Consider the following 46,747-nt stretch of genomic DNA (forward strand, 5'->3'; position numbering starts at 1 on the left):
ACCAACCGAGAGGCGTGGTACACCATCAAGCAGACCGGCTCCGCCGACGAGCCGCCGACTCGGTTCTTCAAGTGTACGGAGTGCGGGCACCGGTGGCGAGGGTACAACTAAACACCCACCTTTTTATTCGGGGGTCCTCGGCGGCTTCGCCGCCTCGAACCCCCGACAAAAGCCTGGTGGGAAAACCTCCCGCGAGGCTCGCGGCTGCGAGCCCCGCGGTACAATACAGACAGCCAACCGCCTCCGCGCCGCTTCCACTCCGCCCCGGCTGTCACTTCTTCGATAACAACTACGCCGCACCGCTCGCCACCGTACATTATTACTCGCGGCCACCGAACGCGACGCTGTGTCCCTCCACTCAGCCCTCCCTGACCGCTTCCGCCCGTGGTATCTCCTCGACGTCGCGGCGTTCCTGTTGGGCGCTGTCGGATCGATCCAGCGCTCGGTATCGGGGTTCGGCGACCTCCCGTCGCTGACCCCAGTTGCCTCCGTGGGGGCCGTCGTCTCCGGACTGTTCGCGGTCGTCGTGCTCCGGTTCACCGTCGGCAACCTCTGGGCCTACGCGGTCGAGTACGCCAACGCGGGCGGGCAGTGGTCCGATCTTCCGTTCTTGGCCCCGATCGGCGGCGGCCTCGCGGGCGTCGCCGTCACCTACGCGGTGACGACCAGCCTCGGCGCGGCCGCGTGGGCCGGCTTCTGGACGTTCGCGGTCGTCGCGGGCGTCGTCGCGGTCGCCGTCTCCTTCGCGGCGGGCTACGAGGAGTCCACTTCCTGAAGGTACGGCGCGAGGAAGTCGGAAACGGTCCCGGCGACCTTCGATTCTTGGCCGACGAAGAAGTGGTCCGCGGGGAACTCGACGACCGCGAAGCCGCGCTCGCGGGCGGCGTCGACCACCGGTCCGACGTGGGCGACGTCGTCGCGGGTCCCGTAGACGACTTGAACCGGGAGGTCGGAACTGAGCGCTTCGAGGTCGGCGACGACGTCGACGCCGCCGATTCCCTCCTCGTCGGGCGCGTCGGGATCCGACCGCTCGGAGCCGAGGCGTGCGGGCGGGGCGAGCGCGGAGACGGCGTCGACGTCCGCGCCGGCGGCCGCCGCCGAGAGGGCGAGCGCGCCGCCGAAGCTGAAGCCGAAGAGCGCGACGCGGTCGTACCGTTTCCGGGCCCACGCGACGGCGTTGCCGACGTCGGTCCGCTCGCCGCGCCCCCCGTCCCACGGGCCGTAATCGAATCTGAGACAGTCGATTCCGCGGTCGCACAGCGCGTCGCTCACCGCGCGGAGTCGCTGATCGCGGCGAGTGCCGCCGTGCTGGGGGTGCGGCGGGCAGGCGACGACGCACGCGGTCGCGTCCCGTCCCGTCGCTTCGTCGAGCGTGCCGCGGGCGTCGCGGCCGCCGGGGAGGAAGCTCGGATCGCTCATTCGGACACCGGCGGTTCGGCACGTGAGGTTTTAACTCCGCCGTGCCCAAGGTTGGACGTATGGGAATCCTCTCACGCGCGTCCTACGTCGTCCGCTCGAAGCTGAACGCCCTCCTCAACCGCGCCGAGGACCCGACGGAGACGCTCGATTACTCCTACGAGCAGATGCGTGACGAACTGCAGGACGTAAAGCAGGGCATCGCGGATCTGACGACCCAGAAGAAGCGCCTCGAAATCCAGAAGCGACGCCTCGAAGAGAACGTCGAGAAGCACAACGAGCAGGCCAGAGAGGCCGTCCGACAGGACCGCGACGATCTCGCCCGGCAGGCCCTCGAGAAGAAGCAGGCGAAGATGAACCAGATCGAGGAACTGGAGGGACAGATCGCCGACCTCCAGTCGACGCAGGACGACCTCGTCGAGAAGAAGAACGAACTCCAGAACCGCATCGAGGAGTTCCGCACGAAGAAGGAGACGATGAAGGCGCGCTACGAGGCCGCGGAGGCGTCCTCGCGCGTCTCGGAGGCGATGACCGGCGTCGGCGACGAGATGTCCGACGTCTCGCGGGCGATCGAGCGCGCCGAGGAGCGCACCGACGAGATGGAGGCGCGCTCTGAGGCGATGGACGAACTCGTCGACACCGGCGCGTTCGACGACGCGATGTCCGACAAGGACAGCATCGACCGCGAACTCGAGAGCGGTCGGTCGAGCGCCGAGGTCGACTCCGAACTGGAGACGCTGAAAGCCGAGATGGGAGACGGCGTCGCCGCGGAGAGCGAAGAGGAGGACGCGGCGACGGCGGAGGACGCGGCCGCCGAGACCGACGCCACGGCCGAGGTCGACGTCGACGACGCCGAGGTCGAAGCCGAGTTGGAGGAACTGAAAGACGACGAGAACTGAGACGGAGTCTCGTACGTCCCCATCGGTGTCTCGCCGGTCGCCCGGCGGGAGTCTATCGACGGGGACGAGACGCACAGAGCCGACGCCGCCGGAGTGGTCGAACACGGGATCACGGATCTCAGATGGACGAGACGCGACCGAAAGACTCGGACGAACCCGACGACAGAATGCGACGCCGCGGCGAGGAGAGCCGCGTGAAGCTCTGGCTCCTGCTCGAATCGAACCGGTGGGTCGTCGCCGGACTGGTCGTCGTGGTGTTCTTCCTCGGAACCGTCGCCGTCGCGACCGTTATCCCGAACCGGGTGCTCGTCACCGTCGACGATCCCGTCGAAACGCTCTTTCAGGCGCTCGTGACGTCGACGATCACGGCCGTCACCCTCGTCGTCTCGATCAACTCGCTCGTCCTCTCGCAGGAACTCGGCGCGCTGGGCGACCAGCGCGAACGGATGGAGGGCGCGATGTCGTTCCGCCGCGACGTCGAGTCGGAACTCGGGATCGACGTCGCCCCCGCGACGCCGTCAGCGTTTCTCCGCGAGCTAGTGGCTTGCATCGAAGAGCGGGCGGCGGACCTGTCCGCGACCGTCGAGTCGGCGAGCGGCGACGGCGCGCTAGGGGCGGACCTGACGGAGCGGCTCTCCGAGTACGCCGACGGCCTGCGCAACCACGCGTCGTCGGTCGAGTCTGAACTCGAAGGTCGACAGTTCGGGACGTTCGACGTGCTCTCGGCGGCGTTGAACTTCAACTACTCCTGGAAGATCCACGAGGCGCGGCAGTTGCGGGCGGACGTCGACGCCGACGCTGCGGCCGGTGAGAGCGACGAGGGTGGTGAGAGCCGCGGGACCGACGATAGCGACGGGACAGGTGGACACGGCTCGTCCGTGACGGACGCGCTCGACGCCCTCGTTTCGGCGTTGACGCTGTTCGGACCAACGCGAGAGCACATCAAGACGCTGTACTTCCAGTGGGAACTGGTGAACCTCTCGCGGGCGATGCTGTACAGCGCCGTCCCGACGCTCGTGATCGCGATCAACGTCCTCCTGTTTCACGGCGTGTTGCAGGCGGTGTCGGGGTCGACGCTCGGCATCGCCCACTACGTGTGGATCGTCGCGGCCGCGACCGCTCTCACGCTCGCGCCCTTTGCGATCCTCCTCTCGTTCGTCCTCCGGATCGGCACGGTCGCCAAGCGGACGCTCTCGATCGGGCCGTTTATTTTGCGGACGACGGACGAGGACGGCGACTGACCCGCTCCAGACGACTACGGAAACACCCCGGAGGCCGACTGACAGTCCGCGACCGGATTCGCCATCGAGCCGACAGTATCAGTAGCCGTCGGCCACGAGAGGGAGGTATGATGGAGACGATCGAGGCCGTCCGCGCGGCGCTCGGGACGGACCGCCGCGCCGCGTTCGACCGGCGCGTCGAACGAGCGGCAGATTCGCTCCGCGCCGCGATCCGCGCCGGCGAGTTCGACGCCTCGGCGTTCGCGATCGGGCTCGAACTCGAGGGCTACGTCGTCGACGGCGAGGGGCGGCTCGCTGCCGCGCCGGAACGGCTCTTCGAGACCGATGGCTGTAGCCGCGAACTCGGCGTGCACAACGCGGAGTTACACACCGACCCCGACGTCGTCTCCGATTCCGGACTCCGACGCCAGGCGGCCGAACTGCGCTCGACGCATCAGTCCGTCCAGCGGGTCCTCCGGGAATCAGATCGCCGATTCGTCCTCGATGCGATGTGGACCGTGCCGCCGGAAACCGGGACCAGAGCGCACCTCGGGCGCGGGCGAGACGTCGACGGCGTCTTCCTCGCCGACGAGATGCGGCCGGTCCCCCGCTACGTCGCCTTGGATCAGGTGATCCGCGAGGCGAACGACGGCCGGATCGACCTCGGCCTGCCGGGCCTCGAATCGGCGGAGTCGATGCTCGTCGAGTCGCTCGCGACGTCGATGCAGCCGCACCTACAGGTCCCCGACCCGGCCGACGTCCCGCGGTACCTGAACGTCGCCACGCGGACGATGGGGCCGATCCTCTCGCTGTCGGCGAACTCGCCGTTCCTCCCGGCAGATCTGTACGACGAAGCCCTCGCCGACGGAGGCGACGACTTCGAGACCCTCCTCGCGGAGACGCCGCAGGAGCTTCGGATCCCGGTCTTCGAGCGCGCCGTCGACGAGGGATCGAACAAGTGTCGCGTCCCGCGGGACGTCGAGACCATCGACGAGTTGATCCGCCGGATCGAGGCGGACCCGACGCTCGTCGCGCCGCCCGAACTCGACGACGAGACAGACAGCGAGAGCCGAGCGGGCGACGACGACAGCGAGGGTTACGCGGCGTTCGCCGCGAAGCGCGGCACGTACTGGCGCTGGGTCAGGCCCGTGTTCGGCGGCGAGATCCCGCGCGGCGACGACGGGGCCCCGCTCGCCGACGGCACGGCGCAGTCGGTCCGGATCGAGTACCGGCCGCTCCCGACGCAGCCGACGATCCGGGACACGATCGGGATGCAGGCGCTCGTCGCGGGCGTCCTGCGCGGCGTCGACGCGACCGATCACCCGCTGGCGACGCTCCCGTGGGACGACGCGAAGGCGTCGTTCTACGCGGCGGTCGACGACGGCCCCGACGCCGACCTCCGGTGGGTGACCCGGGACGGCGAGCGGACGACGGCGACGAGCCGGATCCACGACGAACTGTTCGCGCTGGCGCGCCGCGGCCTCGACGAACTCGGGGTCGGCGACGAGACGATCGAGTGGGCGCTGGGGCCGATCGAGGCGCGCCGGGAGGCGACCCACGCCGCGCCGAGCGCGTGGAAGCGCGCCCGGGTCCGCGAGGCCGTCGCCGACGGCGCGTCGCCCCCCGACGCGATCGCCGAGATGCAGCGGGAGTACGTCGACCGAGCCGCCGAGGGGACGCCGTTCGCCCGGTGGTAACCGGGGTCCGGTTCGCGTACCGCGGCTCTCTCACGACTCGACGACGTCGTCGAGGCGGTCGAGGTAGTCCTCGCGCGGGAGCTGATACGCCGCGCGGTAGTCGACGTCGCCGTCGGCGAAGCGCCGGGCGAGGTCGTCTGCGCCTTCGACGGCGGCGTCGCGGCTCTCGTACTCCTCGACGACGGCTTCGACGTCCGGTTCGAGCGTGAGCACGACGTGCCAGGTGTCGGTCGGAATCTGTGACGCGCCGGGCCGCCGCGCCCGCGAGCGGTTCGAGACGAGGATCGTCGGGATGCACTCGGCGGGCAGGTCGTTGCCCTCGTTGAACACGTCGGGGCGGAACACGAGGATCCGACGGCCGTGCGGCTCGTCGTTCCAGAGCGACCATCCGGCGGGCGGGTCGCTGTCGGTCATCGTCGGGTCGAGCGCCTCCCGGCGGGTTCGCTCTCTCCTCCCGGTCGACGTCGCGGACTCCTGTCCATACTCCGGTGTCGGACGCCCAGTCACAAATACGGTCGCGTTGTTCGGTGCCGCACCGAGGGCGACCACCGCGCGCGGTACGGCGGGAACCGCAGGAAGCCTTATGTGTGTCCATCACTCACACACGTTCAGTCTCGGTCGATCGGATCGAGCGACCGCCCGCACACGTATCGCCAGTCGAACCCGACGTTCTGTCGCCCTGTCGCCGCCAAGTCGCCGTCGCCCCCGCGAAGTTCCGTTGCGCGTGTGTTAATTGGTATGTGTAGACATACCAATCTACCGCGGGTGGGAGAGACGCCCACCGCGGTTCCGCGCCGAGACGCGGTGACCGCATCGCTCCCCGAGACGGACAAACAATGAACGGTGACAGAGAAACCCTCGAAACCCTGAGTCGAGCGTACAAGGACTCCGTGCCCGAAGACCTCCGGGAGGCCAAGCGCTTCAGCTGGTACCTCGACGCGGTGTACGACGACCCGCGGATCGCCCGCAACGCCCACCAGCGCGTGGCCGACATGTTCGACCACTACGGCACCGCCTACGACGAACAGGCGGGCGTCGTCGAGTACCGGATGGCCTCGGAGGACCCGCTGCACGACGGCGAGAACACCTTCTATGGACGAGAGGTCCACGAGTCGATCCACGAGTTCGTGAACAAGGTGAAATCGGGTGCCCGCGGGCTCGGCCCGCAGAAACGCATCAAACTGCTTCTCGGACCGGTCGGCTCCGGGAAGTCGCACTTCGACTGGATGGTCAGACGCTACTTCGAGGACTACACCGCGACCGACGCGGGCCGGATGTACACCTTCCGGTGGACGAACCTCTGCGACGTCGTCCGCGATCAGGACCCCGAGGACGACGTCGTCACCTCGCCGATGAACCAGGACCCGCTCGTCCTCTTGCCGCAGCCCCAGCGCGACGAGGTGATCGAGCGGCTGAACGAACGGCTGGACGCGCCCTACACCATCCGGAACGACCAGACGCTCGATCCCGCCTCGGAGTTCTACCTCGACGCGCTGTTGGCGCAGTACGACGACGACCTGCAGGCGGTCCTCGAAAACCACGTCGAGATCGTCCGCCTCGTCGCCTCGGAGAACAAGCGCCAGTGCGTCGAGACGTTCGAGCCGAAGGACAAGAAGAACCAAGACGAGACCGAGTTGACCGGCGACGTCAACTACTCGAAGCTCGCGGTCTACGGCGAGTCGGACCCGCGCGCGTTCGACTACTCCGGCGCGTTCTGCAACGCGAACCGCGGGCTCTTCTCCGGCGAGGAGCTCCTGAAGCTCCAGCGGGAGTTCCTCTACGACTTCCTGCACGCCTCCCAAGAGCAGACGATCAAGCCGAAGAACAACCCCAGAATCGACATCGACCAGGTGATCGTCGGCCGGACGAACATGCCCGAATATAGGGAGAAGAAGGGCGACGAGAAGATGGAGGCGTTCAACGACCGGACGAAGCGGATCGACTTCCCGTACGTCTTAGAGTACGACGAGGAGGCGGAGATCTACCGGAAGATGCTTCGGAACGCCGACGTTCCGGACATGCACATCGAGCCGCACACCCTGGAGATGGCCGGGCTCTTCGGCGTCCTCACGCGGATCACCGAGCCCGACGAGTCGGTCTCGCTGGTCCAGAAGGCGAAGGCCTACAACGGCGAGATCGACGACGGCGACGACGTCGACGTCCGAAAGCTCCGCGAGAACGGCGAGGCGGCCGCGGACATCGGCGAGGGGATGGACGGCGTCTCTGCCAGATTCATCGGCGACGAGATCGCCGAGGCGATTATGGACTCGACGCACCACGGGCGGTCGTACCTCTCGCCGCTGTCGGTGTTCTCGCACTTCGAGGCCAACCTCGAGAACCACGGGTCGATTCCCGAGGACAACCTCGACCGCTACCACCGCTACCTCGAGTTGGTCCGCGAGGAGTACAAGAACCGAGCCATCGAGGACGTCCGCCACGCGCTCGCCTACGACGTCGACGAGATCCGCCGGCAGGGCGAGAAGTACATGGACCACGTGATGGCGTACATCGACGACGCCACCGTCGAGGACGAACTCACCGGGCGCGAGCAGGACCCCGACGAGACGTTCCTCCGCTCGGTCGAGGAGAAACTGGAGATCCCCGAGGACCGCAAGGACGACTTCCGCCAGGAGGTCTCCAATTGGGTCTCCCGCCGCGCCCGCGACGGCACCTCCTTCGACCCGCAGGACAACGACCGCCTCCGCCGCGCCCTAGAGCGGAAGCTCTGGGAGGACAAGAAGCACAACATCAACTTCTCGGCGCTGGTGAGCGCGAACGAGCTCGACGACGACGAGCGCAGCGCCTGGATCGACGCCCTGATCGAGCAGGGCTACTCCCAGTCGGCGCTCGCGAGGTGCTCGAATTCGCGGGCGCGGAGGTCGCAAAGAGCGAACTCGAGGAGTGAGTATGACCGCAGCACACACGCCCGAGAACGGCGGCCCGGCGCGGGACTACGTCGACGTCGCCGACGAGCACCTCCGCGGCACCTACGAGGAGCCGATGAGCCTCCGCGAGTACGTCGACGCCGCCTTCGAGCGGCCGTCGATCGCCGCCCACGCCGCGAAGTACCTCCTCGACGCCATCGAGTCGATGGGGACGCGGACGGTGCTCGAGGAGGGCGAGACCCGCGAGCGGTACCGCTTCTTCGACGACCCGGCGAACGACGGCGAGCACGCGGTGCTCGGCAACACGGACGTGCTGAACAGCTTCGTCGACGACCTCCGGACGATCGCGACCGAGCGCGGCAAGTCAGAGAAGATCGTCTGGTTCAACGGCCCCACGGCGACCGGCAAGTCGGAACTGAAGCGCTGTCTCGTCAACGGGCTGCGCGCGTACTCGAAGACCGACGCGGGCCGTCGCTACACCGTCGAGTGGAACGTCGCCGCCGGGAGCGACACCCGTGGGCTCTCCTACGGCGGCGAGACGACCGGCACCGAGCGGGAAGACGACTGGTACGAGAGCCCGGTGCAGGCGCACCCGCTGTCGGTCTTCCCTCGCGACGTGCGCGAGGAACTGCTGACGGCGTTGAACGACGCCGCCGACGGGCACGTCCCGGTCGCCGTCGATCAGGCGCTCGATCCCTTCTCGCGGGAGGCGTACGACCTGCTCGAAGAGCGGTACCGGCGGAACGGCACCCAGGAGTTGTTCTCGGCGGTGACGGACCCCGCGCACCTGCGCGTGAAGAACTACGTCGTCGACGTCGGCAGCGGCATCGGCATCCTCCACTCCGAGGACGACGGGACGCCCAAAGAGCGGCTCGTCGGGTCGTGGATGCCCGGGATGCTCCGCGAACTCGACTCCCGCGGCCGGAAGAACCCGCAGGCGTTCAGCTACGACGGCGTGCTCTCGCAGGGCAACGGCCTGCTGACGATCGTCGAGGACGCCTCCCAGCACGCCGACCTGCTCCAGAAGCTCCTGAACGTCCCCGACGAGGGACGCGTGAAGCTCGACAAGGGAATCGGAATGGACGTCGACTCGCAACTGCTCATCATCTCGAACCCCGATCTGGACGCCGAACTCGACAAGTACGCCGACCGAAACGACCACGACCCGCTGAAGGCGCTCAAGCGCCGCCTCGACAAGCACGAGTTCCGCTACCTCACGACCGTCGCGCTCGAAGCCGAGCTGATCCGGCGGGAACTCACCGACGAGACGTCCGTCTGGGACGTCGAGGACGAGAGCGAGCTTCGCGAGCGGGTCCGCGCCCCGCTCGCCGTCGACGTCCGCAGCGGCCCCGGCGAGATCCAGCGGCGGGAGCTCGCGCCGCACGCGGTCGCGGCCGCGGCGATGTACAGCGTCCTGACCCGTCTGGACGGCGAAGACGTCCCCTCGGGGTACGACCTGCTCGACAAGGCGAAGCTGTTCGACGTGGGCTACCTCGAGGAGGAGGGCGACCGGACGGGGATCGACGAGTTCGCCTTCGAGCGGGAGAACGAGGGGTCCCACGGGATCCCGGTGACGTTCACCCGCGACGTCGTCGCGGAGCTGCTGCAGGGGACGACCGATCGGTGGCATCCGGAGCTCGCGGTCGAGCGGGTCGTCCTCCCCGACGACGTCCTCGACGCGATGATCGAGGGGTTGCACGACGCGCCCGTCTTCTCCCGGGCGGAACGCGCCGAGTACGAGGGGCGGGCGTCGATGGCGCGGGAGTACGTCCGCGAGCGCCAGGAGTCGGACGTGCTCGCGGCGCTGCTGGCGGACCACTCCGTCGAGCGCGAGACGGTCGCCGAGTACGTCGAACACGTCTACGCGTGGGACGGCGACGAGCAGGTCGAGACCGAGCGCGGTCCCGTCGACCCCGACCCCCTCCGGATGAAGCTCTTCGAGATCGAGTCGCTCGGCCGGTTCGACGAGGACGACTACCTCGGGACCGCGCCGACAGAGAACGTGAAGCAGTTCCGCCGCGAGAAGATCATCGCCGCGCTGAACCGCTACGCGTGGCAGAACCGCGACGAGGGCTTCGCCGTCGACGACGTCGACCTCTCTGAGATCCCGATCATCCAGTCGGTGCTGGACGCCCACGGCTGGGACGACGTCCGCCGCCGCTACGAGGACTTCGACCCGGCGCAGTGGACCGACCCGCCGGCGAACACCGAGACGGCCCGGCTGAAGGCGAAGACGATCGACGGACTCGTCGACAGCGGGTACACGGAGGCGTCCGCAGAGTTGACGAGCCGCGCCGTGATGCGGGAGGTGCGCGAGCGATGGGACTGAGAGAGGACCTCGAACGGTTCCGCGAAGTCGGCGAGGAGCGCCGCGAGGACCTCCAGTCGTTCATCCGCTACGGCGACCTCAGCGGCTCGGAGTCCGAGCGGATCAAGATCCCGATCAAGGTCGTCGACCTCCCGGAGTTCCAGTACGACAGGCTCGACCGCGGCGGCGTCGGGCAGGGACAGGGCGGCACCCCGGACGTCGGCCAACCCGTCGGCCAGCCACAGCCGCAGGCCGGCGACGGCGACGACGACGGCGAGGAGGGCGAGCCCGGAGAGGAGGGCGGCGAACACGAGTACTACGAGATGGACCCCGAGGAGTTCGCCGAGGAACTCGACGAGGAGCTCGGCTTGGACCTCGAACCGAAGGGCAAGAAGGTGATCGAGGAGGTCGAGGGCGACTTCACCGACGTCACCCGCACCGGCCCGAACAGCACCCTCGACTTCGAGCGGCTGTTCAAACAGGGGCTCAAGCGGAAGCTCGCGACCGACTTCGACGAGTCGTTCGTCCGCGAGGCGATGAAAGTCGCCGGCGAGACGCCCCGGTCGGTCTACCGGTGGTGTCGCGAGGAGCACATCCTCGTCTCGCTGGCGTGGATCGAGGCCGAGTGGGACGAGATCCCCGACGACGAGCGGGGGAAGTGGGCCTCGTTCGCGGAGATGGCCGACGCGGTCGAGCGGACGACGACCGTCCAGCGCATCCGCCGCGACGGCCTGCGCGAGGTGCCGTTCCGCCGCGACGACGAGCGGTACCGCCACCCCGAGATCGAGGAGAAGAAGGAGAAGAACGTCGTCGTCGTCAACATCCGCGACGTCTCGGGATCGATGCGGGAGACCAAGCGCGAACTCGTCGAGCGGACGTTCACCCCGCTGGACTGGTACTTGCAGGGCAAGTACGACAACGCCGAGTTCGTCTACATCGCCCACGACGCCGACGCCTGGGAGGTCGAGCGCGAGGAGTTCTTCGGCATCCGCTCGGGCGGCGGGACGCGGATCTCCAGCGCCTACGAACTCGCCGGCGAGATCCTCGAGGAGCAGTACCCCTTCGCGGAGTGGAACCGCTACGTGTTCGCCGCGGGCGACTCCGAGAACTCCTCGAACGACACGACCGAGCGGGTGATCCCGCTGATGCGAGAGATCCCCGCGAACCGTCACGCCTACGTGGAGACCCAGCCCGGCGGAACCGCGATCAACGCGACGCACGCCGACGAGGTCGCAGACGCCTTCGCCGACGACGGCGACGTCGTCGTCGCGACCGTCAAGTCCCGCGAGGACGTCACGGAGGCGATCTACGAGATACTCCAGCCCGCCACCGCGAAGCCGCGGGCGACCGCGAACCCGGCAACGGAGTGATACGAGATGGCAACTACCCCACGACGATTCAGGGACGTCGCGCGCGCGGCCGCCGACCGGCTCGACGAGCCGGTTCGAGAGGCCAGAGCGCTCGCGAGGAAACTCGGGCTCGACCCCTACCCCGTGAACTACTGGATCGTCGACCACGACGAGATGAACCAGCTCATCGCCTACGGCGGCTTCCAGCGCCGTTACCCGCACTGGCGGTGGGGGATGACCTACGACCGCCAGCGCAAGCAGGACCAGTTCGGGATGGGCAAGGCCTTCGAGATCGTCAACAACGACGACCCGAGCCACGCGTTCTTACAGGAGTCGAACTCGCTGGCCGACCAGAAGGCCGTCATCACGCACGTCGAGGCCCACGCGGACTTCTTCCGCAACAACGAGTGGTTCGGGCGCTTCAGCGGCGACGGCGACCTCGACGCGGCGGCGATGCTCGAACGCCACGCCGAGACGATCCAGCGCTACGTCGACGACCCGGAGATCGACCGCGAGGACGTCGAGCGGTTCGTCGACGCCGTGACCTGCCTCGAGGACACGATCGATCAGCACCGACCGCTGGCGGTCGACCGCGACGGCGAACGGACGCGGCCCGAGGACCTCCGCGGGCGGCTCGACGAGTTGAACCTCTCGGAGTCGGTCCGCGAGGCCGTCTTCGACGACGAGTGGCTCGACGACCTCGCGGACGCCGAGGCCGCCGCCGCGGCGCTGGATCGTCCCCGCGCGGACGTGCTGGGATTCCTCCGGGAGCACGGGACCGTCTACGACGAGGACTCCGGGGAGGCAGTCGAGATGGAACCGTGGCAGAAGGACGTCCTCGACGTCCTCCGCCGGGAGGCGTACTACTTCGCCCCGCAGAAGATGACGAAGGTGATGAACGAGGGGTGGGCCGCCTACTGGGAGTCGCTGATGATGGGCGAGGAGCGCTTCGCGGGGACCGACGAGTTCCTCACCTACGCCGACCACCAGTCGCGGGTGTTAGGCTCGCCGGGACTCAACCCCTACAAGCTCGGCAAGGAGCTCTGGGAGTACGTCGAGAACACCGCCAACCGCCGAGAGGTCGCCGAGAGACTCCTCCGCGTCGAGGGGATCACGTGGCGGAACTTCCACGACGCCGTCGACTTCCGGGCGGTCCAAGCGCTACTCGAACCCGCCGATCCGATCGCTGGCCTCAACCGCGAGACGATCGACGCGCTGGCTGCGCTCCCCGAGGACGACCCGCGGGTCGACTGGGAGGCGCTGGACCGCGCGCTCTCCGACCCCGACGCCGTCGACGTCGACCGCTACCCGTGGAAGGTGCTCACCTACGAGGGCCTCGCCGAGCGGCACTTCTCGCTGATAAAGCCGCAGAACCGCGGCTTCCTCGGGCGGATCAGACGCGACGAACTCGAGGAGCTCTCGCGTTACATCTTCGACGACGCGACGTACGCGACCGTCGAGGAGGCGATCGCCGACGTCGACCCGACCGCCGGCTGGGAGCGGATGCGGGCGATCCGCGAGAGCCACAACGACGTGACGTTCATCGACGCGTTCCTCTCGGCGGAGTTCGTCGAGGCGAACGACTACTTCACCTACGAGTACACCCGGTCGACGGGTGATTTCCGCGTCGCGTCGACCGATCCGGCGGACGTGAAGAAGAAGCTCCTCCTGCAGTTCACGAACTTCGGCAAGCCGACGGTCGCCGTCTTCGACGACAACTTCGAGAACCGCGGCGAACTACTCCTCGGACACCGCTACAACGGCATTATGCTCGACGTCGAGCAGGCCCGGGACGTCCTCGAACGCGTCCACGAACTCTGGGGCCGGCCCGTGAACCTGATGACGATCCGGAAGGAGTACGACGACCACGACGTCGAGGTCGCCAGGCGTCGCAACCGCGAGCCCGAACCGACGGAGGTCGGCGTTCGGATCCGCTACGACGGGGAGGCCTTCGAGACGTTCGAACTCGACGAGGACCTGCGGGCGCGGATCGAGGCCGACGACGTCGACTACGACACGAAGCCCGACGAGTGGCTGTCGTAGTCGAGTCGGGCGGTCTGTGAGCGCAGTCTGTCGGCTACGGGCGCGAGCCGCCGGTCACCGGCGGGAACATCGCGAGCTCGTCGCCGTCTTCGAGCGCCGCGTCGAGCGAGGCGGGCGAGCCGTTCTGCATCAGATTCACGTCGTCGGCGAGCGCGTCGCCGTCCAGTACCCGCTCGCCGAGCCCGTCGCACTCCGCGAGGAGCGCGTCCAGCGCGTCCTCGACGGTGCCGTCGCCGTCGACGGAGACGGTGTGTTCTCGTCCGCCTGCGACCTCTGCGAGATCGGCGAAAAGCCGCCACGTGACCGTGTCCATACCACCCCTCACCGCCCGGTGGAGTTGAGCGTTACGCCGTCCGGTCGTCGGGCGCGGGGGGCTCCGATCCGGCGGTCGATCTCGGGTCCCCGTCGGTCGCGGTCTGTCCGGCGGTCGCGAGCCCCGTGATCTCCCGGAGGCGCTCGGGCCGAGCGACCACGTAGAGCGCGTCCCCGGGGGCCAGTTCCCGGCTCCGCGGCGGGATCGCCTCGATGCCCCCGCCGGCCTCGTGAACGGCGACGACCGTCGCGTCGACGGAGCCGAGCGTCGCTCCGTCGAGGTCGCTCCCGGCCTCGACGGTCACGACGTCCATCGTCTCGTCGGCCGCGCGCAGCAGCGCGGTGAACTCCCGCTCCGCCCCGGGATCGGCTGGCAGCGTCAGGAGCCGGTAGGAGGCGTCGGGGTCGAGCACGGCGGCGTCGGCCTCGTCGAGGATCACGGTGGCGACGTCGTCGGTCGCCGCGCGGAGTTCGCCGCTGGCGACGCGGGTCGCCGTCTCGGTACCGTCGGCCTCGGTCCTCCGTCGCCACAGTTGGACCGCGTCGCCCGCCGACGCGCCCGCACCGGGGTCGGCGTGGACCGCGACGGCGGCGAATCCGGGGGCGAGGGTCGTTCCGAGTCCCGCGGCGCGGCGTCCGAGTCCGAGCCGCTTCACGGTGCCGTCGTCGTCGAGTTCTAGGTCGACGTAGCCGACGCCGTAGTCCTCTTTGATCCGCGCGACGACGCGGTCTCTGAGGTCGTCGCCGCGGAGGTTCCGCGGTACGAGCAGCGTCTTGCCAGCGAGGTCGGCCTTCGTCGCATCCGGGACCGGCTCGTAGCCCTCGATGTCGTCGACGTCTTCGGCCTCCGCGGGCAGTTCGACGGGTCGAACGCGACCGACGTTGCTGACCAGCCGACTGACCTCGGTGTCGAGTTCGCGCGCGCCGACGATGGCGAAGACGCTCGTCGTGACGCGGTCGCCGACGGCGCGGCCGGCGGGGGAGACGACGATCGCCGCGACGAGCGTCGCCGCGTTGATCAGGACGGTCATCGGGTCGAAGATCGTCCCCGCGTCCGATCCGACCGCCTGCTGGAACAGCCCGACGGAGTTGAGATACAGCGCGACGCCCGACGCGCCGACGAGCGTCGCGAGCCACGCGGGGATCTCCTCGCGGGTGTACCACCGGTAGACGATCGCCGCGACGGCCGCGAGTATCGCCGCCGTCGCCGCGAGGCCGACGACCTGCGTCACCGCGCCGAGGACCGTCGGGTCGTCGGTGAGTCCGGAGCCGACCTGAAGCGGCGACGGCGCGCCGGCGGCGATCCCAGCGGCGCTCACGCGATCACCTCCCCGAACGCGTCGAGGTCGGCTTTGCCGCCCACGACGAGGAGGTCGTCGCCGGCTTCCACAGCCTGCGTCCCGCGCGGGACGATCGACCAGGATCCGTCGCTCCGGACCGCGAGGACGACCACGCCGTGTTCGTCGCGAACGGCGACGTCGCCGAGCGTCTGGCCCGCCAGTTCACTCCCGGAGCCGACGGCGAACCGACGGAACCGCTTGCCGGTCCGACGGAGCAGCCCCACGAGTTCGAACTCGCGTCGCTCCCGCGGGATTCGACGATCAGCCGGACGTCCTCGGCGGCGACGAGGGCCTGTGCGGACTGCCGTGACGCCGCGAGCGTCGCCCGGGCGCGGCCGCCGACCGCCCGCTGGACCGTCGCCTCCGACCCAGCAACCTCCGGGTCGGTCTCCTCGCCGCCGTCTGCGGCGGGCTCGGGTCCACCGTCGTCGCCGGTTTCGCGTGTCTGCTCCCCGGACTCCCCCTCGGCCTCGACGACCCCGAGCAGGCGCGCATCGAATCGCTCGCCGTCCGCGAAGGCGGTCACCTCGTCTCCGCGCGCCGCGCCGGTCGGCACCAAGGCGTCGACGGAGACCGCCCGTTCGCCGGGGCGGAGATGCTTCGAGAGGCCGCTGGTCGGCGGGGCCGCGGTGACCGTCGCGCGCCCCCGTTCGTCGAGCGTGGCCGACACTTCGAGGAGGTCGTACTCCGTCCTGAGGGCGGTCTCGACGCGCGACTCCAGTTCCACGAGCGGGAGGTCCGCGGGGAAGGTCCACGTCTCCTCGCGAATCGACTCCCGCAGCGCCGCCGGCAGCGGCGGGTAGCCCTCGACGTCGCCGACGTCGCCGACGACGGTGATCTCGACCTGTCCGCGCCCCCCGACCAGTTCGACCACGTCCGCCGAGAGCGTCCGCTTCGTGAGGTCGCGCAGGCTGAGCCGCTTCGGCAGTGCCGCACCCATCTTGTCGCCCTGCCCGTGGGCGTACAGCGTCCCCATCAACACGACGAGCAGCGCGATGGTGAGCCGAAGCTGATTCGTAGATCCAGTGAGCGAAGGGTCAGCGAGCGCGAGCAGGCCGCCGTTGAGCCCGGCGATGGTGACGCCGAGCGCGACGACGCCCAGCCCGGGGATCGTGACGCCGGTGAAGTACTTGAATCCGAAGCCGAGCAGCCACGCGATGAGCGCCGGGACGAGCCCGGTCAGCACGCCGAGATAGAGGCCGTAGAGGATTTCGACGGGGAGCGATGCCATCGACGGCTATGCTCGCGCGGAGGGTAAACACCTGTCGCTGTGATGCCTCCCGCTCGCGACACGTGGCCGGTGGCGGTCCGATCGGGGGACCGTACTCGGATGGACCCTACCCGTCGGCCTGCAGCTCCGCGAACAGCCGCCGCACCCTGTCTTCGATCTCGTCGCGGATCCGCGCCACGTCCTCGGCCGACCGCCCGTCGGGGTCGGGCAGGTCCCAGTCGCGGTTCTCTCCGCCCCAGCCGGCGGGACAGACGTCCTCGGCGGAACAGCCCATCGTGATCACGTAGTCGCTGTCGCGGATCTCATCGAACGTCACCTCCCGCGGCGTTCGGTCGGCGACGTCGATCCCGGCGTCGGCCATCGTCTCGACGACCTCCGCGTGGACGGCGGCGGCCGGGCGCGTCCCGCCGGTGACGATGTCGATCCGATCCTCCAGCCCGCGCGCCGCGCGTTCGCGCCGGGCGAAGGCGTACGCCATCTGTGAGCGGCCGGCGTTCTGAACGCAGACGAAGGCGATGCGGACGGGTGCGAAGTCGGTGGGTGCTGTCATTGTGATCGGGATTCAATCGGTGTAGGCGACGGTCGCGACGTCGTCGGCGTCGGCGAAGAGGCGGTCCTTCGTGGCGAGGGCGACCCGAACGAGCGCGAGCATCACCGGCACCTCGATGAGTGGGCCGACGACGGTCGCGAGCGCGACGTTGCTCCCGATGCCGAAGACGGCGACGGCGACGGCGATCGCGAGCTCGAAGTTGTTCGACGAGGCGGTGAACGCGAGGCTGATGCTCTCGGTGTAGTCGAACCCCAACAGCGCGCTCACGCCGTAGGCGAGGCCCCACAGCGCCGTGAAGAAGACGAAGAGCGGCACGGCGATGAGCAGGATCTGCTCGGGGTTCGAGACGATGTAATCGCCCTTCAGCGCGAACATCACGACGACCGTGAAGAGCAGACCGAGCAGGCCGAACGGGCTGATCCGCGGGACGATCCGTCGATAGTACGTGTCGCGGCCGACGGTCCCGAACGCGACCTTCTGCGTGAGATAGCCCAAGAGAAGCGGGAGGCCGAGGAAGACGCCGACCATCTGCGCGATGAGGCTCATCGAGACGTCCACGGCGGTCCCTCGGAGGACGGTGAGAAAGAGGAAGGCGTACGGGACGAACAGCACGATCTGCAGCAGGCTGTTCACCCCGACGCAGACCGCACACATCTCCTGGTTCCCGCCCGCGAGTTCGTTCCACACGAGGACCATCGCGATGCACGGCGCGATCCCGACGATCACGAGCCCGGTGACGAACTCCGGGTAGCCGCCGAGGAAGAACACCGCGAGACCGTACATCACGAACGGCGCGACGAGCCAGTTGAACGCGAGGGTGATTCCGATCTCCGTGCGGGTGGTGCGGGTGACGCGGGGAATGCGCCCGTAGTCGATCTCGGCCATTATCGGGAAGATCATCACGAACAGTCCGATCGCGATCGGGAGGCTCGTGCCGTGCCACGTGACGGCGTTGAGCGCGTCGGTCACCGACGGGACGAACCGGCCGAGCAGGATCCCGAGGACCATCGCGACGCCGATCCAGAGCGTGAGGTAGCGATCGAGGACGCTCAGTTCGTCGCTCATTCGTCGCCCACCGCCCGATCGGCGGTTTCGAGCAGCGACTCGGCGAGCGGCGTGGCCGCGTAGTAGCGCCAGTTGCCGTCCTTCCGACGAGTGGCGAGGTCGGCCGCGACGAGGTCCGAGAGCGCGTGACTGACCGCGCTCTCGCTGACGTCGACGAAGAGTTCGAGCTCGCAGACGCAGAGCTCCTCCTCGGCGGCGACGAGCGCTCGGGCCAGCCGATACCGCGTCTCGTTACCGAGCGCGGCGAACGCCGGGCGCGCGGGGTCGTCGTCGAAGGCGTCCACCGCGAGATCCTGCAGGTCGTCGATTCGCCTCTCGACGTCGGCGTCACAGCAGTCCGCCAACTGATCGGCCAGGAGCCGCCGAATCCGTTCGGGTGCAGTTGCCATCGAATCTATCTTAGCTAGCGTTCAGATAAACTTAACTGATTGAATCTGGGTGCAGATAGCAACGGCGGATGTGCGGTGACCGTCGGAGGAACTCGTCGAACCGGGCGATCACCACGACGCATCCGCACCGCGGTCGATCACTCGGAATCGAATCGGCGTCGGGCTGCGGTCTCGCGACACATCAGTGAGTCCTGTACGTCCAGTGTTTCCTCGTCCGCGCCTGGAGACCGCTGCACGTAACTGCCGTCGGGTTGCAGCAGCCACGCCCGTCGGTTGTCTCTGAGGTACCGTTCGAGAATCTCGTCGAGTTCGCGCCGGACGTCCTCGTCTTCGATCGGGGTGACGGCTTCCACGCGTCGGTCGAGGTTCCGAGTCATCCAGTCGGCCGATCCGATGAAGTAGTCCGGATCACCGGCGTTCTCGAAGTAGAAGATCCGAGAGTGTTCGAGAAACGGGCCGACGATGCTCCGGACGGTGACGCTGTCGGTGACGCCCGCGACGCCCGGGCGCAGCCGACAGATGTCCCGCACGATGAGGTCGATGTCGACGCCCGCACTCCCCGCGCGGTACAGTTCCGCGACGATCTCGGGGTCTTCGAGCGCGTTCATCTTCGCGACGATCCGGCCTCCGTCACCGTTGCGAGCGTGTTCTGCTTCCCTTCGAATCCTGTCGGCGAGCCCGCCCCTGAGCGTTCCCGGGGCCACCAACAGCTTCCGGTAGTTCTCGTGGAACGAGTGCCCGGTGAAGAAGTTGAACAGCCGCGTGAGGTCGTGGCCGACGTCGGCGTCGTGGGTCATCAAGCCGAGGTCGACGTACCCCTTAGCCGTCTCGGCGTGGTAGTTTCCGGTCCCGATGTGGGAGTACAGTTGGACGCCGTCGGCCTCTCGGCGGACGACGAGGGCGGTCTTACTGTGCGTTTTCAGTCCGATCGTGCCGTAGGCGACGTGGATGCCCTCCTCCTCTAGCCGCTCGACCCAGTGGAGGTTGTTCTCCTCGTCGAACCGCGCCTTCAGTTCGACCATCACGGCTACTTGCTTGCCGTTTCGGGCCGCCTCGATGAGGCTCTCGATCACTTGGGAGTCGCGGGCGGTCCGATAGATCGCGGCCTTGATCGCGAGCACATCGTCGTCGTGGGCCGCCTCGCTGAGGAACGTCTGGACGGTCTTCTCGAAGGAGTGGTACGGATGGTGAACGAGAACGTCGTCCTCGCGAATCACGTCGAAGACGTTCCGATCGGTCTCGGCGTCTCCGACGCCAGCGAACCGCGGGTGAGGCTGTGGCGTCCAGGGGGACAGCGAGTGCTCGGATCGGTCGAGTTCAGTCAACCGAGAGAGGTGCTGGAGATTCAGCGGCGGGTCGCGCTCGAAAACCTCCCGCTCGTCGAGGTCCAGTTGCTCCATCAACAGCGACAGCACCTCGTCGGGCATCTCCCCGGAGACCTCCAACCGAACCACGGTCGCGAACCGACGGTCCCGCAGGACGCCTTCGATCATTTCGATCAGCCCCTCGGCGACCTCCTCGTTCCGGCGGACCTCCGCGTTCCGCGTGACCCGAAACGTCGACCAGTCTAGCACCTCGACGTTCGGGAACAGGAGATCCAAGTTCGCCGCAATGACTTCTTCCAGGAAGATGAACCGATCAGTCGGCTCGGCCTCCGACTCATCGATCGGCTCCGCGCCCTGCTCGCCTGCCCGCTCGGCTTGCGCATCTTCCGCCCGGGAGGCCGATGGCGCGTCCATTCCGACGTCATCGAGGATCTGGTCGATATCGAGGAGTCGGGGTTGATTTTCCGGTATCTTCACGCGGGAGAACTTCGGGTCTTCGCCCCGCTTTCTGGTCCGGACCGCCAGCGAGAGCGACAGATTTGAGATGAACGGAAACGGGTGAGCCGGGTCGAACGTCAGCGGCGTCAGCGTCGGGAGTACCTCAGCTTTGAAATGCTCGCGTAACGCGTCTCGCGCATCCGAACCGAGGTCGTCGTAGGTGAGGACTTCGATGCCGATCTGTGGTAGCGACTCCTCGATCAACACCCGAGAGCACTCGTCCTGCCGCGTCAGCAGAGCTCGAAGCGTTTCGAGCGCGAGCCGCCACTGCTCTCCGGGCGTCCGGCCGTCGGGCGTGAGGTCGGACACCTCACCGGCCATCTGCTGTTTCAGCCCTCCGATCCGCTTCATACAGAACTCGTCGAGGTTTTTCGTGAGGAGCCCCAGAAACCGCGTCCGCTCCAACAACGGGTTTCGGGGATCGATCGCTTCGTGCAGCACCCGCTTCTGGAAGGAGAGTTCAGAGAGCTCCCGGTTGAGATACCACTGCGGATCGGTGAACTCGGGGTCCGTACCCGCGGGCAGCGATATCGACGGCGCGCGGTCGACGCCGTGAATGACTCGGCCGGGGCCGGTGTCCTCGGGGTCACAGACCGTCCCGACGCCGGATCCGACGGCGTTCCGGTCCGCAGACTCCTCGCCAGATTCCCGGTCCGCTTCGACGTCGCTTGAACCGTGTTCGGGTGCGCGCTGATCGCTCATCGCAACTCAGGCGTCCAACTGCTCGGGCTCGAGAACCTTCTCGTCAGGTCGGCGCTCGTAGGTCGCCTGCGCCGGGACGCTGACGAACGAATCGTCGTAGTAGTCGTAGGCCGTCAGTGAGCCGCCGTAGACGCAGCCGGTGTCGAGGCCGGTCGCCCACTCCGTGTGAACGGGCTCGGCGAGCACCGTGTGTCCGAAGAACGTCCGCTGCGGGCCCTGATACCGCTCGAACCAGAACGGTCCGTCGTAGCCGTTCCCCGAGGGGACGGACCGACAGTTCAGCAGCGACTCGACGTCCTGCGCTCCGAGCGGTCGGGTCGGGTGGACGCCGCCGTGGACGACCAGCGCGTCCCCCCACGAGAGCGCGACGGGCATCGAACGGAGATACTGGTGATCAGCCGCATCGAGTCGTTCGAGGGTCTTCCGGTCGTGGATGAGTTTGTCCTCGTTGTTCCCGCGGACCGAACGCATATTCTCGCGCTCGCGGACGAACTCCACGACGGCTTTGCTGTCCGGGCCCTTCCGCACGAGATCGCCGACGAAAACCACGAGATCGTCCGGGCCGGGCGACAGCACGTCGATCAGGTGGCGAAGCTCGTCGATGCACCCGTGGACGTCACCGACTACGTAGATGTCGTCCCACACCGCGACATCGAGCCGCTCGTGCCGCTCGGCGACGGCTGGGTGGAAGTCCGCGTCGGAAACCGCCGCCGTCGACACGTCGGGAAGCGAGACATCCGTTGAATCGCCGCGTGACATCGCGGGTTGCTCCATACGGCTCGACCGGATGGACCGGCGTAAACAGTTGCTATGACCTCTCAATCTCGGCCTAGACGGCTATATTCCGCTACATAGCCCTCGCAACCTGCGGCAGGACGTCCTCGTAGCGGCTGGTGGGGGCGGGCCACTCTCGGGAGGTCTCGACCGGAAGAGGAGAGGGCGCCGCGTTAGTCGCGGGTCGATCCGGGAGAATACGGCTCCGCCAGCGCCCGCGCCCGTTCGAATTCCGCGTACACAGTCCCCCACTCGATCGGTGGTTCAGTGACGTTGAGAGCGCGTTCGAAGGTCGCAATGCGTTCGCGGTGTTCCCCCTGCCACGCGGGATCTCCGGCTTCCTCGAGCATCGACCGCACGGCGTCGGCGCGCGAGTTCAAGTCGTCGAGGCGATCTTCGAGCGCGGCGCACCAGCCGTCGTCGACACCGTCGCGCGCAGCCATCACGCGGAGCTCGTCGAGTTCAGCCCGGAGGTCCGAGACGAGCACCGGCACCAGTTCGACCCGGAGGGAGGCCTCGAGCCACGTTTCCTCGTCGAGGTTCTCTGTCGCCGCTCGTGCCGATTCGAGCGCGTCGGCGACGACGTCGGCGTCCTCCTCGAACGCTCGCCGTCTGCGTTCGTGCGAGTCGAGCCACGCCTCGAAGTCTTCGAGGTCGAACTGCAGTTCGTCGGCAGCCCGTTGGACGTCGTCCGCGCGCGAGGTGATCTGGATGAGGGTGCCGACAGCCTCGTACACCGCGTCGGCGTCGTCCTCGGGGTTCGAGACGCGCTGGAGTTCTGCGCCGAGTTCGGGCACACGCGCCTCGACGTCGTTTAGCGTGCTCTCGTACCGATCGAGCCGGTCGGCGACGACGTCGAGATCGGCGACGGCAGCACCGGCGCTCCGAGCGTCCTCGAAGGCGCTCCGCGCCAGTTCTGCGCGCGTCTCGGCCGTCGCGAGGCGCTTCGAAACGTCCGATACCAGTCCGTCGATTCCCTCGCGGGTCACCCCGTCGTCCGTGGTAACGCGGGCGAGCGCCGAGCGCACTTCGTCGCGTTCACGCCCCGGGTCCGCGGCGAGTATCCGCTCGACCGCCGTCTCGGTCGGGAGCCCGATAACGCCGTTTGCCTCGTCCGTTCGGTCTGGGGCCATTACGTCGGCGCTGGCGCCCGGAGCGTATATTTTCTGCCGTTCGAACATACTGTGTGCTATATACTGCTATTAGCTGACTAATTCCACTCCGTTCGGTATAGTCCTTCCAGAACCGTACGTACCGAACCGGAGCACCGTAGACCCCTATTATAAACCGCTTTTGTACACAACGCGGATCGTTCAGTTGATGTCGGGAGACTCAGAGCGTTTCGGTGACCACGTATCACGTCGGGAATTCCTCGTTGCGAGCGGGGCCGTCGGTGCCGCTGGCCTCGCCGGCTGCTCCTCGCAGTCGGAGTCGAACACGGAGGGCGCTGGCGACAGCGGCGGAGATTCGTCGGGCGGCTCCCAGCAGTCCGACTTTGAGTCCGGCTCCTCGGGTAACAGCGGCGGCTCGTCACTGCTCAACGCGGAGGGTTCCTCGACGGTCTACCCGATCTCCAACAAGGGCAGTTCCTACTGGAACTCGAACGCGCCGCCGAGCGACGGCGAATACTGGGGATCGAACTCCGAGAGCACCGTGCCCGGCTGGGAGGAACTCGGCGAGCCGGATATGATGATCGCGGACTACTTCGCGAGCTTGGCCGGGTTCGAGCCGACCGAGCAGCGCTCGGAGCCGCCGTTCCCGACGACCGTCGGCCTCTCGCACTCGGGTACCGGCTGTGAGGCCGTCGTCGACGGACTCGTCGACATCGGCAACTCCTCGGGGCCGATCACGGCCGAACTCGACTGGAGCGAGGAGCGCCGGGACGAGGAGGTCGTCGATCACGTCGTCGGCCGCGACGGGCAGCCGGTCGTCGTCAGCGGCGACGTCGCGGACGCCGGGGTCAGCCAACTCACCGGCGAGCAGGTCCGAGCGATCTTCCAAGGCGAGGTCGACAACTGGAGCGAACTCGACGGCATCGACTACGACCAGGAACTGTTCGTGATCGGCCGCGCCGAGGGCTCCGGAACCGACACCGCGTTCCGGCTCAATATGCTCGGCGACGCCGACGCGCCGATGGACGTCGACACCCGCCAAGGACAGAACCAACAGGTCGCCCAGCTCGTCTCGCAGAACGACGGTGCCATCGCGTATATGGCGCTCGCGTTCACGAGCGAGGAGGTCCAGCCCATCGGGATCGACTTCGAGGGAACGCTCTACGAGCCCGACCCCGACGCGGAGAACACCATCTTCGACAGCGAATACCCGCTCAACCGCGACCTCCACATGTACACGAAGATCACGGAGGACACCCCGAGCGGGACGGACCAGCGCGAGGCCGCGTTCATGAACATGTTCCTGACGGAGTTCGGACAGACGCTGTTCGTCGAGGACGTCAACTACATCCCCCTCCCGACCGCGGACATCGAGGCCGAACGGGAGAAGCTGAGCGACTGGATCGACTACTGAACCCAGACCGTTCGGTAGTCAGACCGCCGTGCACGACGCGGCACGCGGTCGGCTATATTTGTCCACCATATGTCATTCATTCCAGATTTCGTACGAGGCAGTCGATCGGGGCTTCGGGAGGCAGTAGACCACCGCGCTCGGCGTGCGCGCGACTTCGTCGACGAGACCGAACCCGAGGCGCTCGCGGTCGTGACGATCGTCTCTCTCTCCCTGATCGCCGCGCTCGTCGGGTTCCTACTCGTCTCGGCGTTGACTGTCGTCCCGATATCGGCCTTCCTCGTCGCCGTCACGTACGGGTGGATCCGCCACCAAGAGGTAACGGCACGTATCCTGACGCTGACGACGACTGTCTCGACGCTCTTGATACTCGGACTCATCATCGTGTTCATCTTTATCGAGTCGGTCCCGGTCATCCGCTACGAGAGCGCGACGGTGTTCGGCGTGACCGTTCCGGGGCTCCGGATGTTCGTCGAGACGCGCTGGGACGCCGTCAGCGATCCCGTCCGGTTCTCGATGGTCCCGATGATTCACGGGACGGTGATGGTGACCCTTATCGCGACAGCGGTGGCCGCACCGCTCGGGGTCTCCGCGGCGCTATTCCTTTCGGAGATCGCTCCGCCGTCCGTCCGGGAGATTGTAAAACCCGGTGTCGAGATCCTCGCCGGCATCCCCTCGATCGTGTACGGGTTCATCGGATTCACCATTCTGAGCCCGTGGGCCTCCAGCCAGTTCCGGCTCACCGGTCAGGGCACGTACCTCTTCGTCGGCGTGGTCGTCGGCCTGATGGCGCTACCGACGGTCGTCTCCGTCGCGGAAGACGCGCTTTCGAGCGTGCCCGAGTCGATCAAGAGCGGTTCGCTCGCGGTCGGGACGACCGACTGGCAGACGATGACGTCGATCACGCTGCCGGCGGCCTTTTCGGGCGTCTCCGCCGCGGTGCTACTCGGCGTCGGACGGGCCATCGGCGAGACGATGGCCGCGACGGTGATGTTGAAGGGAGTCCCGCGGCTCACCGACCCGTTGTACAACGCCTTTTACGGCCAAGAGACTCTCACGTCGATCATCGCCCGTAACTACGGCGACGCCGACGGGCTGCAGATGGACGCGCTGTTCGTCGCCGGCGTCATCCTCTTCGTTACTGTCCTGTTCATCTCCATCGGATCGCAGTACGTCGAGTGGCGGATGAAGCGGCAGTTCGGAGGTGAGGTCTGATGGCCGGCACGACGCGATCGGCGCTCGTCAACCGGACGACGTCCGGAGCGGAGTTCGCGGCCGCGGCGGCGGTCGGACTCTCGACGATCCTGTTCGTCCTGTCGATCGCCTCGCTCGCCGAACAGTTGTCGATCACCGGGTCGGTCGTCGGAGTGCCGACGGTGACGCTTCTCGGCGGAGCCTCGTCCTCCTCGGTGGCGCTGTGGCCACCTTCGGCGTGGGTTCGCGCTTGGGGTACGTCGACACGAACCCGGACAGAAGCGCCGGCCTCGTTGCCGCCGTCGCCGCCGGAATCCCGTGGGCTGTCATCTGCGGCGGCGCCGCTTCGGAGCTGCTCGGGTTCGGGACCGTCCTCGCGATCGTCGCCGGCCTTCTGACGGGCTGCCTCGTGTCCGCAGCGACGGCGTTCTCGCGGGAGGATATCGGATCGACCGTCCCGCTCGGCGCGCTCTCGATCGTCACCGGCCTCGTGTTCCTGACGAGTGTCCTCGGCCCCGAATGGGTGTGGAGCCTCGGCTGGGAGCAGCCCGCGTCGCTGACCGCCGAGTTCGTCATTCCGATCGGGACGCTTCTCAACGCGATGTTCGCGGGCTGGGCGGCGTCGAAAGCGTACGGTGGGTTCGGTGCCCGCGGCCGACACGTGGGGGCGTACGTGCTCGTCTACCTGAACGCGCTCTCGATCGTGGCCTTCCTGTTCGTCCTCGTGGCGTTCACCGTCGTCCGGGGCGTCCCGGGACTCCTCAACGGTGCGGAGTTCGGTCTGGGCGTCGGTCCGGCTACGACGATCGAACTGGCCGGATTCGGTTTCACGTTCGTCTGGCCGTTCTCCGTGCCGTTCGTGATGAACGGCGTCGCGCTATTGAACGACTTCCAAGGCGTCCTGCCTGCGATCGTCGGGACGATCTGGCTGGTCGTGGGCGCGGTCCTGTTCGCGGTGCCGCTCGGCATCGGCGCGGCGATCTTCCTGACGGAGTACGCCGAGCAGGGACCGTTCACTCAGGCCGTCGAGATCGCGACGAACGGGCTCTGGAGCACGCCCAGCATCGTCTTCGGGCTCTTCGGCTTCGCGTTCCTCATCCCCCGGTTCGGCAACAGCAAGTCGCTGCTCGCGGGGATGCTGACGCTCGGATTTATGCTGCTACCGTTGGTCCTCATCACGAGCCGCGAGGCGATGATCTCCGTCCCCGACGAGTACCGCGACGCCAGCGCGGCCCTCGGCGTCTCGAAGTGGCAGACGATTCGGAGCGTCGTGCTACCGGCCGCGCTCCCCGGCGTCGTGACCGGGGTGATCCTCGGAGTGGGACGGATCGCTGGCGAAACGGCGCCAATTCTCCTGACGATGGCGGGCGGAACCTTCGTCCCAGGGAGTCAGACGGCGGACGTGATCGGCGGTTTCGGGTTCGTCGCGTCGCCGCCGTTCGTGACGAACCCGGAACTGCTCCAAGCGACGTCGGCGCTCCCGTACCAACTGTTCGCGCTCATCACCGCCGGGGTGGGCCTCGGCGACAACGTCGCCAACCCCGACGAGTTCCGGTGGGCGACGGCGTTGGTCCTGCTCGTCGTGGTCCTGTCGTTCTACGCGGTCGGGATCGCGACGCGGTACTACTTCCGGAGGAAACTGAGCTATGAGTGAGATCGAATCCACACAGACCCAAACGCATCAGTCGACGGCGAGCCAGCCGTCGCAGACGACGAACGGTGAATCGGACGAACAGCTTCGCGAGGCGTGGACCGACCACGCGTTCGACGGCGACACGAAACTCGCCGTCGATGGACTCGACGTCCACTACGGCGACGACCACGCGTTGAAAGACGTCTCGATGGAGATACCCGAACGGAGCGTCACGGCGCTCATCGGGCCGTCGGGGTGCGGGAAGTCGACCTTTCTCCGCTGTCTCAACCGGATGAACGATCGGATACCGTCCGCTCGCGTCGACGGGTCGGTCCGGCTCGACGGCTCCGAGCTCTACCAGGAGGGCGTCGACTTGGTAGAACTGCGAAAGCGCGTCGGGATGGTGTTCCAGTCGCCGAACCCGTTCCCGAAGTCGATCCGGGACAACATCTCTTACGGGCCGCGAAAACACGGCGATATCGACACCGGATTGATCGCCCGGATGATCGGTCGGAGCGACGAGCGACAGGAGCGCCAACTGGTCGAACAGTCGCTCAGGCAGGCGGCGCTGTGGGACGAGGTCCGCGACCGGCTCGATGACAACGCGCTCGGGCTCTCGGGCGGACAGCAACAGCGGCTCTGCATCGCTCGGGCGCTCGCGACCGATCCCGAGGTGTTGCTGATGGACGAGCCGGCGTCCGCGCTGGACCCGATCGCGACCTCGAAGATCGAAGAGCTCATTCACGAACTCTCGCGCGAGTACACGGTCGTGATCGTGACCCACAACATGCAACAGGCCGAGCGGATCTCCGATCAGACCGCGGTGTTTCTCACCGGCGGCAAACTCGTCGAATACGGCGATACCGAACAGATATTCGACGACCCGCGCAGTCAGCGCGTCGACGATTACATCAGCGGCAAGTTCGGCTGACACCGCCGGGCCGGCGCGTTGGGACCGTATCGCGCGGAGCAGCCACTTTCAGCGAACGCGGACGAAACCGATGGAAACACGGAAAATACAGCGGGTGAGTCACGGCACGTTTACGGTGTCGCTACCGCGTGAATGGGCCACCGAGCAGGACCTCTCTGCGGGTGACGTCGTCAACATCCACGCCCGGCTCGACGGGACGCTCGTCGTCCAACCGACCGAGGACGACCTCGCGCGGATCGAAGTCCGAGTCGATGAGGAGACGCCGGCACAGCTTTCTCGACTCCTCAGGGCGGCGTATGCGGCTGGGGCGCTCGAAGTCGACGTGTACGCGGAGGAGCTGGCGGCCGAGCAGCGGGCCGCGATCCGATCGGCGGTTCGGTCGCTGTCGGGCGTCACTATCGCCGAAGAGTCCGATTCCCGCGTGGCAGTGCGGAACGTCCTCGACTCCGCGCAGGTTTCGATCCGACAGTCGGTCCGTCACCTCCAGTTCGTCGCCCTGTCCCGCCACCGCGAGGCGACGGAGGCGTTGTGCGATCCCGACGTCGAGACACAGCCGGCAGCGGAGGGCGGCCGCGGGACCCACTTGGCGGCGATGGTCGAGCGGTACTTCGTCCGGAGCCTCTCGCGCCTCGACGAGATCGACCGACTCGGCGAAACCCGACCGGACCTGTTCTGCTTTCGCCGACTGGCCGCGGAGTTCACGCGGATGGACGCCTGTGCGGGCCGGATCGCGACCGTTGCCTCCGCCGACGAAATCGACCGGTTCGGGCCCCGCGACGAGGGGGTGCTGGTCGAGATCGAAGCGATCGCCGGTGACATCCGAGCGGCCGTCGAGACGGCCGCCGACGCCGTCTTCGATCCCGATCCGACGGCCGTCTGGTCGGTCTTCGACGTTCGCGAGGCCGTGGATACGGCGATCGACGACCTCGAACGTCGGCTGTTCGCTTCCCCGGACGTCGATTACCGGACGGGGCGCGTGCTCGCCGCACTCCGGCGGTCGGCGGACGTCGCGGCCTCGATTGCGGGGCTCGCGCTTCGACGGGATCTCCGCCTCGGGGCCCTCGGTTCCGGAGCAGCCGGCGGCGAGGCGTCTACGGGGATCGACGGCTCTCCGCCCGCGTCTCACGCGGAAGACTGAGGACTTCGAGTCCGGAACACGAGTGCGAGATTATTAAGTCGATGACGCGGGAGGAGGGGGTATGGCGACCTCGCGGGACTGGATCGGCGCGCGCGCGTCGGTCGTGCTGACGCTGCTGGTCGGCGTGCTGTCTGTCGTCACCGGCATCGCCAACATCGGCGTCGGTAGCGGCGCCGACTTCCAACTTTTTGGCGTGCTCGTCCCCGGCGTGGTTCGGCAGATCACCGCCTTCAGCGGGACGCTGACCGGCTTCGTCCTGCTGATCTGTGCGTTCGGGCTTCAGCGCCGTCTCCGCGCGGCGTGGTACGGCACGCTCGTGCTGTTCCCGGTCACCGCCGCGCAGGGGGTGCTGCAGTCCTCACAGCTTTCGTTCCCGCTGATCGCGCTCTCCGTGCTCTCGCTCGTGATCGTCGGCGTGAACGTCCGGGCGTTCGACCGCGAGATCTCGCTGACGACGACGCAGATCGCGTCGCTGGCGGCGCTCGCCGGCGCGCAGGCGTACGGGACGGTCGGCGCGTTCGCGCTCCGCGAGGAGTTCGGCGACAGCGTCACCACGCTGTTGGACGCGTTCTACTTCTCGCTCGTCACCGGCAGCACGGTCGGATACGGCGACATCACGCCGGAATCGGCGGTCGGCAAGCTGTTCGCGCTGTCGGTGCTGCTGGTGACGGTCTCGTCGTTCGCGGTCGTGCTCGGGGTCGTGTTCACGCCGCTCATCGAAGCGCGGTTTTCAAAGGCACTCGGACGTATGACAGAAGAACAACTCGACGTACTGGAGAACCACGTCCTCGTACTCGGTTTCGGGGACCTGACGGAACCGATTCTCGAAGAACTCGCGGAGAAGGCCGACGTGCTCGTCGTCGTCGACGACGAGGAGCGCGCGCGACGTCTCTCGGATCGGGGCTACACCGTGCTCACCGACGATCCGAGCGACGAGGAGGCGCAGCGCCGCGGGAAGGTCGACCTCGCGCGGGCGGTCGTCGCCGCCACCAACAACGACGCCGAGGACGCGCTGACGATTCTCACCGCGCGACAGCTCAACCCGGACGTGACCATCGTCGCGGCGGCGACGCAGCGGGAGAACGTGAACAAGCTGAAACGCGCGGGCGCGGACACCGTCATCAGTCCGGCGACGCTGGGCGCGCACTTCCTCGCCGAATCCGCGCTGGGCAAGCGTGGCGCAGAGACGATCGAACATCGGCTGTTGGGAGACAACGGAGGCGGCGACATCGAAGCCGCCGCCGAGGCGGTCGAAGCCGTGGACGGCGATCCGGGAGACGACGACGCTGGAGGCGGCAGTGCGGTGGATGCCGACTCAGTAGACGGCGACCCCGAGGACGGCAGTTCGGTAGACCACGAGGCGGGAGCCGGGTCCGACTCGGCGGCGTTCGACTTCGGTGACGACGCGACGGGGATGCGACCGGTCGCCCCGAAAAGTGACGTAGCCCCGATACATCCCCGGTGTCGTCCCGGGTCGAGAGCGCCTCCGCTCGGACCTACGGCGTCCCGCGGTCGAACACCGCGACGTCGCAGTCGAGCCCTTCGAGCCGCTGGAACATCGGGGGCGAGACGAACCGCGAGGCGGGCGAGCGCTCGCCGCTGGACCCGAGGACGACGAGGTCGTAGTTGCCCGCGTTCTCCGCGAGGAACGCGGTCACCGAACTGCGGGCCACGCGCGTCTCGACGTTTCCGTCCACCGTCTCGACGAGGTGATCCAGGTGCGTTTCCGCGCGCCGCCGGTTGCGGTCGCCGTCGATACACGTGGTGACGCTGACGACGCCCCCGCCGTGCGTGAGTCGCGTCGCGAAATCGAGCATCGCGTGGGCGGTGTCCCCGGGGCGCGCGACGAGGACGAGGACGCGCCGCCACCGTCGGCGGTCGGCGGACGACCGGAACGCGACGGCGTCGAGTTCGCCGTCGAAGATTCCGCGGACGAACCCCGAGAGCGCGCCGTGTTCGGATTCGTATGGCGTCACGACCAGATCGCAGTTGGCGTTGCGCGCGGCGTCCAGCGTCGCCGGGACGGGATCGCCGCGGACGACGACGACCTCACAGGGGACGCCGATCCGCGTGCGGACCGTCGCGGCCGTCCGTTCGAGTCGGTCGACGCGTTCGGCGGTCTCGGGTGGAAGCCCCGCATCGATCTCCGCGGAATCGTCGGCGACGGGTTCCGAGTCGGACTCGTCGCTGTCGCCTGCTCCGTCGCTCACGACGTCACAGAGGACGACCTTCCCCGCCTCGTGGGCGGCGGCGAGCCGCGCGCCGAACAGCGCGGTGCGCTCGGCGGCCTCGCCGCGCATCGGCACGAGCACGTGATCGTCGCCGCGGACCGTCTCGTAGAGGTAGGTCGCGCGCTTCTCGTAGAACTGCTCGCGCCAGAGGTAGAACGCCCCCGCGACCAGCGAGGAGGCCACGGCGACGCTGACGACGTAGGTCGCCGGGTCGACGTCGCCCGTCACGAGCGCCAAGAGCGCCGTCGCGAACGCCGAGGGTGCCTCGACGTCGGCCGCCCACGTGACCGCGCCGGTGAGGAATATCGCCAGCGCCGCGCTCTCCGGGAGGACGGTTCCGGGCTCGACACCGCCGTACGCCCAGACGGTCGCCGTGTAGGCGGCGAGTCCGCACAGCGCCCCCACGCTCAGACTCGCCACGAACCGGACCGGGTCCGCGTGCTCGCCTTCGGGGTCCGAAAAGAGCGTGTACGTCCCGGACGCCAGCGGCGGGAACAGGAGGAACGACAGCGTCTGCACCTGATTCGAGAGGTAGGTGACGAACCCGATGAGGACCGGGACGAAGAGGACGATCGACAGGTGCAGTAAGTTGCTGGTCGTCTGGATCCACCGGCGGAACTCCCCGAGTTCGCGGCGCTCGACCCGCCGGATGCGACTCCGCAGCGCGGCGATCCGTTCGCGGGTCGTCTCGAACAGACCGAGTACCGCGTCGAGGAGCCGCCGCCGGGGCATCTACGCGAGATCGACGACCGCGTCGAGCGTCAGCGCGATCGCGCGCTCGACGTTGTTCTTGGCCTTCTCGGGCAGTTCCTCGTCGGAGTCCGCGCCCTTCTGCGTACCCTCGACCAGGTTGCCGTCGACGGTGCAGATCGCCCCCGCGGCGAGGCCCTTCCGGCGGGCCAGCGAGAAGACGGCCGCGGCCTCCATCTCGATCGCGAGCAGGTTCGCCGCCTCCCACTCCTCGACGTACGCGTCGCTCTCGTTGTAGAACGCGTCGTCCGAGACAATCGGACCGACGTGAACGTCCTCGTCGTTCTCCTCGGCGGAATCGACGAGCGCCGAGAGCACGTCGTAGTCGGGGACGGCCGGGATCACGCTGTCCTCGTGCGCTTCGAGGTGCCCTCCTCCTTCGCCGCGCCGGTCGCGACGACCATGTCGCCGATCTCGATGCCGCGCTGGAGCGCCCCCGTGGTGCCGACGCGGATCACGGTCTCGACGCCGACGCGGGAGAGTTCCTCGACGGCGATAGCGGCGGAGGGACAGCCGATCCCCGTCGAACAGATGGTGAGCGGGACGCCCTCGTAGGTGGCGTTGACGATCTTGTACTCCCGGTTCTGCGAGACGGTCTCGGCGTCCTCACACTGGGCGGCGATGCGGTCGACGCGCCCGGGGTCGCCCGGGATGAGCGCGATGTCGTGGACGTCGCCCGATTCGACGAGTAGATGCGGCTGTTTCGCCATATCGGGTGCTCACGCGACGCGGTGAAAAGCGACGCGGTCAGCCGTCGGAGACCACCGTACCCGAGGCGTCCCTCACACGGCGCTCGTGAACACCGGGACGGTGACGCCGAGGACGACGCCGAAGACGACCGCCGAGCGCAGCCACTTCCCGCGGACGGCCGTCGCGCGCTCCTCGTAGATCCCCCGGCCCGCGCGCGGGAGTACGACGTGCGCGAAGAACGCGTAGACGAACGCCGAGACGGCGACCGTCGCGACGAGGTGCCCCAGCGTGAGGACGCCCCCGATCGGGTGGAGGTCCGGCGTGACCGCCGCGAAGAGGAGATAGCTGATCGCGTACAGCACGCCGGCGACCGCGCCGGTGACGTGGTGGACGACGAGCGCCTCGCCGAAGGAGGTCTCCGTCGGCGGCTTTCGGCGGAGGAGTCCGGCCGCGACGTAGGCGGGAGTGAACCCGTCTTCCTGTCGCGACATCGGGACGTTCATCACGAGCGCGCCGAGGAGGCCACAGCCGGCGCAGGTGAGGACGAAGCGCGCGAGTTCACGCCCCCCCCGCGTCCGTCGCGCCGATCGCCGCCGTCGACAGCGTCCACTGGCCGAGATCGGCGAGCGAAGCGGCGAGAGATGTGAGTGCAACTGAGGCCACGAACACCCGCACCTCTTGCCGAACCGGTAAAAACGCACCTGATTCGAGGGAGTGTAGTCAACGGGTAGACACGATCTCTCGCTCTCACTCACCGAGGAACGCGCGGATGCGCTCCCACGCGAGCGACGTCCGCGCCCCGGGTGCCTTCGAGGCGAGCGCCCCGCAGGCGTTCGCCACTTCGAGCGCGCGGCGGTCGTCCGCGCCGCCGACGCGCGCGGCGATGAACCCCGCCGCGAAGGCGTCGCCCGCGCCGGTCGTGTCGACGACGTCGATCGGATACCCCGGGTGGGCCGTTCGGCGCTCGCCGTCGCGGACCTCCGCCCCGTCCGGCCCGTGTTTGAGGACGAGCGTCTGCTCACGCAGGTCGAAGGCGTCGAGCGCGAGAGCGGCCTCCCGGTCGTTCAAGAAGAGGTAATCGACCGACGTCAACGCCGGGCCGTAGCCGCGCTCGCCGATCCGCCGGCCGGGATCGAAACTCACGGGGACGTCGTGTTCGCGTGCCCGTTCGGCCAACCGGGCCGCCGTCTCGGGGCGCTGACTCGTCAGGTGGAGGTGGTCGGCGGCAGCGAGCGTCGCCGCCGAGAGGTCAGACGCCTCGAACTCCTCGTTGGCACCGGGACAGCCCAACACCATCACCTCTCCCGACGGCTCCACGACGATGTACTTCGTCGTGGTCTCCGCGCCGGGGACAGTGACCACCTTGTCGACGTCGACGCCGTCGCCGACGAGTTCGTCGAGCGCCCGCCGTCCGCGGTCGTCGTCGCCGACGCTGCCCACGAGCGTCGCCTCGACGTCGAGGTCCGAGAGGCCGGTCGCGACGTTCGCGGCGCTGCCGCCACCGCCGCAGCGGCGCTCGTCGACGTTCACCTCGCCGTCGGGATCCGGGAGGGCGGCGACGCGCAGGGTGACGTCCCAGTTCAGGTGGCCGGCGCAGATGACGTTCGACATACGGCGAACCGACGCGTGGGCGCGACAAAAACGCTCGGTCGGGCTCGCCGCACGCGGGTACGGATCGCCGATCCCGACCGCCGAATCCCCGACACGCGCCTCACGCGGGCGCGCTGATCGTGAACAAGAGCGCGTTGTGGGTCGCCGGACCGAGGCCGACGGCCGCGACGAAGCCGAGAAGCAGCCGCGACTCCGCCGGGTCGGACTCGACGAGGTCCGCGAAGAGCCACACCACGACCGACGCGACCGCGATCTTCACGAGCACGAACAGCCAGCCCGCGCCGAGCACCGGTTCGGTCGGCAACCCCGCCGCGAACTCGATGATGAGCCGCGAGAGCGGCGTCCGCTCGCCGAAGCCGAGCAGGTCGATCCCGACCGCGGTCGTGACGCCGTCGAGGACGTGCGCGAACACCGCGAACGCGCCGAGGAGCCCCGTCTTGCGCACCTCCGGAAGCGCGCGCGTGAGGCCGGCCCAGATCGCCCCCGCGAGCGCCACCGCCGCGAGGACGCCGGCGGCGGGGACCGCCGGTGACAGCGTCCCCCGCGACGCGCCGACGAGGAGGACGGCCACGACGGCCGCCACGGCGAGGAGACCGCCGACGAGGCCGAGCGTAGGGGCGACGCGGTCTGGATCGGAGAGCGCGTCCGCCGCCGTCCAGATTGCGACGGCGAGAACCGCGACGGAGACGTAGACGGCTGGCGTCCCCGCGAGCGGTCGGGCGAGCGCGGGGAGCGCGTCCTCGATGTAGAGGACGTGCAGCGCGGATCCGAGCACCATCCACGGCGCGAACGCGAGCACCACGGGCGTCGTGACCGCCGGGGCGCGGCGGTACGCCTCGCGGCCGACGACCGCAGCAGCGACGAGGAGCGCCGCGAGGTACGGCAGCGGCGGCAGCGCGAACCTTCGGGGAGAATCGCCATACTCCCGCAACCGGATCCGGAATACAAAACACCTCCCTTCTCGTCGCGGTGAGTTACCCCCGAGGCCACCGGAGCGCGGCGGGTCCTGGTTGGTTCTCGAGAGCCCGGCTGTACTGAACGCTTCGCGTCGCCGCGGAGCCCATTGCCGTCCACCCAGTCCGCTTTCGACGCCCCGGACCGATCCCGTCGCTTTTTCTCGTTCGGAGCCGAGACCGGGCGTATGGACAGAGCCGAGTTCGCCGCCCGCATCGACCACACGGTGCTGGGGCCGACGACGACGCCCGGAGACGTCGAACGCGTCCTCGACGAGGCCGAACGCCACGGAATGAACGCCTGCATCCCGCCGTGCTACGTCGACGAGGCCGCCGACTACGCGCCCGACGTCACGCTCGCGACGGTCGTCGGCTTCCCGCACGGACAGCACTCGACGGCTGCCAAGCACGAGGAGGCGGTCGACGCCTGGCAGAACGGGGCCGACGAACTAGATATGGTGATCAACGTCGGCCGGCTGAAAGCCGGCGAGGACGAGCGGGTCGAAACCGACATCGCGGAGGTCGTCGCCGCCGTTCCGGTTCCGGTGAAGGTCATCATCGAGACGGCGCTGCTCGATCAGTCGGAGAAACGCCGCGCCTGCGAGGCCGCCGTCGACGCCGGAGCCGACTTCGTCAAGACGTCTACTGGATTCGCCGACGGCGGCGCGACCGTCGAAGACGTCGAACTGATGGCGGAGTACCTCCCGGTAAAAGCCAGCGGCGGCGTCGGTTCCTACGCGGAGGCGATGGCGATGTTCGACGCCGGAGCCGAACGGATCGGCGCGTCCGCGGGCGTCGAACTCGTCGAGGGATTCCCCGCAGACGGCGGCGCGTAGATCGGTAGCGCGCCGCCGCGGTGGGTTCGATCCGCCCTACTCTTCGCGCATCTCGCCGAGCCGGTCGACGAGCGCGTCGGTCTCGACATCGGAGTGGACGCTGACGTCGCCGTCGTGGTCGTGTTCGTGGACGTTGACGGCCTCGCCGTCGTCTTCGTCCGTCGTCTGTTCCTGCTGTTCGGACTCGTCGTAGCTCCCGAAGCCCATACGAGGAGATTCGCTCGGCTACGGAAGAACCACACGAAGTCGGGGCCGAACGGCCCCCGGTGACACACCTCGTCGACTGCGGGAGCGCTGCCGCTTCGGGGTCAGTAGTCTTTTGAGACGCTGGCGAGAACCCCGGGGTACTATGACAGTCGGAGGGGCCGGTCCGAGGTCTCTGGCCGCGGGGTCCGCGCGGAGACGACGAGCCCCCCGCGTCGTCGAGGGAACTGTCTGCGGCACGTCGGCGACGGCCTTCCGACAGGGGCGAGCGATCGTAGACGAATCGACGTTCGGCGGGCGGCACAGACGGGACGGGGTCCAATAGATGGTCAGTGAGTCGACGCGGCGGATCCTCGCCGGCGGCGGGGTCTCGGTCCTCGGGACGGTCGTCACCGTCGTCACCCTCTTCGACGTCTACGAGGACCTCGCGGTACAGGGCGTCCCGGTGACGCTCACCCTCTTCGAGAACGCCCTTCCACTGGTGCTCAACCTCTCACTCGTCGCCGCGGGCCTGCTCGTCGTCGCCGACGAGTCCCTTCGAGCCGAGTTCGTGACCCGCACGACGAAGTGGACGATCCTCGGGGGGTTCTCGCTGCTCTCGATGATCGGGTGGGTGTACTACTTTCAGGCCCGGCAGGGACAGATCAAACCGGCCATCCTGTTCAGCCACGTCGTCTCGATGGGCGCGGTCGCGGGGCTCGCCGTGGGCGTCTACGACGGGCAACGCCGCGAACGAGAGGCGCAACTGGCCGGCGAGCGCGACAAGATCCTCGCGCTATTCGAGAACAGCTCAGACTGTATCGCGGAGGTCGAGTTCGTGGAGGGCCGGCCGATCGTCCGCGAGGTCAACCCCGCGTTTCTGGAGGTCTTCGGGTTCGAGCGATCGGAGATCGTCGGCAGTTCGCTGGACGAGACGATCATCCCCGACTCGGAGAGAGACGGCGCCTCCGACCTCACCGACCGCGCGAACCGCGGCGAGCAGTTCGAGATCGAGGAGGTGATCCGACGGACCGCCGACGGGGATCTCCGCGTCGCCAAACTGCAGGTCGTGCCGTTCTCGGCCTCGGAGTCGACGGGGGACATCTACGCGGTGTATACGGACATCACCGCCGAGCACCGATACGAACAGCGGATCACGGCGCTGCACGAGTCCACGCGGAACCTCGTGACCATCGGGTCCGTCGAGGGGATCGCCGAAGCGACGGTCACGGCCGTCGAGGAAGTGCTTGACCTCCACTACACCAGCGTCCACCTGTACGACTCCGGAACCGATCGGCTGTCTCCGGCGGCCTACACCGACGACGTCGAGGAGCTTCTCGGGACCCCGCCCGCGTTCGGACCGGGCGAGGCGATCGCGTGGGACGTGTTCCGGGCGGAGACGGCCCGCTACGTCGAAGACGTCCGGGCCGACCCCGACGCCTACAACGACGACTCGCCGCTCGGGAGCGAACTCGTCGTTCCGCTGCAGGGGTTCGGCGTCCTCCTGATCGGCGCGGAGGAACCGAACGCGTTCGACGAGACGGACTTCTCGCTCGCGAAGATCCTCGCGGCGAACGTCGAGGTCGCGATGGAGCGCGCCGAGCGGGAGGCGGAGCTCGAACGCCAGAACGAGCAGTTGGAGACGTTCACCAGCATCGTCTCCCACGATCTCCGGAACCCGCTCAGCGTCGCGAGCGGTTATCTCGAACTCGCCCGCGAGGGCGACGAGGCCGCGTTCGACCGGGTCGAGACCGCTCTCGAACGGATGGACGAACTGATCGCGAACCTGCTGACGCTCGCCCGCCAGGGCGAGGCGATCGACGAGGTGGTACCGGTGACCGTGGGCTCGATCGCAGAGCGCGCGTGGAACAACACGGAGACCGCCGACGCGACGCTCGCCGTCGAGGCCGACGGCGAACTCGAAGCCGATCCCGCGCGACTCCAGCAACTCCTCGAAAACCTGTTTACGAACGCCGTCGAGCACGCCGGAGACGACGTCACCGTCCGCGTCTCGGCGACCGACGCCGGGTTCGTCGTCGAGGACGACGGCCCCGGGATCTCCGAATCGGAGCGCGACGACGTGCTCGCGCAGGGGTACACGACGCGGGAGGGCGGCACGGGATTCGGGCTGGCGATCGTCGACAAGATCGCGAGCGGTCACGGGTGGTCGATCCGGATCGAAGAGGGCGACGACGGCGGCGCGAAGTTCGTCTTCGAGGCGCAGTAGCCCCGGAGCGCTCCCCGGAGTTGTGAGGGGGGACGATCGCGTCGTCGTCGAAATCGCCAATTCCGTCGAAAATCGACTTCGTCGATCGTCTAAACGCCGATCGAAAAAATATGGAGTTATCCCTGTGGAGTGCACTCGACGAGATATAGCCTCAAAATCGACTATGTCTGGCAAATACGATCTCGTTATCGTCGGCGGCGGCATCAGCGGGGCATCGCTCCTGTACACGACGGCGAAGTTCACCGACATCGACTCGATCGCGTTGATCGAGAAGGAGCCGGAGATCGCCGCGATCAACTCCCATCACACGAACAACTCACAGACGCTTCACTTCGGGGACATCGAGACCAACTACACCCTCGAGAAGGCCGAGGGCGTCAAGACGGGGGCCGAACTGCTCGCGGGCTACCTGGAGAACCACGACCCGGACCGCGAGATGCACGCGAAGCGCAGCAAGATGGTCCTGGGCGTCGGCGACGAGGAGGTCCAGAAGCTCGAAGACCGGTACCACGAGGAGGGCTTCGGCGACCTGTTCCCGAAACTCCGCCCGATCGGTCGCGAGGAGATCGAAGAGATCGAGCCGAAGGTCGTCGAGGGACGGGACCGCGACGTCGAGATGCTCGCACTGCAGACGCCGGACGGCTACGTCGTCGACTACGGCGAGACCGCCAAGTCGATGGTCGAGGTCGCCCGCGAGGAGGCCACCGTCGACGTCTTCACCGACACGAAGGTCGAGGACGTCACGGAGACCACCGAGGGCTACACGCTCACGACGGGACGGGGCCCCTTCGACTGCGAGGTCGCCGTCGTCGCCGCCGGGTCGCACAGCCTCCAGATCGCGAAGGAACTCGGCTACGGCGAGGACATGGTGTTGCTGCCGGTCGCGGGGAGTTTCTTCCTCGCCGACGACCTCCTGAACGGGAAGGTCTACACGCTGCAGATGAAGAAACTGCCCTTCGCGGCGGTCCACGGCGACGCCGACGTCCACGACGACAGCATCACCCGCTTCGGTCCGACGGCGAAACTCGTCCCCACGCTCGAACGCGGCCGGTTCTCGACGGTCGAGGACTTCCTCGACGTCTTCGGGCTCAACGCCGCCTCCTTCCTCAGCTACGCGAACATCCTCGCGGACCGGATCCTGCTGCCGTACGTTCTCACGAACCTCCTCTACGACGTCCCCGAACTCGGTCGGCGGGCGTTCCTCCCGGAGGTCCAGAAGGTCGTCCCGAGCGTCGAACTCGACGACATCGAACGCGCAAAGGGCTACGGCGGCGTCCGCCCGCAGATCGTCGACACCAGTCGCAAGTCCCTCGACATGGGCGAGGCGAAGATCGTCGGCGACGACATCATCTTCAACATCACGCCCTCGCCGGGCGCCTCGACGAGCCTGAAGAACGCGATGCGCGACACGAAGACGATCCTCGACTTCTTCGACGAGGACTACGAGTTCGACGAGGACGCGTTCCGCGCCGACACGATCGACAACTTCCCGCGCGGGGAGTGAACCGCGGGCCGCGAGGTGCGGTGAAGTTCTCTCAGGTCACCAAGTGTGGTGAAGTTCCGGTTCTGTCGAATTCGCTGTTCGTTTCGGAGAGCCGTCGGCGTTTGCCGTCGGGAACCGATGGGACACCGGATGTAAACTCGAATTCTACAGTAACCGGATATTCGTTTTGTGCTTCGCGGTATTTTGAAACGGAATACAGAAGCCTTATCCGTGTACTCGGCATTCGTCTATTTGCAATGGCAAACGGTACGGTTGATTTCTTCAACGACACGGGCGGCTACGGTTTCATCGAGACAGAGGACGCAGACGAGGACGTGTTCTTCCACATGGAAGACGTCGGCGGCGAGGACCTCACCGAGGGAACGGAGATCGAATTCGAGATTGAACAGGCCCCCAAGGGCCCCCGCGCGACGAACGTCGTCCGCGTCTAAGTCGGTTCTACCCGTCGCCGTCAGGCGACGACTGATCCGCGATTTTCCATCGAACTACGTCCGGTAGCGACGTCGCCGTCCGATACGGACTGCTACTGCTCGCCGTACAGTCTCCCAGTGCCCACTCTCCGGTGTCGGAGGGCGCTCTGCCCGAACTGTCAGCAAGCAGTTGTGACAACCGATAGAATATTTATCGTCCGTTCGCTCGACTGACACTGTGAGCGTCTCTATCAGAACGACGATTCGGGGTATGGCGAACCGAGCGAACCCGGTGTTCGGCGCGGGGGCGGTACTGGTTCCGGTCGCACTCTTCGTTGCGGCCGTGTTCTTCGGCACGGTCCAGCAGTTGACGTACGTCCACGTGATGGCCGGTGTGCTCTGGACGGGCATCGACCTCTTCATGGCGATGGTGCTCGGACCCGTTCTCGGCGGCCTCGAGGTCGAAGACCGCGCGGAAGTGTTCCAGCGGTTCACGCCGAAGATGACGTTTCTGATGCCGACGCTGGCGTTCACGACGATCTTCGGGGGGATGGTTCTGGCCGCGAAGATGGGACTCCTCCCGGGTCTCGCCGCGTGGGGCGGGCTGTTCTCGGTCGTCGCGATGGGGCCGGCGCTCCTCGCCGTCGGGTATCAGTTCGACTCCTTCACCGACTGGCGCTGGCTCGCGCTGTTCGTCGTCATCGTCGGCGGCGGGGCCGCATCGCTCGTCGCGAACCTCGGAGCGCTCGCGATGCCGAGCGCGGCGATCCTCCTCGCGCTCGGCATCGTCAGCGTGCTCACGATCCTCGGGTTCGGCGTGTTGCTGCCGGGCGAGGCGCGGATGTATCTGGAGATGACCTCGGAGAACCCCGACGCCGACCTCATCGGTTCGATCGGGATGCGGAACGCGAAACTCAGCGGGGTTCAGGCGTCCTCCAACTCAGCATCGTCGCCGTGATGGTGTACATCCGCTGGGGCGGCTTCGGGTTCTGAGGTGGGTCGGAGTCCGGTTACGACGACCGGAGTTCGATACCTGGTTTAGAGGTCTTCACTCGTACGCGAACCCCCCGGGACCACAAGGCACTTAGGTACGACTTAACAGGGGCACACAGAGCCAATGCCACCGACAGTAGCCGTCGCGCACTATCCCGAAGGTGCGGGACACGCGACGCGAATGCTCGCTATCGCCGAGGCCATCGAAGCCGAGGGCGCATCGGTACGGATCGCAGGCGGCGGGGCGGGGACGGAGTTCGTCGCGCTCAACGGCTACGACGAGTTCGAGCCGACCAACGTCGATTTCATCGACGCCTACCAAGGTGGATCGCTGTGGCAGACGGTGAAACGGAGCCTTCCGGCCAGCCTGAGTCGGATTGCGGACTATCAGGCGTGGCTTTCGGCGACCGAACCGGACGCCTTGGTCACGGACGATATGTTCGCTGCGATGGCCGCGAATCGGTGCGGCGTCCCACTGTACGTGCTGAAGCACGATATGCCCGGGTTGTACGACGATTTCGCAGAACGAACCGGGGCGCGGTTCCACACGCTGTTCCAGTTGGCGACGGCACGGGAGTTCTTCTACCCGGTGGTCTGGCCCGAATCGTCGGTCGATCCGATGCGGGCGACGCGCATTCCGCCTGTCGCGTTGGACGGTAACCCACCGGTCAAAGACGACGCGGACGTAGTGGTCGTGCCGAGCCACTACTCCTCGCTGTCGCGCATGTCCGAGCACCTCCGACGGCAGGGTTACGAGGTGCTCAACGTCGCCGACGACGACTGGGACCCGGTCCAGTCACTCCTCCCGTACATCCGCGGTGCCGAGGTCGTCGTCTGTTCGGGGTACTCGACGATTATGGACGCCGCCGTCGCCGGGACGCCGTGCGTCGTCCACCCGGCGACGGACGAGCAGGAAGCCGTCGCCGACTGCTTGCAGCGCCTCGACGTGGACGGCTTCACGGTCGCACCTGATCCGATCGACGTCTTGGACGCTGTCGACGACCCGCCATCCGAACCGATGTTCTCGAACGGGGCCGCGTTCATCGCACGGCGCGTACTAGTCGACCTCGAAGATCCGGACCCGTACGCGACGCCCGACGCCGACGACTCGTCCGCGGTCGTCCCCGACATCGCTGGAGGATCGAAGTTGCGGTCTGTCGCGACCGTTCCGGCGGTCGCCGCCGCGGGTGTCATCGCCACGACGAGCGTCGTAGCGCCCTCACGGCTCGGCCGGAGGGTCGGTTCAGTCGCGGCGCAAGTCTCTGAAACGGGTCGGCGAGCGGGGAGCCGAATCAAGCGAGCGGGCGGACGCGCCGCTCGGGCCATCGGCGACGGCATCCGGGCCGCCGCCGACGGCTGCAGGGGACTCGCCCGTCAGTGTCGGGCGACGCTTTCCGGCCGGGTCAGCCGATCGTAATAGACTGGTAAAATCCGGTATTCAGGCATATCAGGCCATCTACCGTGTTTTCCGGGCGGATCTCGTGGCTTCACTCTGGCCGATCGACGGACCTCGAACGTCAGCCAGACGTCGACTCCGCCGATTCGTTCGTGTCGTTCGCACGGACGCGCACGTAGCGCTGTCCGACCGCGCTGTCGAGCAGGCTGTCGACAGGCGCGCGGTCGTCTCGCAGGACGGGGACGTCGTCGGTGGGTTCGTCCGTCCGATAGGAGTCGAGATCCGCCGAGAGGTCGATACCGACGTCCCGGCGGTCAGCGCGGGCCTGCAACTCCGTCTGCGTGAGGCGGTCGCCGCGTTTCGTCGCCACGATCTCGATGTTCTGGACGACCGGACCGCCGGCGGTCGGGAAGCTGTACACCCGGGGGAACACCTCCCGCATCGTCTTGTACTCCGCGCGGTAGAACTCCGAGGCGGGACCGGTCGGCGCGGAGATGAGGTTCGCGAGGAGGACGCCGTCGTCGTCGAGGCGGTCGGAGGCGAGCCGCATAAACTCGACCGTCGTCAACTGGAACGGAACCGTGTCCTTCCGATAGGCGTCGAGGACGATCACGTCGTAGGTGTGGTTCGTCTCTTCGAGGTACTGGCGGCCGCCGCCGACGTGGACGTTCATCCGCGGGGAGTCGGGGATCCCGAAGTGCTCGTCCGCGGCGTCGACGACGGCGGGATCGATCTCGACGACGTCGACGGTGACGTTCGGATACTCGTCGTGGAAGATCCGCGGGCCGGTGAACCCGCCGCCGCCGACGAACAACACCCGGTCGATCTCGTCGACCTCCTCCTCGGTGAACAACAGCGAGGCGTGGAAGTAGCGGGTGTACTCGAAGACGTGGCGGTTCGGATCCTCCAGATCCATCGCGCTGTGCGGTTGCCCGTCGAGGTAGAGCGTGCGGGTGTCCCCGCGGTCGACGACGCGGAGTTCCTGATAGGCGGTCTGCTCGGCGCGGACCACCTCGCCGCCGACACCCGGCCCGACGCCGCCGACGGCCGCCGCGGCGACGAGCGCGAGGGCGACGACGCCGACTCGGAGACCCGAGTCGCCGCGGAGGTCGGGAGCGGCGACCGCGGCGGCCGCGACGACCGCCGAGAGTCCGAGTACGAGTCCGATCTGCGGCACCGACAGGGTCGGAACGAGGACGTACGTCGTCGCGAACGCGCCGACGATGCTCCCGACCGTCCCGAGCGCGTAGACGTGACCCGCGGTCGCGCCGACGTCGCCGCCGGCGAGTTCCGCGGCGTAGGGGCTCACGTAGCCCAAGAGGTAGGTCGGCGGGCCGAAGAGCAGCGTGATCGCCGGCAGCGACGCGAACTGGCTCGGCAGCGGGAGGAGCCCCGTCGACTGGACGACCATATCGCCGAACAGCACGACGCCCGCGACGTACAGCGCGGTCGCGAGGAAGACGCCGACCAGCCTCGCGTGCGAGGCGTTCGCGGCGGCGCGCTTGCCCCCGCGGTGGTACCCGAGACTCAGCGCCGCGAGGAAGACGCCGATGATGCCGCCCCACGTGTAGATGCTGTTGCCGAACTCCGGGGCGAGGATCCGCCCGGCGAGGATCTCGAGTCCCATACTCGTGACCCCGGAGACGAACACGGCCGTCTCGGGTCGGGTGGGCAGTCGCTCCGGGAGAAACCGCGAGTCCATTCAGTGGGGACACGGCCCCCGTCGACTTGAACGCCGCGGCCGCTCGACCGCACGCCCGCCGCCGATCTGGGGATGGCTCTCGCCGTGAGTCCGTCGGCACAAGAGTCACGACTCCCGAGCACGATGTCCCCGTATGCAACGAACGGACGAGCGTCGGGATCGACACCGCGCCGACACTGACGGATTCCGCGACGACTCCGAGGTCGATACGGGACCGAGAGCGTCGGCCCGTGACCGCGACTCCGGCGACGGCGGATTGCTCCGACGCCTGCGCCCGTCGTTCCCGTCGGCGTTGCGACCGTCGTTTTCGGTCCGGTCGTTCCTCGTCGTCCTCGCGCTGTCGGTGGTGGGCGTCGTCGCCGGCGGGGCGATTCCGCTCGTCGGAGCCCTCGGGCAGTTCCTCGGCCTGTTCGCGGCGGCGTTCGCGATCGGCGCCGTCGGCTCGCGCTCCCGGTATCTCGAAGTCGGGCTGGCCGGCGCGGTCGCCGCCGGACTGGCGTTCGTGCTCGGCACGCTCACCAGCGTCTTCACCCCGCTCGCGGTCGGCGTCCTCGCCGACTACGGGGTGGCGATCGCGGGCGTCGGCACCGGGACGGGACTGCTCGCGGCGCTCCTCGGCCACTACTTCGGGCGCGACCTCCGCGACGGGCTCACCCGCGAGGTGTGAGCGGCCGCGGACCGTCGACGCCTCGCGGTGGCTGGGAGAGCCCTCTCAGCGGATCCGCCAGCCGGTGCCGTCGTTCTCGACGAGGCCCCGTTCGTCGAGGTGCTCTAACGCGGTCTCGACCCGGTCGAGGCTCGCGTTGAGGTCGCGGGCGACGTCGCGGGCGCTCTTGGGGCCGCGAACGAGCGTCGAGAGGAGTTCGGCGTAGAAGCGGCTATCGGCCTCCGAGCCGAGTCGCTCGGAGAGGTCGTCGAGGACGTCGGTGACGCGGCCGTGGACCCACCGCTGCGCCAGGGAGAGTTCGCTCTCGACGTCTTCGAGGTAGGCGTACTGCTCGGCGAGTTCGGCGACCTCGCCCGCCTCGGCCCCGCCGTTTGCCGCGGCCGTCGCGTCGCTCGGACGACGCCCCGGTCCGTGGGGAGTCTCGACGTCCGGATCCGCTCGCTCGGTATCGCCGGTCGACCCGTCTCGTTCCTCGTCCTCGTCGGGTCGCTCGCGGCGCTCGTGGTCGACGTTCTCGTCTGGAGACGCCGGAATGTCCAGCGAGATGTGCTGGCACCGACCGCGCATATCCAGGCTTCGGCTGGCCGGGTAGGCGCTCTTCGCGCCGAAGCGGTACGGCGAGACGCTCACCTCCAATCGGAGGTTCCGCGCGATGTGGAAGTACTTCCGGCGCTGATCGTCCGTCCGGCTCTCGACGAGCCCCGCCTCTTCGAGCCGCCGGAGGTGGTCGATGACGGCCTTCGGACTGACCCCGAGGTACTCGCTGATCTCGGTGACGTAGCACGGTTTGTGCGAGAGAAGCCGGAGGATACGCCGCCGGTTCTCGTTCCCGAGGAGATCCAGCAGTACCGCAGCGTCCATAACGAGAGGTAAATCGCCGGGACGTAAGACGCTGACGCATTTACTGGCGGTCCTCACCCACCCCAGTAGGAGTGCGAACCTACCCCAATGCAGCCTTCGATGGCGAACAGTCGGCACGGGCTGCGGTCGGAGTGCAGCCGCCGCTTCGATCCCGCGTCGGCGTGCCGAACTACCGCGAGCGACGCGGGGGCGGACGTCACGTCACGGGGACGCTGGCCCCGTCTTCGTATATAAACGCTCGCCGGTGTCGCTCCGGGTGTCGATCGCCGTTCAGTCCGACTCGTGGCGATCGAACGCCCACGCGGCGTAGC

General features: G+C 67.8%; 35 protein-coding genes and 6 pseudogenes. 22 read left to right on the forward strand and 19 right to left on the reverse strand.

The window, feature by feature from the left end:
• Both ACP99_RS14080 and ACP99_RS14085 read left to right on the forward strand, forming a co-directional pair.
• Positions 1 to 111 (forward strand): annotated as a pseudogene (locus ACP99_RS14080) (transcription factor S); the annotation flags it as partial.
• A gap of 235 nt (positions 112 to 346) precedes the next feature.
• Positions 347 to 775, forward strand: coding sequence for a hypothetical protein (locus tag ACP99_RS14085; RefSeq protein WP_049987215.1), 429 nt, complete (start codon positions 347 to 349; stop codon positions 773 to 775).
• Here the strand turns inward: ACP99_RS14085 and ACP99_RS14090 are convergent.
• On the reverse strand, positions 754 to 1,419 hold the full coding sequence (locus ACP99_RS14090) for an alpha/beta hydrolase (protein ID WP_049987216.1): 666 nt from the start codon (positions 1,417 to 1,419) through the stop codon (positions 754 to 756). The genes ACP99_RS14085 and ACP99_RS14090 overlap by 22 nt on opposite strands.
• A 59-nt stretch (positions 1,420 to 1,478) precedes the next feature.
• Here ACP99_RS14090 and ACP99_RS14095 point away from each other — a divergent pair, with 59 nt between their 5' ends.
• The 3 genes from ACP99_RS14095 (at position 1,479) to ACP99_RS14105 (ending at position 5,232) form a co-directional block, all read left to right on the forward strand.
• Positions 1,479 to 2,315 carry a PspA/IM30 family protein gene (locus ACP99_RS14095; protein WP_049987217.1) on the forward strand — a complete coding sequence of 279 codons (837 nt, stop codon included), beginning with the start codon at positions 1,479 to 1,481 and terminating at the stop codon, positions 2,313 to 2,315.
• A 122-nt stretch (positions 2,316 to 2,437) separates the two neighbouring features.
• On the forward strand, positions 2,438 to 3,556 hold the full coding sequence (locus ACP99_RS14100) for a hypothetical protein (RefSeq protein ID WP_049987218.1): 1,119 nt from the start codon (positions 2,438 to 2,440) through the stop codon (positions 3,554 to 3,556).
• 107 nt (positions 3,557 to 3,663) lie between these two features.
• The gene (locus ACP99_RS14105; protein WP_049987219.1) at positions 3,664 to 5,232 is read left to right on the forward strand and encodes a hypothetical protein; all 1,569 of its coding nucleotides are present in this window, start codon (positions 3,664 to 3,666) and stop codon (positions 5,230 to 5,232) included.
• 30 nt (positions 5,233 to 5,262) lie between these two features.
• On the opposite strand, the gene ACP99_RS14110 is transcribed toward ACP99_RS14105, so the two are convergent.
• The gene (locus ACP99_RS14110) at positions 5,263 to 5,646 is read right to left on the reverse strand and encodes a DUF5820 family protein (RefSeq protein WP_049987245.1); all 384 of its coding nucleotides are present in this window, start codon (positions 5,644 to 5,646) and stop codon (positions 5,263 to 5,265) included.
• Between the two features lie 422 nt (positions 5,647 to 6,068).
• On the opposite strand from ACP99_RS14110, the pseudogene ACP99_RS19385 reads away from it, so the two are divergent.
• From ACP99_RS19385 to ACP99_RS14135, 4 genes and pseudogenes are all read left to right on the forward strand, one after another.
• Positions 6,069 to 8,137 (forward strand): annotated as a pseudogene (locus tag ACP99_RS19385) (PrkA family serine protein kinase).
• A gap of 2 nt (positions 8,138 to 8,139) precedes the next feature.
• Entirely contained in the window at positions 8,140 to 10,446 is a 2,307-nt protein-coding gene (locus ACP99_RS14125; protein ID WP_049987222.1) for a PrkA family serine protein kinase, read from the forward strand.
• Entirely contained in the window at positions 10,437 to 11,795 is a 1,359-nt protein-coding gene (locus ACP99_RS14130; protein WP_049987223.1) for a YeaH/YhbH family protein, read from the forward strand. The genes ACP99_RS14125 and ACP99_RS14130 overlap by 10 nt, the downstream gene beginning before the upstream one ends.
• Positions 11,796 to 11,801: 6 nt before the next feature.
• Positions 11,802 to 13,817 carry a SpoVR family protein gene (locus ACP99_RS14135; RefSeq protein ID WP_049987224.1) on the forward strand — a complete coding sequence of 672 codons (2,016 nt, stop codon included), beginning with the start codon at positions 11,802 to 11,804 and terminating at the stop codon, positions 13,815 to 13,817.
• A gap of 34 nt (positions 13,818 to 13,851) precedes the next feature.
• Here the strand turns inward: ACP99_RS14135 and ACP99_RS14140 are convergent, their stop codons facing one another.
• The 9 genes and pseudogenes from ACP99_RS14140 to ACP99_RS14180 form a co-directional block, all read right to left on the reverse strand.
• The gene (locus ACP99_RS14140) at positions 13,852 to 14,130 is read right to left on the reverse strand and encodes a ubiquitin-like small modifier protein 1 (protein ID WP_049987225.1); all 279 of its coding nucleotides are present in this window, start codon (positions 14,128 to 14,130) and stop codon (positions 13,852 to 13,854) included.
• A gap of 31 nt (positions 14,131 to 14,161) precedes the next feature.
• A complete protein-coding gene (locus tag ACP99_RS14145; protein ID WP_156105740.1) occupies positions 14,162 to 15,448 on the reverse strand; it encodes a TrkA C-terminal domain-containing protein in 1,287 nt (428 codons plus the stop codon).
• Positions 15,445 to 16,700: pseudogene (locus ACP99_RS14150) on the reverse strand (potassium channel family protein). Before ACP99_RS14150 ends, ACP99_RS14145 begins: the two are co-directional and overlap by 4 nt.
• 106 nt (positions 16,701 to 16,806) lie before the next feature.
• Positions 16,807 to 17,250: an arsenate-mycothiol transferase ArsC gene (locus tag ACP99_RS14155; RefSeq protein ID WP_049987226.1), complete on the reverse strand. Its 444-nt coding sequence runs from the start codon at positions 17,248 to 17,250 to the stop codon at positions 16,807 to 16,809.
• 12 nt (positions 17,251 to 17,262) lie between these two features.
• Entirely contained in the window at positions 17,263 to 18,315 is a 1,053-nt protein-coding gene (arsB, locus tag ACP99_RS14160) for an ACR3 family arsenite efflux transporter (RefSeq protein WP_049987227.1), read from the reverse strand.
• The gene (locus ACP99_RS14165) at positions 18,312 to 18,704 is read right to left on the reverse strand and encodes a metalloregulator ArsR/SmtB family transcription factor (RefSeq protein ID WP_049987228.1); all 393 of its coding nucleotides are present in this window, start codon (positions 18,702 to 18,704) and stop codon (positions 18,312 to 18,314) included. The genes arsB and ACP99_RS14165 overlap by 4 nt, the downstream gene beginning before the upstream one ends.
• 137 nt (positions 18,705 to 18,841) lie before the next feature.
• On the reverse strand, positions 18,842 to 21,229 hold the full coding sequence (gene ppk1, locus ACP99_RS14170; RefSeq protein ID WP_049987229.1) for a polyphosphate kinase 1: 2,388 nt from the start codon (positions 21,227 to 21,229) through the stop codon (positions 18,842 to 18,844).
• A gap of 6 nt (positions 21,230 to 21,235) precedes the next feature.
• Entirely contained in the window at positions 21,236 to 21,988 is a 753-nt protein-coding gene (locus ACP99_RS14175) for a metallophosphoesterase family protein (protein WP_049987247.1), read from the reverse strand.
• A gap of 188 nt (positions 21,989 to 22,176) precedes the next feature.
• A complete protein-coding gene (locus tag ACP99_RS14180) occupies positions 22,177 to 23,136 on the reverse strand; it encodes a hypothetical protein (RefSeq protein WP_049987230.1) in 960 nt (319 codons plus the stop codon).
• A 187-nt stretch (positions 23,137 to 23,323) separates the two neighbouring features.
• On the opposite strand from ACP99_RS14180, the gene ACP99_RS14185 reads away from it, so the two are divergent.
• The 6 genes and pseudogenes from ACP99_RS14185 to ACP99_RS19390 all read left to right on the forward strand — a co-directional run.
• Positions 23,324 to 24,529, forward strand: a complete 1,206-nt coding sequence (locus tag ACP99_RS14185) for a PstS family phosphate ABC transporter substrate-binding protein (protein ID WP_049987248.1) — start codon at positions 23,324 to 23,326, stop codon at positions 24,527 to 24,529.
• Between the two features lie 69 nt (positions 24,530 to 24,598).
• Entirely contained in the window at positions 24,599 to 25,741 is a 1,143-nt protein-coding gene (gene pstC, locus ACP99_RS14190; protein WP_049987231.1) for a phosphate ABC transporter permease subunit PstC, read from the forward strand.
• Positions 25,741 to 27,374: pseudogene (gene pstA, locus ACP99_RS14195) on the forward strand (phosphate ABC transporter permease PstA). Before pstC ends, pstA begins: the two are co-directional and overlap by 1 nt.
• Positions 27,367 to 28,284: a phosphate ABC transporter ATP-binding protein PstB gene (gene pstB / locus ACP99_RS14200; protein WP_049987232.1), complete on the forward strand. Its 918-nt coding sequence runs from the start codon at positions 27,367 to 27,369 to the stop codon at positions 28,282 to 28,284. Before pstA ends, pstB begins: the two are co-directional and overlap by 8 nt.
• Positions 28,285 to 28,354: 70 nt before the next feature.
• Positions 28,355 to 29,422: an AbrB/MazE/SpoVT family DNA-binding domain-containing protein gene (locus ACP99_RS14205; RefSeq protein WP_156105742.1), complete on the forward strand. Its 1,068-nt coding sequence runs from the start codon at positions 28,355 to 28,357 to the stop codon at positions 29,420 to 29,422.
• A 61-nt stretch (positions 29,423 to 29,483) separates the two neighbouring features.
• Positions 29,484 to 30,707: pseudogene (locus ACP99_RS19390) on the forward strand (NAD-binding protein); the annotation flags it as partial.
• Positions 30,708 to 30,918: 211 nt separating this feature from the next.
• On the opposite strand, the gene ACP99_RS14210 reads toward ACP99_RS19390, so the two are convergent.
• The 5 genes and pseudogenes from ACP99_RS14210 to ACP99_RS14230 all read right to left on the reverse strand — a co-directional run bounded on the left by ACP99_RS14210 (position 30,919) and on the right by ACP99_RS14230 (position 35,635).
• Positions 30,919 to 32,385 (reverse strand): universal stress protein, encoded by a 1,467-nt coding sequence (locus ACP99_RS14210; protein WP_049987234.1) that lies wholly within the window; start codon positions 32,383 to 32,385, stop codon positions 30,919 to 30,921.
• Positions 32,386 to 33,113: pseudogene (locus ACP99_RS14215) on the reverse strand (nucleoside phosphorylase). It lies immediately after the preceding gene.
• A gap of 72 nt (positions 33,114 to 33,185) precedes the next feature.
• Entirely contained in the window at positions 33,186 to 33,584 is a 399-nt protein-coding gene (locus ACP99_RS14220) for a hypothetical protein (RefSeq protein WP_331280782.1), read from the reverse strand.
• A 256-nt stretch (positions 33,585 to 33,840) separates the two neighbouring features.
• Positions 33,841 to 34,704: a carbohydrate kinase family protein gene (locus ACP99_RS14225; protein WP_049987235.1), complete on the reverse strand. Its 864-nt coding sequence runs from the start codon at positions 34,702 to 34,704 to the stop codon at positions 33,841 to 33,843.
• A 100-nt stretch (positions 34,705 to 34,804) separates the two neighbouring features.
• A complete protein-coding gene (locus tag ACP99_RS14230) occupies positions 34,805 to 35,635 on the reverse strand; it encodes a DUF63 family protein (RefSeq protein ID WP_049987236.1) in 831 nt (276 codons plus the stop codon).
• Positions 35,636 to 35,845: 210 nt separating this feature from the next.
• On the opposite strand from ACP99_RS14230, the gene deoC reads away from it, so the two are divergent.
• Positions 35,846 to 36,493, forward strand: coding sequence for a deoxyribose-phosphate aldolase (deoC, locus tag ACP99_RS14235; RefSeq protein WP_049987237.1), 648 nt, complete (start codon positions 35,846 to 35,848; stop codon positions 36,491 to 36,493).
• Between the two features lie 36 nt (positions 36,494 to 36,529).
• On the opposite strand, the gene ACP99_RS14240 is transcribed toward deoC, so the two are convergent.
• Positions 36,530 to 36,700 carry a DUF5786 family protein gene (locus tag ACP99_RS14240; protein ID WP_049987238.1) on the reverse strand — a complete coding sequence of 57 codons (171 nt, stop codon included), beginning with the start codon at positions 36,698 to 36,700 and terminating at the stop codon, positions 36,530 to 36,532.
• 322 nt (positions 36,701 to 37,022) lie between these two features.
• Between ACP99_RS14240 and ACP99_RS14245 the strand changes: the two genes are divergently transcribed.
• The 5 genes from ACP99_RS14245 to ACP99_RS14265 all read left to right on the forward strand — a co-directional run bounded on the left by ACP99_RS14245 (position 37,023) and on the right by ACP99_RS14265 (position 43,227).
• The gene (locus ACP99_RS14245) at positions 37,023 to 38,903 is read left to right on the forward strand and encodes a PAS domain-containing sensor histidine kinase (RefSeq protein WP_049987239.1); all 1,881 of its coding nucleotides are present in this window, start codon (positions 37,023 to 37,025) and stop codon (positions 38,901 to 38,903) included.
• 163 nt (positions 38,904 to 39,066) lie between these two features.
• A complete protein-coding gene (locus ACP99_RS14250; RefSeq protein WP_049987240.1) occupies positions 39,067 to 40,407 on the forward strand; it encodes an FAD-dependent oxidoreductase in 1,341 nt (446 codons plus the stop codon).
• A 236-nt stretch (positions 40,408 to 40,643) separates the two neighbouring features.
• Positions 40,644 to 40,838: a cold-shock protein gene (locus ACP99_RS14255; RefSeq protein ID WP_049987241.1), complete on the forward strand. Its 195-nt coding sequence runs from the start codon at positions 40,644 to 40,646 to the stop codon at positions 40,836 to 40,838.
• A gap of 250 nt (positions 40,839 to 41,088) precedes the next feature.
• The gene (locus tag ACP99_RS14260; protein ID WP_197052470.1) at positions 41,089 to 41,775 is read left to right on the forward strand and encodes a hypothetical protein; all 687 of its coding nucleotides are present in this window, start codon (positions 41,089 to 41,091) and stop codon (positions 41,773 to 41,775) included.
• Between the two features lie 159 nt (positions 41,776 to 41,934).
• Positions 41,935 to 43,227, forward strand: a complete 1,293-nt coding sequence (locus ACP99_RS14265; RefSeq protein WP_197052471.1) for a glycosyltransferase — start codon at positions 41,935 to 41,937, stop codon at positions 43,225 to 43,227.
• Between the two features lie 100 nt (positions 43,228 to 43,327).
• Here the strand turns inward: ACP99_RS14265 and ACP99_RS14270 are convergent, their stop codons facing one another.
• Positions 43,328 to 44,908, reverse strand: coding sequence for a spermidine synthase (locus tag ACP99_RS14270; RefSeq protein WP_049987242.1), 1,581 nt, complete (start codon positions 44,906 to 44,908; stop codon positions 43,328 to 43,330).
• Positions 44,909 to 45,041: 133 nt separating this feature from the next.
• Between ACP99_RS14270 and ACP99_RS14275 the strand changes: the two genes are divergently transcribed.
• On the forward strand, positions 45,042 to 45,575 hold the full coding sequence (locus ACP99_RS14275; RefSeq protein WP_049987243.1) for a hypothetical protein: 534 nt from the start codon (positions 45,042 to 45,044) through the stop codon (positions 45,573 to 45,575).
• 45 nt (positions 45,576 to 45,620) lie between these two features.
• Here ACP99_RS14275 and ACP99_RS14280 read toward each other — a convergent pair whose 3' ends face one another.
• Positions 45,621 to 46,436 carry an ArsR family transcriptional regulator gene (locus tag ACP99_RS14280; protein ID WP_049987244.1) on the reverse strand — a complete coding sequence of 272 codons (816 nt, stop codon included), beginning with the start codon at positions 46,434 to 46,436 and terminating at the stop codon, positions 45,621 to 45,623.
• Between the last annotated feature and the right edge of the window lie 311 nt (positions 46,437 to 46,747).

This window comes from Halobellus rufus, from assembly GCF_000739575.1.
Lineage (GTDB): Archaea > Halobacteriota > Halobacteria > Halobacteriales > Haloferacaceae > Haloquadratum > Haloquadratum rufum.

What these genes read in the sequence shown, in the direction of transcription:
- ACP99_RS14090 (WP_049987216.1), bottom strand. Translation starts at nt 1,419, where the DNA reads ATGAGCGATCCGAGCTTCCTCCCCGGCGGCCGCGACGCCCGCGGCACG.
- ACP99_RS14095 (WP_049987217.1), top strand. Translation starts at nt 1,479, where the DNA reads ATGGGAATCCTCTCACGCGCGTCCTACGTCGTCCGCTCGAAGCTGAAC.
- ACP99_RS14100 (WP_049987218.1), top strand. Translation starts at nt 2,438, where the DNA reads ATGGACGAGACGCGACCGAAAGACTCGGACGAACCCGACGACAGAATG.
- ACP99_RS14105 (WP_049987219.1), top strand. Translation starts at nt 3,664, where the DNA reads ATGATGGAGACGATCGAGGCCGTCCGCGCGGCGCTCGGGACGGACCGC.
- ACP99_RS14110 (WP_049987245.1), bottom strand. Translation starts at nt 5,646, where the DNA reads ATGACCGACAGCGACCCGCCCGCCGGATGGTCGCTCTGGAACGACGAG.
- ACP99_RS14125 (WP_049987222.1), top strand. Translation starts at nt 8,140, where the DNA reads ATGACCGCAGCACACACGCCCGAGAACGGCGGCCCGGCGCGGGACTAC.
- ACP99_RS14130 (WP_049987223.1), top strand. Translation starts at nt 10,437, where the DNA reads ATGGGACTGAGAGAGGACCTCGAACGGTTCCGCGAAGTCGGCGAGGAG.
- ACP99_RS14135 (WP_049987224.1), top strand. Translation starts at nt 11,802, where the DNA reads ATGGCAACTACCCCACGACGATTCAGGGACGTCGCGCGCGCGGCCGCC.
- ACP99_RS14140 (WP_049987225.1), bottom strand. Translation starts at nt 14,130, where the DNA reads ATGGACACGGTCACGTGGCGGCTTTTCGCCGATCTCGCAGAGGTCGCA.
- ACP99_RS14155 (WP_049987226.1), bottom strand. Translation starts at nt 17,250, where the DNA reads ATGACAGCACCCACCGACTTCGCACCCGTCCGCATCGCCTTCGTCTGC.
- arsB (WP_049987227.1), bottom strand. Translation starts at nt 18,315, where the DNA reads ATGAGCGACGAACTGAGCGTCCTCGATCGCTACCTCACGCTCTGGATC.
- ACP99_RS14165 (WP_049987228.1), bottom strand. Translation starts at nt 18,704, where the DNA reads ATGGCAACTGCACCCGAACGGATTCGGCGGCTCCTGGCCGATCAGTTG.
- ppk1 (WP_049987229.1), bottom strand. Translation starts at nt 21,229, where the DNA reads ATGAGCGATCAGCGCGCACCCGAACACGGTTCAAGCGACGTCGAAGCG.
- ACP99_RS14175 (WP_049987247.1), bottom strand. Translation starts at nt 21,988, where the DNA reads ATGTCACGCGGCGATTCAACGGATGTCTCGCTTCCCGACGTGTCGACG.
- ACP99_RS14180 (WP_049987230.1), bottom strand. Translation starts at nt 23,136, where the DNA reads ATGGCCCCAGACCGAACGGACGAGGCAAACGGCGTTATCGGGCTCCCG.
- ACP99_RS14185 (WP_049987248.1), top strand. Translation starts at nt 23,324, where the DNA reads ATGTCGGGAGACTCAGAGCGTTTCGGTGACCACGTATCACGTCGGGAA.
- pstC (WP_049987231.1), top strand. Translation starts at nt 24,599, where the DNA reads ATGTCATTCATTCCAGATTTCGTACGAGGCAGTCGATCGGGGCTTCGG.
- pstB (WP_049987232.1), top strand. Translation starts at nt 27,367, where the DNA reads ATGAGTGAGATCGAATCCACACAGACCCAAACGCATCAGTCGACGGCG.
- ACP99_RS14205 (WP_156105742.1), top strand. Translation starts at nt 28,355, where the DNA reads ATGGAAACACGGAAAATACAGCGGGTGAGTCACGGCACGTTTACGGTG.
- ACP99_RS14210 (WP_049987234.1), bottom strand. Translation starts at nt 32,385, where the DNA reads ATGCCCCGGCGGCGGCTCCTCGACGCGGTACTCGGTCTGTTCGAGACG.
- ACP99_RS14220 (WP_331280782.1), bottom strand. Translation starts at nt 33,584, where the DNA reads ATGTCGCGACAGGAAGACGGGTTCACTCCCGCCTACGTCGCGGCCGGA.
- ACP99_RS14225 (WP_049987235.1), bottom strand. Translation starts at nt 34,704, where the DNA reads ATGTCGAACGTCATCTGCGCCGGCCACCTGAACTGGGACGTCACCCTG.
- deoC (WP_049987237.1), top strand. Translation starts at nt 35,846, where the DNA reads ATGGACAGAGCCGAGTTCGCCGCCCGCATCGACCACACGGTGCTGGGG.
- ACP99_RS14240 (WP_049987238.1), bottom strand. Translation starts at nt 36,700, where the DNA reads ATGGGCTTCGGGAGCTACGACGAGTCCGAACAGCAGGAACAGACGACG.
- ACP99_RS14245 (WP_049987239.1), top strand. Translation starts at nt 37,023, where the DNA reads ATGGTCAGTGAGTCGACGCGGCGGATCCTCGCCGGCGGCGGGGTCTCG.
- ACP99_RS14250 (WP_049987240.1), top strand. Translation starts at nt 39,067, where the DNA reads ATGTCTGGCAAATACGATCTCGTTATCGTCGGCGGCGGCATCAGCGGG.
- ACP99_RS14255 (WP_049987241.1), top strand. Translation starts at nt 40,644, where the DNA reads ATGGCAAACGGTACGGTTGATTTCTTCAACGACACGGGCGGCTACGGT.
- ACP99_RS14260 (WP_197052470.1), top strand. Translation starts at nt 41,089, where the DNA reads ATGGCGAACCGAGCGAACCCGGTGTTCGGCGCGGGGGCGGTACTGGTT.
- ACP99_RS14265 (WP_197052471.1), top strand. Translation starts at nt 41,935, where the DNA reads ATGCCACCGACAGTAGCCGTCGCGCACTATCCCGAAGGTGCGGGACAC.
- ACP99_RS14270 (WP_049987242.1), bottom strand. Translation starts at nt 44,908, where the DNA reads ATGGACTCGCGGTTTCTCCCGGAGCGACTGCCCACCCGACCCGAGACG.
- ACP99_RS14275 (WP_049987243.1), top strand. Translation starts at nt 45,042, where the DNA reads ATGCAACGAACGGACGAGCGTCGGGATCGACACCGCGCCGACACTGAC.
- ACP99_RS14280 (WP_049987244.1), bottom strand. Translation starts at nt 46,436, where the DNA reads ATGGACGCTGCGGTACTGCTGGATCTCCTCGGGAACGAGAACCGGCGG.